The following is a 57,671-nucleotide window of genomic DNA, read 5'->3' as shown; positions in this document are numbered from 1 at the left end:
CTTTAACATAGCCAGGTTAAGATTCAGCTCATTATGCCGGTTGTAGTTATATAAGAAACCCGGTTTTAAATGGCCCGATGGTTTATTAAGATCGTAACTATAATACGCTTCCGCATAGCCCGAGAATGTAAGTTTCCTGTTCTTATTGATGTTTGTACTGTCTTGTGCAAACATAGTGATAGCTGCAGCCAGCAGGCTGGCCAATATGAGAATAACTTTAATTTTCATGTATAATTTAATATAGGCGTTACCGATAATCACCGGCAATCCAGTAATGGATTACCGGTGCTGAGTTTTCATAGGATCTTTCATGGTATGGGAAGGCTGATTTCACTTCATCTCGTCCAATGCGATGTTCAACTTCAATACGTTTATGGTTGGCACCCCAAATAAGCCCAGCAGCGGGCCTTTCGTGTTTTTGGCCACAAGATCTTTCAGTTTTTCAGGAGCAATACCCCTGAGTTTAGCGATGCGGGGCACCTGCACCAGGGCGGCGGCCGGGGAAAGGTCAGGGTCCAAACCGCTTGCTGATGCAGTTACCAGCTCTACCGGGATATCAGTTCTTTTAATTTCAGGGTTATGCACCATGAAGGTATCTATGCGTTCCTGCACACTTTTCAGGTAATCCGGGTTGCCAGCCGCCTTGTTTGAGCCTCCCGATCCCGCAGCGTTATAGTTTACCGTAGAAGGGCGCGGCTGGAAATATTTATCATCAGAAAACTGTTGAGCAATATTTTCATATCCTACCACTTTTCCGTTATGCACCACTTTCACTCCATCTCCCTTACCGGGAGCCATTTTGGCCACTGCAGATAAAAAGAGGGGATATAAGCCGCCCAGCAATACGATCAGTATTATTGTCAGCTTGATGGATGGCCAGAGATACTTTTTCATTTTATTCAATAGTTTAAATCAGTTAAAAGAATAGCGCTATAAACATGTCTATCAGTTTGATGCCGATAAAAGGAGCGATGATCCCGCCTACTCCGTAGATAAGGAGATTGCGGCGCAATAAAGCGCTGGCGCCGATAGGTTTGTAGGCCACGCCTTTTAAGGCCAGCGGTATCAACAGCGGAATGATAATAGCATTAAAGATCACGGCACTGAGGATAGCTGTTTCAGGGCTATGCAGCTTCATAATGTTGATAGCCTGCAAAGCCGGGATGGAAGCCACGAAAAGGGCAGGAACGATCGCAAAATACTTGGCCACGTCGTTGGCGATAGAGAAAGTGGTTAATGTACCGCGGGTCATGAGCAACTGTTTTCCTATTTCCACGATCTCGATCAGCTTTGTAGGGTCATTGTCCAGGTCTACCATGTTGCCTGCTTCTTTTGCCGCCTGGGTACCGCTGTTCATCGCTACTCCCACATCGGCCTGGGCGAGGGCAGGGGCATCGTTGGTTCCGTCTCCCATCATGGCTACCAGGCGCCCTTCGCCCTGTTCTTTACGGATATACTTCATTTTATCTTCCGGCTTCGCTTCCGCGATGAAGTCGTCTACCCCTGCCTTGGTAGCAATATATTTTGCTGTTAAAGGGTTATCGCCTGTTACCATCACAGTTTTTACGCCCATTTTACGCAGGCGGTCGAAACGCTCGCTGATGCCGGGTTTGATGATATCCTGCAACTCAATCACTCCCTGTACTTTACTGTTCAGGGCCACTACCAGCGGGGTACCTCCATCTTTGGAAATAGCTTCCACTCTCGTGCGTACTTCTTCAGGGAAACTGTGACCTTCTCTTTCTGTCAATTTTTTAATTGCATCATAGGCGCCTTTGCGGATACGTCTTCCGTCGGGCATATCTACGCCACTGCTACGGGTTTCGGCGGTAAATTTCACCATGGTAGCCTGGGCTATCGACAGTTTGTTCACTACTTCTTTACCCGCCAGCTCCACGATGGATTTGCCTTCCGGTGTTTCATCGGCCAGCGAGCTTAATGCGCAAAGACTGATAAACTCTTCCTGGTTCACGCCTTTGGCTGTATAGAAATTAGTGGCTTTACGGTTTCCGATGGTAATGGTACCGGTTTTATCCAGCAGCAACACGTCAATGTCTCCTGCTGTTTCTACTGCCTTTCCTGATTTAGTGATCACGTTGGCCCTTAAAGCCCTGTCCATCCCCGCTATACCGATCGCAGATAATAATCCGCCTATCGTGGTTGGGATCAGGCATACAAACAATGAGATAAAGGCGGCAATAGTTATAGGTGTGTTAGCATAATCTGCAAACGGTTTTAAGGTAACGCATACGATGATAAACACGATGGTGAAGCTGGCCAACAGGATTGTCAATGCTATTTCGTTGGGCGTTTTCTGCCTGCTGGCGCCTTCTACCAGGGCAATCATTTTATCAAGGAAGGATTCGCCGGGTTCTGTGCTCACTCTTACTTTAATGTGATCAGACAATACTTTTGTTCCGCCCACCACGCTGGACTTATCGCCGCCGGCTTCCCTGATCACTGGCGCACTTTCGCCGGTAATGGCCGATTCGTCTATACTTGCCAACCCTTCTATGATCTCGCCATCGGCGGGAATAATATCTCCCGGCTCGCATACGAATATGTCGCCTTTTCTTAAAGAAGAAGATGAAACTACTTTTATTTCATCCGTAAATATTTCTCCGACCAGGGATACTTTTTTGGCAGGAGTATCTTCTCTCGTCTTCCTCAAACTCTCTGCCTGGGCTTTACCTCTTGCTTCTGCAATAGCTTCTGCGAAGTTGGCAAACAATACGGTGATAAGCAGCATCAGGAAGATCGCCACGTTCCAGCTTAAAGAACCCTGGTCTGTGTGCCCTGTAAACCAAACATACAAGGTCACGATCAACATCACCACTGTACCAATTTCCACGGTAAACATCACCGGGTTCTTGATCATCAGTTTAGGATTCAGTTTCACAAAAGACTCCCTGAGGCTTTCCATCACCAGGTCTTTAGGAAACAATTTATTACTATGCTTCATGTTAATTAAGTCTATTAGAATTTACAGGGAAAAATATTCGGCTATCGGCCCCAATACCAGTGCAGGGAAGTAAGACAAGGCAGTAAGAATGATAATCACTGCAAACGTCATTGCCCCGAAAGTGAGCGAATCTGTTCTTAATGTACCGGCAGATTCGGGCACATATTTTTTAGACGCCATAATACCTGCAATAGCCACCGGGCCGATGATAGGCAAGTAACGTCCAAGGATCAGTACAAAGCCGGTGCTTACGTTCCAGAATACGTTTCCGTCGCCCAGGCCTTCGAAACCGGAGCCGTTATTGGCGTTGGAAGATGTATACTCGTACAACATTTCCGAAAACCCGTGATAGCCGGGATTATTCAGCCATGCGCCTGGCTTCACCGCCCAGTTTATATCCGGGTAATGCACCAGGATCCACGACGACAGCGCAGTACCAGCCAGTATCAGGAAAGGAGATAAAAGCGTTATCAAAGCGGCGATCTTCACTTCCCTGGCTTCCAGCTTGTGCCCCATGAATTCAGGGGTACGGCCTACCATCAGCCCCGAGATGAACACCGCGATAATGATATAGATATAATAGTTCAGGATACCTACGCCGCATCCGCCATACAGGCAGTTCAACATCATACCCAGCATCTGCATTAAACCTGTCATAGGCATGGTACTGTCGTGCCATCCGCAAACCGAACCTGTGGAAATAATAGTAGTCACTGTACTCCAATAGCCGGTTGCCGCTGCGCCAAACCTTACTTCCTTGCCTTCCATAGCGCCGGCGGCCTGGTCTATTCCCAGTTTGGCAATAGCTGGATTGCCGGCCATTTCCTGCTGCATGGAAGGGATCAGCAGGATGATCATCCCCAGGGTCATTATTGCGAAAATGATATTGGCAAATTTCCTTCGCTGGATGAAGAGCCCCAGGGCAAATACCATTGCGATCGGGATCACTACCTGCGCAACCATTTCGGTCATCCAGGTAATGTAGTTGGGATTCTCCAGCGGGTGCGCCGAGTTGGCGCCAAACCATCCGCCCCCGTTAGTTCCCAGGTGTTTAATGGCTACAAACCCGGCAACCGGCCCCCTGGATACATTAACTGTATCGCCCTGCATAGTCACTACCGTGTCCTTGCCTTCAAAACTGGCGGGCATCCCGTTGAAAATAAAGATCAGCGCTATTACAATGCTTATTGGCAAAAGGATGCGGGTGATCGTTTTCAGGAATATATCCCAGAAGTTCCCTAACTGCGTAGTTGTTTTTTCCTTTAACGCTTTAAATACCACTACCAGTGCTGCTATACCTGTTGCGGCGCTTACAAACTGCAGGAAAGCCAGTACAAACAACTGCGTGAAATAAGTCACGCCTGTTTCTCCTGAATAGTGCTGCAGGTTGCAATTTACAAGGAAGCTGATGGCCGTATTGAATGCCAGGTCGGCAGATTGGCCGGGATTGCCATCGGGATTCAACGGCAGTTTGTCCTGGAACATCAACACGAAGAAGGCGTATATAAACCAAACCAGGTTAATGGTCAGTAATGCTTTCATGTGTTGCTTCCAGTTCATCTCTTCTTTCGGGTTGATCCCCGAAATTTTAAAGAAGAGCTTTTCGAGGGGCGACATGAAATCAAGCCAGGTTTTATCGCCTTTGAATACTTTTACAATGTACCTGGATAGTGGCCAGGCCAGTAACAGCGTAATGCCATAGGTAGCAATAACGCCTGCAATTGCTGTGTTCATGTATATCTTGGATTAAAATAATTGCTATCAGAATTTTTCAGGTTTCAGCAAAACGTATAACATGTAGCCGAAAACAAGGATGGATAACACAAATAGTGCAGTCATTTTTCTTATTGTTAAATGTTTTCGAAATAGTCGACAGACTTGAAAAAGAGGACAAAACACGCCAAACCGGCTAAAACCATTAATACGGTCATCATCGCGCTTAGAATTAAATAGTTTGTAATTGTTGAATCCTGACGTTCCTCAATGCCAGCGGGAGCAATGCCTGGTGCTTTTTAAGAAGCAGGGGAGAGAGCGCATAAACGAATACGCCTTCGATGGCGTTACGGAGTGTACTGCTGCCGTTCTTATAGAGGACGCCTGCCATGGTAAAACAACGTTTTACCTCGCCAAGGCTGCCGGAGCGGATCATTCGGCCTGTGTAATCGGCAAACGCGTTAATTACTTTGCTTACGGCTACTTTGCCTGCCGGCTGCCCGTTGGCCGGGAAAGAAATACCCGGTAACTGTGAGCGTATCAACATGGCAATTTTTGAATCTGGTAACATTTTGATCTGTTTATTTGATGCCAGGAGATATGCTATCTAAATGCCAGATCCTTCAAGCAGATATTTAAGTCGTTTATATTCAGTTCATTATATTGAATAATAAGAAAAATGAAAGAAGATAAAGGAAATGAAACCATGCAGAAATGGTAGGGTCTATGCAAAAAGTGAAAGGGTTCTTAACAAACAAAAAGGCTACCTCTACTAAGTAAAGGTAGCCTCGCGTATAATAAAATATCGATTAGCTGAACAGGTACAGCACGTCTTCTTTCGTCAGTTTCTTCACAAATCCACTGTCATCAGCTATGATCTCTTTCACCAGCGATTTTTTACGTTCCTGGAGTTGCAGGATCTTTTCCTCCACGGTGTCTTTACAGATCATCCGGTAAGCGAAGATATTTTTCGTTTGCCCGATACGGTGAGTACGGTCAATGGCTTGTTGTTCCACTGCCGGGTTCCACCACGGATCTACGATATATACATAATCGGCCGCTGTCAGGTTCAGACCCACGCCTCCCGCTTTCAGGGAGATAAGGAATACCCTGCACTCATCGTTATTCTGGAAGTTCTGAATAGCCTTTTCCCTGTCCATGGTCGAGGTGCTGCCATCAAAGTACTCGTACGGTATCTTCATTGTCTGCATCCTTTCCCTGATCAGGCCTAACATACCCAGGAACTGGGAGAAGATCAGCACCTTATGGTTGCCGATGTTCTCTGAAATTTCGCGGGTCAGTTCGTGCAACTTCACAGAGTGGTTAGGATACTGCTCCGTGTCATTCAGGATAGCCGGGGAATCACAGATCTGTCGCAGCTTCATCAGGCCTTGCAGGATGGTCAGCTGCGAGCGTTCAATACCCTGGTCTTCTATCACACCCAGGATCTTGGAACGGTAAGTATTTCGGTAAGCATCGTAAATATGCCTTTGTTCCGGGTCCATTTCGCAGAAGATAACCGTTTCAATCTTATCCGGTAAGTCTTTTGCCACCTGTTCCTTGGTACGGCGCAGGATGAACGGATAGATCAGTTTACGGAGGTGTTCTTTTCTGTCTTCGTCCTGGAATTTATCGATAGGCGTAGCAAATTCATTCCTGAAAAAGTCTACGCTTCCCAACATTCCCGGGTTCAGGAAATTCATCTGCGCATATATATCGAAGGTGTTGTTCTGCATTGGCGTACCGCTCAAAGCCAGCCTGTTCTTGGTTTGCAGGAGCTGTGCCGCCTTGGTCACCTTGGATTGCGGGTTTTTGATAGCCTGCGATTCATCCAGTATCACGTAATCAAACTCCAGTTTCATCAATAGCTGTATATCGCTTCTTAATGTTCCGTACGTGGTGATGATCACGTCAAATTTGGACAGTTCTTCCGCGGTTTTCAGTCGTGCCGGCCCGTGATGAATATGATGGGAGATATCAGGCGTGAATTTCCTGATCTCATTTTCCCAGTTATAGATCAGCGTGGTAGGACATACAACCAGGGAAAGGGTTTTATTCAGGCTTTTGTTCTTGTAGTATTGCAGGAATGTCAGCGCCTGGATGGTTTTACCAAGACCCATGTCGTCGGCCAGGATACCTCCCCACTTGATGTCATCCAGGTAGTTCAGCCACTGGAAGCCGCTTTCCTGGTATGGACGCAGGTTGGCGTGCAGGTTATGCGGCAGCGAAATATTGCGTATTTCGTCGAACTGGAGCAGCTTCCTGCGTTTTTGTTCCAGTTCTATTACCACGGCTTCGTCGTCGATAAACTCATAGAGTTCATCAATTACGCTGAAATTGTATTTGCTGAGCTTAAGTCCTTTGTCTTTCTCTTCTCCCACTTTAAACAGGAGAGAGTATTTACGCAACCATTCTTCCGGCAAAAGCCCCAGTGAACCGTCTGCCAGCTGAACATAGTTTTGTTTATTGGCTAAAGCCTGCTTAATATCTTTTATGCTTACCTTCTGATCCCCGTACAATACCTCGATCTGTGCATCAAACCAGTCGATGCCTGAGCTGATCTGCAGGTTGGTTACAGGTTTATGAGAACTGAACTTGAAGTTGCGCAGGGAGTCGAAACCGAATACCCGTACGTTCATCTCTTTCAGCGCGTCAAAGAAGAGGAAGAACCAGTTGTTCTTCAACGCTTCCTTAGCGCGCAGGTAGAAATAGTTATGGTTCTCGCTGGTCAGGAAGTTGGTATGCAGGGTACGCAGTTTATTTACAAACTCATCTTCCGCTTCCTTATTACGATGGATGATCAGCACTTTGTTCCCTTCCTGGATGGTGATCTTTGTTTCATCATTCCATTCCACTTCCTGGTGACGGTAGGCAAAACCCGGCTGGATGATGAAGGTTTCTCCCAGCTCTTTCAGGAATACCCTTGGTTCGGGCATCAGGTCGTCTACCTCTGCCAGCAGTTCTTTATCAAATTGAATATCGTATTGTTTACTGAGCGGCAGCAGGTAATCTTTCAGGTATACCGGCCATTCGGCGTTTGCGATGCGCAGTTCGCCGTTTTGCCTGAATAGTTCCGCATGGAGCGCATCCTGCGGGTTCTCGAACAGGTACAATACGTTTTTATACAGGAAGAGCAGTGAACTTTCCCAGGCATTATCAGCAATGCTGATCATTTCGCCTTCGATATTCACGTAGCAGCGAATGGTTACGTGCGTATCTCCCGTTTCTGTTTTGATGATCAGTTTTAACCTGTCGGCCCCTATCTGCAGGTGTTCCAGGTTTTTTGTCTTGAACGCCTGGCGGTTAGGGAGAACAAATACCAGTTTGTGTTCTGCAAGCTGAGGGAACAGTTTAGCCAGTTTAGGATGCAGGTATTCCAGCATCAGTTCTTTGGTTTCTGTTGGCAGTTCTTCCTCGTTCTCGTGGGTGATGTTTTCCCAGATCCCTGCGAAGGGAGAGTTTTTAGAGAGGAATTTGCTTACCTCGGGCCCCTGCAGTTTACGGATAGGAGCTATCAGTTCCCTGTCTTTTTCCTTGAACTGGTAAAAATCAACATACTTCGTGAGATCCAGTTTGCTGGCCAGGGAAACGAAGGCTGTTTGTTCTTCGTTGACTTCGCCGCTTACCAGGTCTATTTTGAAATGCGGGTATAATTGTTCGTTGGCGTTGAAAACAACAGCCAGCCGTTGAGAGATCGTAATGGTTTCTTCCGGCTGCGGAGGGGCTGGGCTGGCGGCCTGGCGGCCGATCGCAGAGCCATCCACCCGTTTGATAGATGGATCGAGCACCCTCAGGAAGGGTTTTCCATCTGTATAACTGAACGCGAATTTGCCATCCAGGTCATCAGACAGGGAATAGCCGTATAATGATAAAAGTTTGTTTTTCTCTTTATCCCAGTTCCTTAAGGTATCGAAATAATAAGGACCGAATTTTTGCAGTAATTGCAGGAAGAGTGTTGTCTTATGCACGCAGAGCGCATATTCTGACTCGTCGCAGGTACAGTGGGTATCAAAAAAACGCTCTTCGTTGCGCTGGATGATAAGCGGGTATTCGTGCCCGTCTAATTTGAGCACCGCTTCTACTTTTTCATCCTTTGCTGAGTTGATTACTACAGGGCTTTTTTTAGCCAGTTCTTCTGCTTTCTCAAAACTGGCAGCAGAAGTAAGCAGTTTGATTGTTTTGAGGTCAATAGATTTCATTTTGATCAGTGTATGATGCTGATCAAAATGCGATTCGAAACTTTCGAAATGGTTCTTATCCAGCATTTCCTGGAGCTGAAAAAGGGCAGCAGCTTCATGGCGACAAATATCCCCCAGGTTGTAAGGGCATTGGCACCTAATAGACATACCGGTTGGATCTCCATATTTTGCGATGGAAACACGATAATAATTGGCATGCGTGTCGCTCTTTACGCGGAAGGTCGCGGTTTTTAAGACTGGATCGGCTTCAATTAATTCAACCCCTCCTGTCGAAAAGATACGCTTCCCCCTGCGGATCACTTCATCAGTGCCGTTGTTGTAAACATATTTTAGCAAATGGGGTAGCGACATACTATTCGTTGTTGCCTGCTTTTTTATTTACCAGCCAAGGGTTAATAAGTATCGAAAAATTTTTTGCAGCTGATAAAAAGGCAATCCACAAAAGTAAGCAGAAAATTTCTAATTCGGCGCAGCTGAAACGTGCTATTAGTGTTATTAAATCGCTTAACTGGTGGTTTGTAAAAAGGAGATAGAAAGAAGATTGGGTTATTAACAAATAATGCAATTATAACAGAATATAAATCAATTTTTTATATATGAAAAGGGAGATTTTTCAGAAAAAGTTAAAAATCTCCCTTACAATTTTATTCTGCTATCAGCTCCCCGTTCTTAAACAGCGGTAACACGTTTGCGCCATCAGGAGTGAGGCAATATTGAATATCTTTTTCAAGCCCGAAGTTCGCCAGTCTTTTATAGTGAGTGGCCTGCTTCATGAAAGTATAGATATCATCTTTTGCTGCATTGTATAATGTTTCGGCAGCAATGGCAGAATCGCAGTTGATATCAAAATGCGCTTTAATACGATTCACCACTGCACCTGCAAAGAGGGTATCTTCCAGGTTTACCCTGTCTTTCCAGGCTGCGCAGCCCAGGATGACGTTTTGTCCCTGCGCCACGAGGTAGTCGCAAACCGCGCTGATATTAGGGAAAGAACCGGTAATGATCTGGATGGCATCTTTAGCCATATGCAACAGCTTCGTACCATTGGTAGTGGTCAGCACCAGCGTTTGATTCTCTATAAATTCACGTGGGTATTCGAAAGGGGAGTTGCCATGTACCAGTCCTTCCGCTATCCGGCCATCCCTTTCACCGGCGGTGATACCGCCAATTGCACGGCCGATATTCACGCATTCTTCCACGCTGGCAACCGGGATAACTCTTGCTGCGCCATTGTACAGGGCAGTGCAAATAGTTGACGTAGCCCTTAGCACATCAATAATAACTACAATACTGTTCTTTACATCGTACAGATGCAATAAAGCCGGGGATAAACATACTTCCAGGCTAGGTTTGTGATTTTCTGACATTCAATTGTTTTTAAATTAATCAAGGATCACTCTCCACTTGTCACTCTCTGCATAATCCTTGATCGTACTATTCCTTTGCTGCAGGAGCTTTGTCATATAGTTATGAAGAAAAAGTTTTTCAAACACTCTTCCGAACCAACCATATGGGGTGCCAAAATCCATGATATCTATCATTACTGTACCGTTATCTATTTCTTTGAAATAGTGGTCATGTTTCATATAAGTGAAATCGCCCTGCGTCATCTCATCTGTAAAGAACTCGTTCTGTTGCATGGCTGTGATCTGGGTGGTCAGTTCCCTTATTTTGCCAAGGTGTTTTGCCCGCCACGTCACAGATTCGTTATATGATATCAGCCCGTTTGTGCGGCCTTTAATAGCTTCTTCCTGCCGGTGTTCCATACTGCGTTTATGCAGTGTGATACTCCGGCTCAGGTCAAACACCCGCTGTAAAGGCGCATGAATAACGGTAGTTAAATGAATAGTAGGCATAGATATGGTGGTATAAATTTCAAGCGTTTCGCACCCGGAAGTACGAAACGCGGCCAACGAAATTAATAACTTTACCCCGCTATTCCTAGCTCAGGAAAGGTACTTTTACCACTTTTGCTTTTAAAGCCTTATCGCGAACGGCTATATAGATCTCTGTTTCGGGTGTTGCAAAGGCTGTCTGAACATAGCCCAGGCCTATTGCTTTTTGTAAAGATGGAGACTGCGTACCGGAAGTTACTTTACCGATAACATTACCTGCTGCATCCTTTATTTCGTAATCATGACGCGGGATTCCCTTGTCGATCATTTCAAATCCAACCAGTTTGCGGGTTACTCCATTGGCTTTCTGCTGTGCAAACAGCTCGCTTGATGTAAATGGTTTGGTAAATTTGGTGATCCATCCCAAACCTGCTTCCATAGGGGAAGTAGTATCGTCGATGTCGTTGCCGTATAAGCAGAAGCCCATTTCCAGGCGCAGGGTATCGCGAGCGCCCAGGCCAATAGGTTTCAGTCCTTTCGGAGCGCCGATCTCGAAAATTGCATCCCAGATCTTCGATGCATCGCCGTCTTTGTCTTCAAAATAGATCTCCACGCCTCCTGCCCCGGTGTAGCCGGTAGCGCTGATCAGCACATTGGATACCCCTGCAAAAGCGCCTTTCGCAAAGGTGTAGTATTTCATATTTATCAGGTCTACATCCGTTAATGGTTGCAGGATGCTGGCGGCATTAGGTCCCTGGATCGCCAACAAACAGGTTTTATCTGAAATGTTGTGCATTTCAACCCCCTTGTCGTTAAATGAGCTGATCCAGTTCCAGTCTTTTTCGATATTGCTGGCGTTAACAACCAACATGTATACTTTATTTTCTTCAATACAGTATACCAGCAGATCGTCTACTATCCCGCCTTCTTTGTTAGGTAAACAGCTGTACTGGGCTTTACCGGCAGTGAGCTTGGATGCGTCGTTGCTGGTAACGCGTTGGATCAGGTCCAATGCATTTTCACCCTTTAAAATAAACTCGCCCATGTGACTTACATCAAAAACGCCGGCATTTGTACGAACCGCATGGTGTTCGTCGTTAATACCAGTGTAGGAAATAGGCATGTTGTAACCAGCAAATGGGGCCATCTTCGCTCCCAATGCAATGTGCTTCTCAGTAAAAGGCGTGTTCTTCATACTACGTTTTTAAAACGGGGCAAAAATAGGGATTTGGCAACTATTAACGTCCAGGAAGGTGCGCTGAATGACAGTGCTAAGACGATTCATGATATTTACATTATAAATAGTTCAAATACAATGAACTAGAAAAAAAGATTTGGCAGGATTTTAATAGATGGATAGGGGTAATTCGTACTTTTGCTTTAACACCCAATATTATTGCTGTGAAAAAGATAACCTGGCTGTTACCACTGGTTGTGATAACCATATCTGTTAATGCACAGAAAAAAGAGGACAGAAAAACCATTGGCAACCTACAATCGCACATCACTTTTTTAAGTAGCAACAAGCTCGAAAGCCGGAGTACCGGCGCCCCGGGAGAGCAACTGGCCGCAAACTACCTCGCGGAACAGATGAAAAACTCCGGACTTACCCCAATGGGTAACGACGGTTACCTCCAGGCCTTTACAGTAAAAGAAAGCCGCGAACCTTCCGCCAACTGTTCGGTGACAATCGACCAGCAAACGCTGAAGACCGGCCGCGATTTCCTGCCCCTGCCTTTCAGCGCCCAGAAAACCGCCAAAGGCGAAGTGATCACAGGAGTGAATGAACCCGATAACATCTGGTTCATAAACATGGAAGATATAGATTCCTCCAGCCAGCTAACAACCCTCCAGCAATGCTTCCGCCTGGCAAAAGAAGCTGAAAAGGCCGGTGCAACCGGCGTTATCTTCTATAACGGCAAGGTAGATGCACCCGAAGTACAGAAATGGTTGCAGGAAGCGACACCAGCTCTTTCCATCCCTGCCGTATGGGTAAATGACGCAACCAGCAAACTTTTAAGCGCCGATGACGCCAACGGCTTCCAGGTCAATATCCGCGTAGCCTTCGACAATATCAAGCGTAACGGCACTAACGTGATCGGTTATATCAATAATAAAGCAGACCGTACTATTATCCTGGGAGCGCATTACGACTTCCCAGGTTGGGACAGCAGCGTACAATCCAGCAACAACGCCAGCGGCACCGCCGCTTTGCTCGAACTGGCAAGGCTTTTACGCAATTCTTCCCTCCATAATAATAACTACCTGGTAGTAGCCTTTTCAGGTAAAGAGCAAAACCTGGCAGGCTCCAATTACTTTGCCGCTCACCCAACCATTGACCTGTCAACGGTTAACTATATGATCAACCTGGATGGCATCGGCCAGTTATCGCCCGATCAGCCACTACAGGTGAACGGAAGCAGCTCGTCTGACGACTGGACCGGCATCCTGCAACAGGTAAGCCCCGAAGGGTTTCGCCTGAACGTCAGCAACACTGCCGGCGTATCTGATCATGCCGCCTTCTTCAAAAAACATATTCCCGTTCTTTCTTTCTCTACCAACTCACTGGTTCCGGAAAACAACAAGATCAACTACGACGGTACCCTTGGCGTGATCAAACTCGTATACAGGATCATAGACAAAACGAACAGCAAGGATAAACTTGCTTTTACCAGCGCACAATAGGTTCCATCGTCCCTAATGATTATTTTCGCATAAATTTATCCCTGCTTAATGGACGAAAAACTGGCGCTTATATACCGGTACTTCCATCTCCTGGAGAATTTCTCAGTAGATGCTGCTGAATATGCCACTATTTTTCATCCCAACATTATCCAGACAGCTTATCCTAATTTGTTGTCTGAAGAAGTCAAACAGCGGAACTTCGATGTTATGCTGGAAAGTATGGCTATTAATAAGGTCATCCTGAAATCTCAGCACTTTAGCGTGGTTAAAGTGGTGGAAACGGGCAATACCCTGGTTGTAGAAGCAACATGGACAGGCGAGATAGGAGTAGACGCCGGCAAATTCCGGCGGGGTCAGGTTATGAAAGCTTTTATCTGCAGCGTTATAGAATTCAGAGATGGCAAAATTTACAGACAGCGGAATTATGACTGCTACGAAAATTAAATGCTATGAGAATTATGAAAAAAATATGTTCTTTCCTGTTAGTTGCAACAGCCTTATTTGCCTGTAACAATACAGCCCGTGAACAAACCAAAGACAGGTCTGCATACGATGTGGTGACGGAGAAATGCTATGTGTACAGGGAATTTAAGCCCGCTTCCGACCCGCTGACGGATTCGGTGCTTCAATTGAGAAAGAACCTGACAGAATACTTGTCCCAGAAAGGATTCCAGGCGCATATTGCAGGGAAAGACAGCCTGCTTTTCCGCCGGGCCAACGGGCAGGAGGTGATGATCGAGCTGCCGCATCCCCAGGATATCTGGGAACAAAGCACTATTATAGTGTTTGATCCGCAGAAAAATCCTTTGTTTGTAAATTTACACAAAGGCACTGCCCAATTAGATCAATACCTTCAAGCAAAATAACCTGTAAGAGATTGTGTTTATTAAACAAAATATCCAATTAACTGTAGACGCCGTCGTATTTGGCTATAAGCCCAAAGAAGGCATCGAAGTGTTGCTGATCAAACGCACTATCCCTCCATTCCTGCATAGCTGGGCTTTACCAGGCGGGTTTGTATTAGACGACGAATCACTGGAAGAAGCAGTTACCCGGGAGCTGGAAACAGAATCCGGCGTGCGTATCAACTATCTCGAACAACTATACACTTTCGGGGATGCAGGCAGAGACCCGCGGGGCCGCATCGTATCCGTAGCTTATTTCGGGCTTGTTAACCCGACCAATTTCAAACTCGCCGCCAGCACCGACGCCGAAGACGCCGACTGGTTCAACATCAAAGAACTGCCGGAACTGGCTTTCGATCACCAGAATATCATCAACGTAGCTATACAACGGCTTCGCAACAAGATCCGTTACGAACCTATCGGCTTCGAACTCCTCGATAAGAAATTCCCGATCGCCGACCTGGAAAAACTATACGAAACGTTGCTGGACAGGCCGATCGACCGGCGGAATTTCCAGAAGAAAATCAATCACTTAGGTATTCTAATCTCACATAACGAAAAACAAAAGCAAATCTCCCAGGGCCGTCCTGCTAAACTTTTTTCCTTCGATGAAGAGCGCTATTTCAAGCTGAAAAACGAAGGAATGGTGTTCGAGATCTGATTTTTTATCTATTTGTGTAAATTTTACATAAAATATTTTGTGGTTTAGAAATACCCTCATATATTTGTGTAACAATTACACAAAATAGATTGTTATGCACAACATAAAGTCAATAGGCGTAATAATAGCCAGGTTCCAGACACCTTCCTTACATGAAGGTCACCTTGCCTTGATCCGGGAAGTTCAGCAACATCATAATAAGACTGTAATTGTGCTGGGAGTAGCTCCCGTTAAAGGAAGCAGGAAAAATCCACTCGATTATTGTACCCGCGAACGAATGATCAAACAGCAGTTCCCCGAAATCATTGTACTTCCGCTGAGCGATCAGAAAAGCGATATCGTATGGTCTGCCGGGTTAGACGACCTGCTGCAAACCACCTTCCCTAACGAAAACTTCCTGCTGTATGGCAGCCGGGATAGTTTCATAGGAAGTTATTCCGGCAGGTTTCCTACTACTTCTTTGCCACCGGTACAGGACTATAACGCCACCGCCCTGCGGGAAGCTATTTCAGACAAAGTATTGGATACGGAAGCTTTCAGGGCCGGCATCATCTACAGTACCTACAGCCTTTATCCAACCGCTTTCCCAACCGTAGACATTGCGGTTTTCAGGAATAATAACAAAGAACTGCTGTTGGGCAGGAAACCGAAAGAATCTGCCTGGCGTCTGCCCGGCGGGTTTGCCGACACCACAGATGAAGATTTTGAAGCAGCAGCCGCCAGGGAGTTAAAAGAAGAATGTGGAGATGTCACCATCGGCCCGTTAAAATACGTAGCTTCCCTGAGGGTAGATGACTGGAGATACCGTAGCGAGGTTAATAAAATTATCACTACGCTTTTCAGCACCGAACTGCTGGCAGGCGCCCCTGTAGCAAGCGACGACCTCGCCGCCTTACGCTGGGTAGCGGTAAAAGACCTTCCTCAACTGATAGAACAAAACGAAATAATAGATACTCATATTCCATTGATGAAAAAACTGATGGAAAAAATAGCTTACTAAGATTAAAACCTCACACCATGACAAAGGAGAATCTCATATTACTTGCCGACGCATATAAATACTCTCACCATAAATTATACATTCCCGGCACCCAGTACATCTATTCTTATTTAGAAAGCCGGGGCGGCAAATTCGACGAAACTGTTTTCTATGGCCTGCAATACTTCCTGAAAGAATACCTGGAAGGCGCTGTTTTCACCAAAGAAAAACTGGATGAAGCAGAACAGACCCTGAATGAAGTTTTTGGCAGAACGGATGTTTTTGACAGGAGCAAATTCGAATACATTATTGACCACTACGGCGGCAAACTGCCCGTGAGGATCAAGGCTGTTCCCGAAGGCACTGTTGTTCCGGTGAAAAATGTGCTGATGACCATCGAAAACACCGACCCTGAATGCTACTGGTTAACCAACTTCCTGGAAACGCTGCTGATGCAGGTTTGGTACCCATGCACCGTAGCTACCGTATCCAGGGAGATCAAAAAAATAGTCTATAAATATTATACTGAAACTGCGAGCGAAAGCGCATTCGCAGGCATCGACTTTGTGTTGAACGACTTTGGATTCAGAGGCGCCAGCTCAGTAGAAAGCGCAGGCATCGGTGGCAGCGCCCACCTGGTCAATTTTTCCGGCAGCGACACCATAGCCGGCTCTGTTTTCGCCAAAAAATTCTACAACGCAGCTACGGCTCCCGGCCTTTCAATTCCGGCAACGGAACACTCCATTTGTACCCTACTTGGCGAAGCAGGTGAATTGACCATCTTTAAACATGTTTTAGACACATTCCCAACCGGAACGATCGCTTGTGTTTCCGACTCCTATAACATCTTCCGCGCTTGTGAAGAATATTGGGGTACTGAACTGAAAGAACAGATCCTTAACAGGAAAGGAACACTGGTGATCCGTCCCGATAGCGGGGATCCTGTTCAGACCCTGACCAGGGTATTAGACATTCTCACGAACAAATTCGGTTATACCGTTAATGAGAAAGGATACAAGGTATTGCCTCCTCAGGTGAGGGTGATACAAGGCGACGGTATCAGCTATTCTTCTATCCCCGGCATTTATGAAGGTTTGAAAAAAGCCGGGTTCAGCGCCGAAAACCTGGTACTGGGTATGGGCGGCGCGTTGTTGCAGCGAGTGAACCGCGACACACAGGAATTTGCACTGAAATGCTCTTATGCTGTTGTAAATGGTAAAGGTATAGATGTACAGAAGATGCCTGTAGAATTAGATGCAAACGGCAACCTGCGCACATCTTTCAAAAAATCCAAAGCCGGCAAACTGAAACTGGTCAATGTAGCGGACAAATTCCAAACTGTTGGAGTTGGCGAAGAACCAGGCGCCAGCGACCTGTTGCAAACAGTGTTTGAAAACGGGCAAACCGTTGCCACCTATAGTTTTGATGAGGTAAGAAGAAATGCACGGATTTAACTCGTTACCGGCTTTGTGAGTCTAACACTGCCGGCTACACTAAATGAAAGAAAAAAGCAGTATGTAACCGGTTTAAATACTGCTTTCCTTTTGTGTGAAACCTATTTTTCCAATGCCGCTACATCTATCTCTCCATCCAATAACCTTGGTACCAGCAGCATCCTGGCTTTCTTGTCGATCGCTATATCAGCAGGCGAGTGCTTTACTTCCTTGCGGGTATACGACTTCTTGCCGATATGATAGGTAACCAGGTTGCCGGGTTTTGAACCATCAATTCCCTGCCAGTCAGACAACATAATACGCTGGTCATCCACTTGCACAATACCGTCAAAAAGCCCCACAGGAGATCCTTCTACGGGAGCAAAAGCAGCTGCATGGTCGCTTAACTTCTTTGAATACAATTTGCCCTGTGCGTTAAACTGCTCTCCCATTGAACAGACATAGAGAATACCCGACTTCTTATCGAATAAAACTCCATTGGCACCTGTAACCGTACCAATACTTTTATACTGGCCGGAGGAGAGGTTTACCTGCAATACATCGCCGGTAAATGAGTCGGTTACAAATAGCAGGGAATCATTAACGGCATACACATCGTTCAGCAGTTGGGCTTTCCCTTCGAGGTTAAGATCGAAGATCTTCTTTTTTGTAGCAATATCAAATCCTTTAAGATGATCTATATCAGCTACATACAGCTGGTTGTTGACAATGTCGATTCCTTTGGGAGCGTTCAGCACTTCATCAAAATAGCGTTGGCTTTTTACATTTCCTGCCTTGTCTACAAAGGCAATCGCACCATCGCCATCTTTGTCAACTGCGGCCAGTTTCTGGCCAATTGAAGAAACAAAATACCCGTCCTTGTAGGCTATAATACTTTCGGGCGAGGGCACTCCTGTAATTACTTTCTGGCTGTAGGATAGGAAAGGAGAGGAGAACAACAATACTAAGGGGAATAATTTTTTCATATAAAATTTTTGTAACGCTATAAAAGTACAAAAATAGTTTTCCGAAAAAAGAGCAAAAAAAACCGGAGTAAGATTACTCCGGCTATTACCTAAACCTACAACTGTTACACTGTTAGTAACATATCTTTAATTCTGATGAATTTCACTTAAAGCAGTTTCCTCGTAAGGGGCCACCATCCGCTGGCGGATATAACGTTTAGTGGATACACGCCCCATACCGAATTTAGCCATGATCTTATCCACGATCATATAAATCACCGGTACAACTATCAGCGTTAAGAACATAGAGCTGATCAAACCGCCGATGATCACCCAGGCCAAACCGTTTTTGGTAGAAGCCACACCACCGGTTGCCAACGCAATCGGCAGCATACCGATCACCATCGCAATAGTGGTCATGAGAATAGGACGCAAACGTGCGTTGTTCGCATGGATCAGCGCTTCGTAAGTACTTTGTCCCTGTTCTTTCATCTGGTTGGTAAAGTCTACCAGGATGATCGCATTTTTCGCCACCAACCCGATCAGCATGATCATACCGAGAATGGTAAAGATGTTCAGCGTATTGTTGGTCAATGCCAGCGCCAGCAAGGCCCCGATGATCGCCAACGGAATAGAGAACAGTACCACGAACGGGTAAATATAGTTATCGTACAGCGCCACCATGATCAGGTATACCATTACAATTGAGATCAGCAATGCAGCGCCCAATGTACCAAATGAATCTCCCTGGTTTTCAGCGTCTCCGCCAAACAGGTAGCTGATACCTACAGGCTTGTCCATCTTCTCCAGCTTCGCTGCAAACTCCTGGGTTACTGTACCACTAGGGCGTCCCATTACCTGCGCCTGAACAGAAACAGAAGTATTTTTATCCCTTCTTTCCAGCTGGCTTGGGCCTGAGCCTTCAGTGATGGTAGCAAACTGCGATAACTTGATCAACTGCCCTTTATCGTTCAGGAACTGGATATTGGCAACATTATCCAGGTTCTTGCGGTTGAAATCATCGAACCGGATATTGATATCGTATTCATAATCTCCCTGCCGGAATTTGACCTTAGAATCGTCGGCTGTTCCGCTGAAGGCTGTTTGCATGGTACCTCCCACGGCATCCAGTGTTAAACCAAGAGCCGCCATTTTATCACGGTCTACCTGCACGTTGATCTCAGGATTACCGTCTTCCACTGTCAGCTTGATCTCTGTTGCCCCGTCAACGGTTCTTAAAGTATCCATTGCCCGTTTTGCAAACTTCATCACACTGTCGAGTTCCGATCCCATTACTACCAGTTCCACAGGCGCTCTTTCTGCTGTACCCAGGATACTCACGTCGGTAGTTTTCACTTTCACGCCAGGCAAAATGCCTTTCAGTTCTTTCTTGATCTTTGCTGCATAAATATCAGATGCATCTTTCCTATGCTCAGGATCAACCAACATTACGGTGATTTCTGATTTATAGGCAGTAGATTGCGATGTACCGAAGCCATCTTCACTGGTCTGCCCTACAGTGGTGATCAAACGTGTGATCTCCGGTTTTTTATTCAGGTATTTTTCAGCAGTCCTGGTAGCCTGGTTGGTTTGTTCTACAGATGCATCCTTAGGCATTTCCAGCAATACGATAAACTGACCGCGGTCTCCTTTCGGGATAAACTCACCTCCTATATATCCTTTACCGAGCAACATGAACGATGCTAACAATAAACCTATCGCAATCACTACGGTCGCCAGTTTATGACTCAAAGCCCATTTCAGCAAACCCGTCATCCAAACGGTGAATTTCTGCAACTGCCGCTCGAACCATAAAATAAATTTCTCAAAGATATTCTTGCCCGTGATATGCTCCAACTTACCGAAGCGGGAAGATAACAGCGGCACGATCATGAACGACGATAGCAAACTGAGCATAGTAGAGATCATTACCACCACGCAGAATTCACGGAGGATTTTTGATACCAGCTCGTTGGTCAGGGAAATCGGCAGGAACACCACCACAATTACCAGGGTAATGGAAGTAACGGTAAACCCGATCTCTTTCACTCCTTCATAAGCAGCCCTAACCCTGTTCTTACCCATCTCCATGTGCCTGTATATGTTCTCCAGTACCACGATGGCGTCGTCCACCAGGATACCTACTACCAGCGAAAGGCCCAGGAGCGACATCAGGTTCAGCGAGAAGCCCATCAGCTTCATACCAATGAAGGTAGCTATCAGGGAAGCGGGGATAGAGATCATAACGAAGATGGCGCTACGAATACTGTGCAGGAACAACAGCATCACTACAGCCACCAGGATCACCGCCAGGATCAGGTCATGGATCACAGAGTCGGCAGATTCCAGGGTAAAGTCGGACGAGTCGTTAGCCACCAGTATTTTCAGGCCATTGGGCGCATAGTCCTTTTCGATCTGGGCAATCGTTTTCTTCATTTCTTCACTCACAGTTACCGCGTTGGCATCCGTTTGTTTCTGCACCTGCAACGCAATCGCGTTTACGCCGTCTACACGGGCAATACGCTCAGCGTCTTTCTGCGCATCCTGTACGTCCGCTACATCAGACAACCTTACCTGTGTGCCGTTCTCTGTTGTTTTAAGCACCAGGTTGCGCAACTGGTCTACATTTTTATATTTACCCGCCAGGCGAACAAGGATCTGCTCATTCGCTGATTTTACCTTACCGGTAGGAAAGTCGAGGTTCGCATTGGTGATCAACTGGCGTACCTGTAAGATAGACAGGTTGAACGCCTGCAATCTTTTAGGATCAACATTCACCTGGATCTCGCGTTCCTGGCCGCCGATCAGCGATACCTGTGCAACGCCCGGCAAGCGGGATAATAATGGCTGCAGTTTTTTATCTACCAGGTCATAGAACTTCTTATCGTCCATGTTTGCAGTGGCAGACAGGGTCATGATAGGCAGGTCGTCCAGCGAAAATTTATTCAATGAAGGCGGTTTCGCATCGCCTGGCAGATCGGCCAGGATAGCGTTCACCTTGCGTTGAGCGTCTTGCAGCGCGATGTCCACATTTGCATCGTTATTCAGCTCAACAGTAATAATAGAAAGGCTTTCGGAAGATTTGGAAATGATCTTTTTAATCTTTTCCATAGATGCAACCGCATCTTCAATCTTCTTGGTCACGGTGCTTTCCACCTCGTTGGGGGAAGCGCCCGGGTAAACAGTAGAGATTGTCACTATCGGAGAGCTGAACTTTGGCAAAAGTTCATAGTTCAGCGCCTTGTAGCTCATCACCCCTAATAAGGTGAGGATAGTGAAAACAACCACTACTATGGTAGGTCGTTTTATCGATACTTCTGTAATCTTCATGTTTCAAAAAGTTTGATCCTCACATTACTTGGCAGCTCCGCGCTGAACAGTTACTGTTGCTCCGTCTGTCAGGTTGATCTGACCGCTGGTGATAACAGTTTCTCCTTCTTTTAAACCCTGGCGTACTTCCACTTTATCGCCAATGATCCTTCCGGCAACTACTTTTCTCTTCTTGGCAACATTGCCTTCCATAACATATACTTCGTTGCTGTTTACGCCGCCAACAAAAGCGGTACGTGCAATGAAGATCGCTTTCTCGGCAGTTGGATCAGAGAAGTGCGCAGTACCGTACATACCGGCTTTCAGTTCTTTATCGCCTAAGTTGGTCACTTCCATTTCAACGGGGTAGTTAAGCGAGTTATCGCCTTTTGCAGCAATGAAAGTGATCACGCCTTCGTATTTGGTTTCAGGGAACACGTTTGAAGTCACTTCTACCTTCTGTCCTTTCTTCAGGCTAACAACCTGTGCTTCCGGTACGGAAACCGCCAGTTTCAGGCGGGATACATCTACAATGTCGAACATTTTATTACCTACAGACAAGTAGGCGCCCAGTTCTACATATTTTTTATTGATGATGCCGGAGATAGGGGCTTTAACATAAGTATCGCTAACCCTGCGATTGGCTGCTTCATAGCGGGTTTTGGCTATTTCGTACTGCAGTTTGGCGTCATCTACCTGTTTGCGGGTTACGCCGCCTGTCTGGAAAGCCGCCTCATATCTTTCTGCATCCACTTTAAGTTGATTCAGGTTCGCTTTGGCAGACTCCAGGTCGGTGTTCAGGATCTGCCCGTCGATATAGGCGAGAGGTTGCCCTTGTTTTACAACGCTGCCTTCGTCTACCAACAGCTTGGTGATCCTTCCGGAAGTTTCGGCCAGGTAGCTTAATTCGCGAACCGGTTCAAAATTACCGTTTGCCTGGAAGGCGTTGGAGAAATCGCTGCTGCTAACAGTTTGTACCAATACAGGTACATCCCCGATATTGCTTTGTTTTACAAATTCAATTTTTGCTTCGTTGGCTTTTTTATTGGCATTGAGCTTCCACATGATCAGCGCTAAAGCGCCAACAGTAACAAGACCCCAGATTAATATCTTTTTCATCAGCAAAATAGTTTGTGTGTTCTATTTGTTTTCGTTTGTAGATTTAGTTTAGAAGATCCCTCAGGTTGCCCTTGCTCTTTATGATATCCAGTTCTGCCAGCCTGTATTGCAACAGGGCCGCGTTATAGGCGTTCTGGGCATCGGCCAGGGAAGTTTCTGCATTGAGCAGGTCTGTTAAACTGGCAAGACCCAGGCGGTAGTTATTCTGTGTAGAATAGTACACTTCATTGGCAAGCTCCATGTTTTCTTTCTGCGAATGAATAGCGGTGATATTCGTGCGTATGGTAAGCTTGGCGTTCTCGTACTGGGTATTGAGGGCCAGTTTGGTGTCTTCCATTGTATGTTTCAGCTGGCGTAAGGTTACATCGGCCTGGCTTACTTTAGAGCGGCGGCCAAAACCATCGAAGATGGGGATCTTCAGGGAGAGGCCTATCGCAGAAGTGCCATACCAGAGGGTGCTGTTCACCGGATCTTTTGCAAACATCCACTGGTTGCTCATACCGCTGTAAGAGTAACGGCCAAACAGGGAGAGGGAAGGGTAGTTCTCCGCCTGGTAAGCCTTCTTCTGGAAAAGTTGCAGTTCTTCCTGCTTGCGAAGCAATTTCAACTCTGTTCTTTCTTCCATATTAGCATCATCGTACTGCAGAACAGCAGCAGCGGAAGATTCAATGTCTTTCAGAGAAGACGGAGGAATGACGAACGCTGATTGTAATGGCATGCCCATTATTTTTTTCAGGTTGTTGACCTGCATGGTATATTGGTTCAGCGTTTGTACACGTTGGGTTTGATAATTGGTGAGATTTACCTTGATGCGATCGAGGTCTATTTTTTTCGCGAGCCCGTTATCGTACTGCGATTTGGTGACAGTCACGAGATCTGTCAGTTTCAATATATTGCTATCCAGGCTTTTCAGGTTTTCCTGGGTGATAAGCAGTTGATAATAAAGTTGAGTTACGTTGTAGATCACATCTTCGGTCGATTGCTGAGTAGCCAGTTTATAGTATTCTTCGCCGGCCTTTGCAGCTTTCAGTCCTGTGAATACAGACTGGTTATAGATCTGCTGGTTGAGTTCAGCGCCGATGCTGGCGCCGTATTTCACACCAAAACCGATCACGATGTTTTCACCGGGTTTGCCTATTGCGTCGCCGGGTAAGATGGATTTAGCGAGTTGCAGGTTGTCGGTATAGTTACCGTTACCATTTACCTGTGGGAGGGCCTGGGAGCGAACTTCCTGTGTTTTGAACTTACCCATTTCCTCGTCCAGTTTCGTTTTTGCCAGTTGCTGGTTGTTTTGCAGCGCAAACTTCAATGCCTCTTTCAAAGTCAGTGGCGCTTGAGCATAGCCATTATACACCCCTATCCCCAGCAAGAGGATAAGCGTTAACTTTAATCGCTTCATAATTTTGATTAGTTAGCGTAGTCGATTACAATACGTCGTTTTTAGTTTGCAGGAACTGGTTAACCAGGTCTTGTCCTTTGGTTGTAGCAATTCCAAGTAAGTAGTGAGTTGTAACCTGATCCATTACTGTTTGCATTTCATACTGATCTGCAGGGTATTGTTCCGGATCAAAAGCCGCTTCCAGCTGCAGCTGGCGCATGCGGGCTACAATGTTGATGTGGAGGTTCTGACGATATAGGCCTTCCGCCATACCTCTTCTTAAATTTTCTTTTATGCTGTACAGTACACCTTCTGATCTAAACTTTTCTACATTGCTCCAGATATCAGGATGATATTTCTGGAGGTCGTGCAACATCACGGGGTTCAGTGTTTTAGCCATGTTGGTGATATATTTTGTGCTACCCAATAATTCTTCAATGGCGTTGGCCGCTTCCTGGCTGTTTGTTTTCAGATAGTCGCCATGGTTAGTTAACAGTTGCTGCAGGCCTTCATCTACCAATGCCTGTTTATCCTGGAAATGTTCATATACTGTTTTCTTGGAGATACCGCAATCGCGGGCAATGTCGAACATTGTTACCGCTTTAACGCCGTATATCCTGAACATTTTAAGCGCTGTATCTAATATCCGTTCTCTCGCCACCATATAATCTTCTGTTATGCCTTAATACCGTTGATAAATACCTCCAGCAACTGTTTTTGTTTTTCCATCACCAGTTCAAACATCTCATCATCCAGATCCATATCTTCTCTTATGTGATCAGGTACAGAGAAACGAAGTCCTGCACATGCCTGTACTAACAACTCCGCTATCTGTTCCGGATTTTTTACATTAAATTCTCCTGATGCTATTCCTGCCTTTATGATCTTGACATGCAACGCAATTTCCCGTTCCATGCCTTTTTTCTTTTCCTGCAACATTAAATCGCTGGCATCTTTTAATAACATAAAGATTTCCAGTCGACAGAATTTGCTTATGAATTGTTTCCGGATGTCTACTATTCTGATTAATGCTTCGGTAGCAGAGTTAACATTGTCGGCCTCTTTTTCCATTTCCTGAAAATAGGCTTCCGCTATTTTCTCCAACACTGCCATGTGCATTGCCTTCTTATCAGGGAAATAGTAATACAGCGACGCTTTGGAGCATCGCAGGTCGTCTGCGATCTCGTTCATCGTTGTTTTAGAAGCGCCATAGTGAGTAAAACGCCTCAGAGCGGCTTCGAGGATTTTATCCCTCATCTCATCTTTTGACTCTGTATGCATTAACTTTTTGACTTTTTAAGTTACGAAGTCAAAATTACTACCTTTTTCGGGATTAGTAACAACCCTTGACCTTTTAACATGTATTTAACTTTTCGATTACAAAAGTCAAAAAGTCAGAAGTTTCACGCAAAGAGGCCAAGGAGCAAAGAAGCATAAGGATTTTTTTAAGGGACATAAGTTTATTAAGAGAGGTAAGGAGATTTTAAGAATTTTAAGAGAAGATTTTATAATTGATTAATAATTATATATAATTATTGCTATCTTGAATTAAATAATCTAAAAAGCAAGGAAGCCATACGACGGTGATCGTATGGCTTCCTTGCCGATTTATGTATATGTACTAAAAAAATTGCTTCTTAAGCTCCTCCTTATGTTCCTTAAAATCCTTTTTTAATACTTACCTCCCTTAAAAAAACTTATGTCCCTTAAAAAAAATCCTTATGCTTCTTTGCTCCTTGGCCTCTTTGCGCGAAACCTTCGCGTGAACCTAAACGAGTTGAGAGAGTGCCTGCCGGAGTTGGGCGAATACGGCGGGGATCTCCTCTTTTACGCAGGTGCCTACGCTGAGGCGGTACCATGGCGAGTTTTTAGCGGCGCCGAAGGCGTTGAACGGTACCAGCGCCAGTTTGGCTTCATTTAATATATAAGAAGTGACGGCTGCCTGGTCGGCCAGTACGGTGCCGTCGGCGGTCTTTTTGCCTGCGAGGTCTAATTTTACCGTGAGGTAGATGGCTGCCTGTGGAGCGATGGCGTCTACTTTATGACCTTCCTTTTTCAGCGCTTCAAAGCCTTCATAGAATTTTACCAGCCGTTCTTCTACTTCGGCTTTGAAATGTTTCAGGTAAGCGTCTACGTTTTCTTTTTGGACGAGGTAGCGGGCGGCAGCTTTTTGTTCTGCCATTGGGCTCCATGCGCCAACGTGGGAGAGGATCGCTTTCATTTTTGCGATAACGGGAGCCGGACCTAAAGCCCAGCCCACTCTTACGCCGGTAGCGGCGAAAGCCTTGCTCATGCCATCGATGAAGAGCGTGTAGTCTCTCATTTCCGGGCGGAGGGTTACCGGGTTGTAATGTTCGGTATTGCCGAAGGTGAGCACCCAATACATCTGGTCGAACAATACGTACAGCGGCTTTTCGTCTGCACCCCTGCTTTTGTTCTCTGCCAGCACCAGGTCGCAGATCTCTTCCAGCTGTTGCTTGCTGAAAGCAGTACCGGTTGGGTTTTGCGGCGAGCAGAGAGCCAGGAGGGAGGCGCCTTTCAGGAGCGGTTTCAATTCCGCTGCGGTAGGCATGAAGTTATTTTCCGGGGTAGTTTCCAACACTACGTGTTCGGCTTCCAGGAAATGAGTGTAGTGGTTATTATTCCAGGAAGGAGTAGCATAAACTACTTTTTCTCCCCTGTCGACAATTGTTCTGAAAGTAGCGTAGATGATAGGTCTGCCGCCACAGGAGATGACGATCTCTTTGGCCGGGTCATAAGTGAGGCCTTCTCTTTCGGCAATGAATTTACCTACAGCCTGGCGGAGTTCCAGGATCCCGTCGGCTGGCGGGTAATTGGTAAGATGTTCCTTATACGCGTTGATGATCTCCTGCTCAAATGCTTCAGGGATTGGAAACACCTTTGGATCAAAGTCTCCGATGGTGAAATTATAGATCTTTTCACCTTTTGCCTGTTTCTCTTTAATGTCGGCAGCCAGTTTGATGATTTCTGAGCCAATCAGTGTTTCGGCTAAATGAGACAGTTTCATAACCTGCGTATTTATTGTTTTGGTAAATCTTATCGCGCGGCAAAATTAACCTATTTGAACATAGCTTTAAAGAAAGCAATTCTTCTTTTCAATTTAATTAACAAAAACCTTTAATGTTTGAACAGTGTCTAAAGAACATTGTTTTTCATTAACTTACCGATAATTGTTATTTAAAAAAATACATATATGAAACCCGGGTCTGCGGTTGTGAAAAACGTTGTTAATAACGTGTATAAGATGTGATGAAATAAAGGGTTGAACAAATCTTACTATCTTTGTTTTACAGTACATTTGACCTTTATGCTAGGTAACGTGTGAATACAGCGAAAATACAAGGTTACCCGACGGGCAAAAATGATAAGCAAATTAATATAGACCATGAAATTTATTGTTTCTTCCTCTACTTTATTAAAACAATTACAACAGATCAGCGGGGTTATCAATTCGAATACAGTATTGCCGATACTGGAGGATTTTCTTTTCCTGATTGACAAAAACGAACTGACCGTAGTTGCCACAGACCTGGAAACTGTGATGCGGGTGAAGCTGGAGGTGGAAGCGAAGGAAAGTGGAAGAATTTGTATTCCTGCGAAGATCCTGATCGATTCCCTGAAAAATCTGCCGGATCAGCCACTCACTTTCCACATTGATCTGAACTCCTACGCAGTAGAAATCACGTCAGACAATGGTAAGTATAAAGTAATGGGAGAGAACCCCGAAAACTTTCCTAAAGAACCAGCTGCAGACGACACTACTTCTTTTACAATGACAGCTACCGGATTGGTTACTGCCATTAATAAAACGCTGTTTGCCGTGAGCAACGATGATCTTCGTCCGGCAATGACAGGCGTATTCTTCGAGCTGTCGCCGGATAGCCTGACCTTTGTTGCCACAGACGCGCACAGGCTTGTAAAGTATGTAAGAACAGACGTTAAATGCCCGAAAGCCGATAGCTTTATCGTGCCTAAAAAGCCGTTAAACCTATTGAAATCAGCATTGCCTGACAATGATTCTGAAATCAAAGTCTCTTATAGCCAGAACCACTTCTTCGTGCAACATGAAGGCGCACAAATGATCTGTCGCCTCATCGATGCCCGCTTCCCTGACTATAAGGTAGTGATCCCTAAAGACAACCCTTACCGCCTTTCTGTAGTAAAGAACGACTTCCAGAACGCCTTAAAACGCGTAAGCGTTTTTGCTAACAAAAGCACTAACCAGGTTGCCCTTAACATCACCGGCAGCGAATTGCAGCTTTCTGCACAGGATGTCGACTTCTCCTTCGAAGGTAACGAACGCATGGGCTGCCAGTATACCGGCAACGACATGCAGATAGCTTTCAACGCCAAATTCCTGATAGAAATGCTCAACGTATCAGAAGGCGATGAAATCTCTATCGACCTGGCTACTGCTACCAAAGCAGGCATCCTCAGACCTTCCGAAAAAGAAGAAAATGAAGATCTGCTGATGCTGGTAATGCCTTTAATGCTGAATAACTAATACCAGTCAATATAACTCGAAACGGGCTGTCTCTTCATCATGAGACAGTCCGTTTTATTTTTATCGTGTTTTCCTTCCATGCTTGCGAACCCTGCTTTATTTTAAATAGTAATACATAATACCATACCTCCCAATACCTTGCTGGTAGCACAAAAGAACAATTTTATTTATTCTGTAATTAGTTGTAATTTTTGAAGACGGAAAATAGTTGGTTGATAACTTTTCCCACCCCGTATCCTCGTTAGATTTTGTTTTTGCCCGGTTAGAAGAACCAATATTAGCTAGTAATAAAAAAAGACACACTGGAAAGATCTCTAATGTTATATGGTCAATTTTTTTGAACATATTCCTTCTTCCTGGCGTACCGTTATATTGATAAGTGGCTTAGTGCTGTTATGGATCCTCGAAGGTATCGCTCCCCGTTTCCACTTTAAAGGGAACAAATACCGTCATGCCGGTACTAACCTTTTCTTTACTCTTACAACCGTAATAATCAATACCAGCCTGGCATTCCTCATCGTTAAAATATCGCGGTTCACTACCGCCCAGCAATTTGGCCTGCTTTACCTGGTGAAACTACCCTTATGGCTGCACGCAGTGCTGGCTGTACTAATGCTCGATTTCATGGGAGCCTGGCTCATTCACTGGGTACAGCATAAGAACGCCTGGCTGTGGCAATTTCATAAAATACATCATATAGATACAGAGATCGATGCTACCACAGCATTAAGGCACCACCCCGTAGAAAGTATCTGGCGTGTTGGCGCGCTGTTTATAACCATCCTGGTAATGGGAATACCATTCTGGATGATTATGCTATACCAGAGCACTTCCGCCTTCTTTTCCCAGTTCAATCACGCCAACATACGCCTGCCTCAATGGCTGGATAATTCCCTAAGCTGGGTCATCGTATCGCCGGATATGCACAAGGTACATCACAGCGATTACCAGCCGGAAACAGACACGAACTATGCAAACATCTTTTCGATATGGGACAGGATATTCGGGACCTTTAAAAAAGTGGATGTAACAAAACTGCGATACGGGCTGGAAGAATACCAGGGACCCGAATACGAAAAGGTATCAGAATTGCTTAAAGTACCATGGGAACGCTCAATAACAAAATAAATCATTCTTCACCCGTTTATTAAAAACTCAAAATGCTATGCAACATTCAACAACATTAACAAAAACGGCTTGCTTCCTCGCCCTTTTTATCGGCATACTGGCGGCCGCTTTTGCCTTCGTTACCAAAACGCCTTCCTATGCAGTTGCAGCCGGCGCCGTTGCCGCTGTGATCGGGTTGATATCCTTGTTCTTAGGCAGGAAAAATATAGATGATATGCAGTTGGCTGCCGCTGGAATATTTATGGCTGTTGTAGCATGCCTGGTCGGACTCTGGCAGATCTATAACTGATAATTACTGCTTAATGTAATGTTCGGTATAGCCATCAGCCGCTTTTATAGGGAATAATACCAATGAAGTATCTGATAATGCTTTGATGATAGTAGTATCAATGATAGTAGTCGTGTCCCTCACGCCTTCCGAATGATTCCACAAAAGCAGGGTGTCGTTTATCAGCTGCCATTTTTCATATACCAGGGTATACATATTAATAGACTTCGCTGTCCCGTTCTTTCTTAACTGAAAACCCTGCACTTCCTTGTCAAGACCCTCTACAGGTCTTATCCATTTTCCTATGAGCTTTGCTGCATCAATATACAGCGTATCTGCAACAGCAGTTGTGCTGTCGGGAATGCCGGCATTACTGCTGTCTGCGATCCCAATCAGGCTGCTGTCGGAATACGTTTCCTTAGGCGCTTCCCGCTTGCCGGATTGCCCGCAGGCCGATAACAGTAATAGTCCCAAAATTAAGTGAAGCCTCATACCCTTAAAATTACAATTTACTTTTCTTCCACTCCAATCAAATTTATTTCTCCCTGCAATTCATTTTTTTTCTCTACTTTCGTCTCCACTTTAGGGGTGTTTATCCTGAACCAGGATAAACTGAGATGATACCCTCAGTACCTGAAGCAGTTCGGACTGCCGTAGGGAAAAGTAACACTGAACCTCTCTCATCTTCACATCCTTAAAGTTTATTGTTCACTTTTAATTCCAATCACTATGGAAGTGTTTGTAAACAATGAACTTTATGCGGTGCAGCAGGGAACAACTATCGCTGCACTCTTACAGTTTATTCAAATCTCCTCTCACAAAGGCATCGCGGTTGCTGTCAACAACCAGGTTGTGCCCAAAAATTCCTGGTCCGATCAACTGGTCTCCGACGCCGATAATATCACTATTATCCGCGCCACTCAAGGAGGTTGATCCCCGCATCCATATAGCGTATAACCGTTTCCGTTAGTTAACGGACCGGCATCTTATTGTCTAAAAATTAAAACATCTTATGACCACTTCAACAACGGCCATCAGCCGGTCACCCCTGCCTGCGTCAAAAAAAATATACGTCAGGGGCACTTTACATCCTATCAACGTAGCCATGCGGGAAATAACGCTAACGGGCACACGAAACAGCAAAACACCCGACAAACCGGTTGTAGTATACGATACCAGCGGCCCCTTCACCGACCCCGGCATCGCCATTGATCCCGCCATCGGCATTCCTAAAATAAGGGAAACCTGGATACTCGACAGAAATGATGTTGCCCGTGCAGAAAACGGCGCACTCCGCGCCAAACCCGGTCAACACCTCACTCAACTCAGCTACGCCAAAAGAGGGATCATCACCCCGGAAATGGAATACATCGCCATCCGTGAAAACCAGCTTGCCACCGGCTCCGACAAACTGATCACTCCCGAGATCGTTCGCCAGGAAGTAGCCGCCGGCAGGGCCATCATCCCTTCCAACATCAATCATCCCGAAAGTGAACCCATGATCATCGGTCGCCGGTTCCTGGTAAAAATAAACGCCAACATCGGCAACTCCGCCGTTACCTCCAGCATAGAAGAAGAAGTCGAAAAAGCCGTATGGGCCTGCAGATGGGGCGCCGACACCCTTATGGATCTCAGTACCGGCAAAAACATTCACGCGACCCGTGAATGGATCATCCGCAATTCTCCCGTTCCCGTAGGCACAGTACCCATCTACCAGGCGCTGGAAAAAGTGAACGGAAAAGCGGAAGACCTGACCTGGGAAATATTCCGTGATACCCTGATAGAACAGGCCGAACAGGGCGTTGATTACTTCACCATTCATGCAGGCGTATTGCTCCGCTACATACCGCTTACCGCCAAACGCGTTACCGGTATCGTTTCCCGCGGCGGCTCCATCATGGCCAAATGGTGCCTGGCCCATCACCGCGAAAACTTCCTCTACACGCATTTCGAAGAGATCTGCGAGATCATGAAAACCTACGATGTTTCTTTCTCGCTCGGCGACGGCCTGCGGCCCGGCAGCATTGCCGATGCCAACGACGCCGCCCAGTTTGCGGAACTGGAAACATTGGGAGAACTTACCAAGATCGCCTGGAAACATGATGTACAGGTAATGATCGAAGGACCCGGACATGTGCCTATGCACCTGATCCAGGAAAATATGGACAAGCAGCTGAAGCATTGCCACGAAGCGCCGTTCTATACCCTCGGCCCTTTAACCACCGATATTGCGCCGGGGTACGATCATATCACATCCGCTATCGGGGCCGCAATGATAGGCTGGATGGGCACTGCCATGCTTTGCTACGTTACGCCTAAAGAACACCTGGGACTTCCTAATAAAGAAGATGTAAGACAAGGGGTGATCGCCTACAAAATAGCCGCACATGCCGCCGACCTGGCAAAAGGCCATCCTGTGGCACAGCTGCGGGATGATGCATTAAGCAAGGCCAGGTTCGAATTCCGATGGGAAGACCAGTTCAATCTCTCTCTTGATCCGGAAACGGCCCGGTCCTACCACGACGAAACACTTCCTGCTGAAGGTGCCAAGATCGCTCACTTCTGCTCGATGTGCGGACCGTATTTCTGCTCTATGAAGATCACCCAGGAAGTGCGCGACTATGCGGAAGCGCAAGGGCTCAACGAAGCTACCGCCCTCGAAAAAGGAATGAATGAAATGGCTGCCGCCTTCGTTCAGCAAGGCGGGGAAATATACTCCTGATGCTGTGGATCATCACCGCTCCGCAGGCCGTGGAACACGAAGCCGCTATCATACCGGCGCTGCTGCAGGCCGGCGCCGACAGGCTGCTGATCAGGAAACCCGGGTGGACGGCCGAAAACTATGAACAGTTGCTTCAGCAACTACCAAGCAACGCCTACCCGAATATCCTGGTCCGCGATCATCATACCCTGGCGCTGAAATATGGCCTGGCCGGTGTGCACTGGAGTAAGTATCCGGTTTTTGTTCCGGGGCTGGAACATAGCAGGGGAGTGCACGACCCATCGGAAATTGAACAACAGGATACCCGGTTCACCACCCTGCTTTTAAGCCCGGTGTTCGACAGCATTTCCAAACCGGGGTATAAAGGCATGCATAATAAGAGTGCTGGAAAATTCAATCGCCCCGTGTTGGCGCTGGGAGGTATTGATGACACAAATATCTCCCGGCTGCGGGAATGGGGTTTTACCGGGGCAGCCTTACTGGGAGCAATATGGAAAGAACCGGCAAACGCAATTAACAGGTTTAAAAACATTCTGGAGGCATGGAAACAGAGCGCCCAAAAGTTATGAGCATAGCAGGGCTGGACCCCAGCGGGGGAGCCGGGCTGCTGGCCGATATCAAAACGTTTGAACAACACAAGGTGATTGGTTACGGTTGTTGTACGGCCATTACTGTACAAACAGCAAGCAGCTTCCTGTCTGTTTCCTGGCTGAGGACCGGCGAGATACTGGCGCAGGCAAAACCATTGCTGGCAACAGGAGATATCGGGTATTGCAAGATCGGCATAATGCCCGGAGTGGAAGCCACCCTGGAACTGGTACAGGAACTGACCAGGTTGCAGCCCGGCATCCGCCTGATCCTGGACCCTGTTGTTAAATCATCCACCGGCTTCGATTTTCACGGGCAATCACCCTTTGCGGCCTGGAAAAAATTACTCAGGTCTGTTTACCTGGTAACGCCTAATTATGAGGAAGCAAAGCTGATGGCGGGTTGTGAAGATGGCGAATTGGCTGCTCTGCAACTCTCCGCACATTGCAATGTATTGCTCAAAGGAGGCCACAGAACGCGCCTTTCAGGCCACGATACTTTATATGCACAGGGCCTGGAGTACACAATTTCTCCGGGAGTTGCTGCCGTAACCGCCAAACATGGCTCCGGTTGTATCCTTTCCGCGGCTATCACCGCATGCCTGGCAAACGGCCAGCAGCTGACAGATGCATGCAGTAACGGGAAAAGATATACGGAGAAAGTATTGGCAAGTCATTCATCTCTTTTAGGATACCATCATTTATGATCAGTCAGTTACAATATATTTCACAAAGCCCGCACCTGGAAAACATTGCGGCAGCCTGTGACGCAGGCTGCAACTGGATACAGTTGCGGGTAAAGAACAAACCCCTGCCGGAAGTCGCATCCCTGGCCGAAGAAGCCAGGCGCATTTGCGAAGGCTATAACGCTACGCTCATCATCAACGATCATCCGCAGATCGCGGCGCAGGTAAATGCGCATGGCGTACATGTAGGGCAGGAAGATATGAGCGTAGCGGCGGCCAGGCAAATAGCCGGGAACGGCCGGTTGGTCGGGGGCACCGCCAATACATTTGATCAGATCCGGGTACATGCAGAAAACCTGGCTACCTATGTAGGAGTAGGTCCTTTCAGGTTTACGGCCACTAAAGAGCGGCTTAGTCCCATCCTCGGCCTGGAGGGATATAAGCAGATACTTGCTGCCATGAAGGAAGCACGGATCAACCTCCCGCTGATCGCCATCGGCGGCCTAACGCTGGAAGATATCCCGGACCTGGTAGCCGCAGGCGTGCATGGGATCGCCGTTAGCGGGTTGATCACCAACGCCGCCGATCGCGCCGCTACCGTCAAAAAAATTTATCAACTTTTAAATGCCTGATAATTCATGGAATCATTAACGATTGCTGATAAAGTCTTTTCCTCCCGCTTGTTCACAGGAACGGGAAAGTTTGCGTCCAACAACCTTATGTCGAGCGCCTTGCTGGTTTCCGGCACCGAGCTGGTAACAGTAGCATTGAAAAGGGTTGATTTAAATAATCCCGGCGATGATATGCTCGCGCATCTCCGGCATCCGAGGATCAGTTTACTGCCCAATACTTCCGGCGCCAGAACAGCCAAAGAGGCCGTATATGCGGCACAGTTAGGAAGGGAAGCGCTGGATACCAACTGGGTTAAACTGGAAATACATCCCGATCCCCGCTACCTGATGCCGGACCCTATTGAAACGTTGCTGGCGGCGGAAGAACTGGTGAAGCAAGGATTTGTGGTATTGCCATATGTGCATGCCGACCCTGTGCTCTGCAAACGCTTGGAAGACGTTGGAGTGGCGGCTGTAATGCCGCTTGGCTCGCCCATTGGCAGCAACAGGGGATTGAAAACAGCGGAATTCCTGGAGATCATTATCAGCCAGAGTAGGGTACCTGTGGTAGTAGATGCGGGAATAGGCAGTCCTTCTGATGCAGCCAAGGCAATGGAAATGGGCGCCGATGCAGTTTTGGTGAATACTGCTATTGCTGCTTCCGGCAAACCCGTTCAGATGGCGGCAGCCTTTAAAGCGGGGGTAGAAGCGGGGCGGATGGCGTATGAGGCAGGCCTTTCAGGCAGTTCTCTCCAGGCTTCTGCATCCAGCCCTATGATCGCATTTTTAAACGAATCAGAAACCAGGCAAAATGTTTAGAGAAGTATTTGAACAGTACGACTGGAACGAAGTTAAATCGCAGATCTATGCGGCTACCCGCGAGGATGTGCAGGCGGCGCTGAATGCCGCTACGCTTTCCCTGAAAGACTTTGCCGCGCTGATCTCGCCGGCTGCCGCGCCTTTCCTGGAGCAGATGATACATAAAAGTATGCTGCTGACAAGGCAACGCTTTGGGAATAATATGCAGATGTATATTCCTATGTACTTATCTAACGAGTGCAAGAATATTTGTACTTATTGCGGGTTTAGCCTGCAAAACAAAGTTCCCCGCAAAACGCTTACCGGTGCGGAGATCCTACAGGAAGCAGAAGCCGTAAAGGCGCTGGGGTTCGAGCATTTGTTGCTGGTGACAGGGGAAGATGGACACATGGTAGGTATGCCTTATTTCCGGCAAGCCATCTCGTTGCTCCGGCCTCATTTTGCACAACTTTCGATGGAGGTGCAGCCAATGGAAGAAGAGGAATACAGGGAACTTTCGGGATTAGGCATTCATACAGTGCTGGTTTACCAGGAAACCTACCACCAGGCCGACTACCAGCTGCATCACCCCAAGGGCAGGAAGTCTAATTTCCATTACCGCCTGGCTACCCCTGACCGCCTGGGGAAGGCGGGAATGCACAAGATCGGGTTAGGGGTTTTAATTGGACTGGAAGACTGGCGTACCGACAGCTTCTTCACAGCCCTGCATTTGACCTACCTGGAGAAACAATACTGGAAAACCCGCTACAGTATTTCATTTCCAAGGCTCCGGCCTTTCTCCGGCGGCCTGCATCCAAAAGTAGAGATGAGCGACAGGGAACTGGTGCAACTTATCTGCGCCTACCGCCTTTTCAACCCGGATGTTGAATTAAGTATCTCTACCCGTGAGGAAGCCAGGTTCCGGGATTTATTATGCCAGGTAGGTATAACCAGCATGAGCGCAGGTTCCCGTACTAATCCCGGAGGTTATACTATTAATCGCGAGTCGCTGGAGCAATTTGAAATATCCGATGAAAGGAGCGTAGCAGAAGTAGTGGCCTCGCTTTGCAGCCAGGGATTAAACCCTGTGTGGAAAGACTGGAGCCATATATGGTAAATAAAAAAGGTGACTGGTTAGGTCACCTGATCATTTGTTGTTTTTCATGGGGAGGTTAAAATATTACAAGGGGTACCTCTTTAGATCTGGGTAAAGGTAATACAGTACTGTGATTTTTAAAACACAGATTTAGCACTGAATAAAATGAACAGGATAAAAAGTCGTTGAATAAAAGCAGCGATTTAACCCCCGTTTTCTTTTAAAAAGAATTTAAAAAGGTAATTGAAGGACATAAAAAAAGGGCTGCTTTAAACGATGAAAAAGCAGCCCTGTACCGAAAATCCCGTAGTTGCCATATTACTTATTAAGATAAGTATGATTGGAATATCATGAATTCAAAAATAGCATGGGTAAACTGAACATCCTTATCTGTACCGAATATGAATAAAAAGAACAGACAAAAGGGCGCTGCACAATAGCAGGCTTAATGATGAACTACATCCCTGTAGCTTTTTATGGTATCGTGCGACTCTTTAAGTTTATCTTGTTGCTGAGAAAGTATTTCCCGTAAGCGGTAAGGCATTATCACCGGAAGATGTAAGGCGCTGGAGTACGCGAATTGTACAGTATCTTCTCCGTATTCACAAAAAGAAAAGACAGTATGCCTGTCATTACCTACATATTGCGACCGGATAGCAGTCCAGGCCCTGTATACGCGCCCTTCCTCTCCTTCAATCTCATCCTGGTGCGCTAACATTAATTCATGCAATTCTGCTATGATCCTTTTACTGTCTTCCATCATCTGTTGAAATAACGCTTTTTCATCTTCGCTCTCTATTGCTGCCTGGGCTTTCTCATAACTGGCTATACGGGCTTCATGGATTTTTACGAGATCATTTAAGATGGTTCCGAGTTTTTCGTCCTGCATTGTGGTTAATTTTTAGAAAAGGTGGTACAAATTTGTATCCAGACACCTAAAAGCTTTTCATACAGGCGTTTATAAAGTATTAATATATAACTCTGTGACCCATTTTTGCTCGGATGGGGGAGATGCTTCCACAACAGAACCCCGCCCAATTGCACGTTTTCATTGTAAATAAACCTATTAACCAGTTGGCACAGAATTTTGATAACGGAGAATGAACCAAATCCTTTAAATATGAACAGTCTGCTTTATTTGATAGCCGTCATTTTGATCATCGGTTGGATACTGGGATTTTTCGTTTATTCAGCCGGCTCTCTGATTCACGCGTTATTGGTTCTGGCCATTATAGCCATACTTGTTAATATTATTAGAGGCAGATCAGTATAAAAGATCCTATCTTTTTTCAGGCCATCACGATTACCCTCACCGGTAGTAGTGATGGCTTTTTTATTTACATCCCTTCAAAGCCACTGGGCGCGCCTTTGAGCATGGCGGAAGTTTTGCCGATAGCAAAACTTTTCATTAAAGCCTGATCACACTAACAGATCACCAGCAGGCCGGTACTTTTTGTATCGGCCTTTACATTAGTTTAACCCGGATTAGCTAACTTGCCGGCATGAGAAACTATTGCTTCGGATGTATCGATCTGCGTAACACCATTATTGTGTTGCTGCTGACGTTTATTTTCAACAGCTGCAAAACTACCCGGCAGCCGGGAAACAACTCCATTGGCACATTAAAACTGGTAGGTCAGTATACCATTCCTTACAACATCTCATTTAACAATACAACGGTTGGCGGGCTTTCGGGCATCGATTACAATCCTGCAACCGGCGAATACTATATGATCTGCGACGACAGGTCGGCTATCAATCCCGCCAGGTTCTACACCGCCAAACTCTGGTTCAACAATACTTCTTTTGATAGCGTTAGCATTACAAACGTTACTACGCTGCGGATGCCGAACGGATCGGCCTATCCCGATTCCAAAACTAATCCCGCACTGACGCCAGATCCGGAAGCCATGCGGTATAACCCCGTAAAAAAATGCCTGGTATGGTCGAGCGAAGGAGAAAGGATCGTAACGCCCCAGGATACCGTGATCACCAATCCCGGCATTTATGAAATAAGCCTTGCAGGCGAGTATATAGATTCATTTGCCCTGCCCAACCAGTTCCTCATGCAGGCCACCGAGAACGGGCCAAGAAGAAATGGAGTGTTTGAAGGACTGGGATTCTCCGGCAATTATAAACATATGTTTGTGAGCCTGGAAGAACCCAGGTATGAAGATGGTCCCCGTGCCGAAGTAACGGACGGTCCTGCGTTTACCCGGATCATTAAATACAACGCACAAACCAGGCAACCAATTGCGCAATATGCGTACAAACTGGAACCAGTCGCAACACCGGCTACTCCTGCAAATGCCTTTAAGGTGAACGGCATTTCAGATATCCTTCCTTTGTCTGATCACCAGTTATTAACCATAGAACGCTCTTTTTCTACCGGGACCCGGGAATGCACCATCAAAGTATTTCTTGCAGACCTGGAGAACGCCACTGACATCAGCAATGTAAACTCCCTCAGCCAGGATACTCATTTCAAACCGGCAACTAAAAAACTGCTCTATAACTTCACTGCATTAAACAGGTATATCGACAATATAGAAGGCGTAACCTTTGGTCCTGTTCTGCCAAACGGCCATAAGAGCCTTGTTTTCGTAGCCGATAATAACTTCTCCGACAAAGAAGAATCACAGTTCTTCGTGTTTGAACTGGTACCATGAAAACAATAAAGTATTCATGTTGTTATGTACAGAAAACACGTATATGAAAAACTTATTGCTGTTACTGATCTCTATAATATTTTTTGCCTGCCATAACAGCGCCAAAACAGGAGGGAAAGACAACGCCACTACAGCCGCCGGCGCCGAAGTAGTAACTACCACCACTTATTCAGGCACGTTGCCTTGCGCCGATTGTGAGGGAATAGCCACAGAACTGACGTTGTCCATCAACTCCGAAAATAAAGAGAACCATTTCAGGATGAAAGAAACCTACCAGGGCAAAAACCTGTCGTTCCCCAGTGAAGGAAATTTTGCAGTGCTCCAGGGAACGCCTTCCGATCCGGCTGCCACAGTAATCCAACTCAACCCGGATAAAGACAGGAACCTGCAACGCTTTTTCCAGAAGGTTTCAGAAAATGAGCTGCGGCAACTCGACAATGAAATGAGAGCAATAGACAGCAAGAATAATTACTCGCTGAAAAAAGTCCAGTAAAGCGCTGCATATAAAAATATAGTCACCCTCTTCGGATTCCGGTCTGGAGAGGGTGATCATTTTATTGTTAGTTTTATCAAAAAAGTTCACTTAAATTTAGCCAAGACCTGGTTTTTATCAATCGAGCTATGAATCGAATCCTGAGCTGCCTTGCCATACTTTTGTTTGTTCCTTTCGCTGTAAAAGCCAAATCACCGGCCGACAGCCTGCTGAAAGAACTCAACAAAGCAATGGAGCAGTCCACGTTATATGACTCCTTCAAAATAAAGAGTATTGACAGCCTGCGGAACAGGCTTCAAATGACGTCTCATGACCCTGTGTCATTATATCAATCCTATTTGCAGTTATATAATGCCTATAAAGTTTTCAATTTTGATTCCGCCTTCGTGTATGCCCGTCATCTCGAAGAGCTGTCGGAGCACCTGCATGACCCCAACCGGATCGTGGAAGCCAAAGTGAAAATGGGGTATATATTATTGTCGAGCGGCATGTTCACCGAAACAGCTGCTTTTGTCAATACCATCAATGCAAATGGAATTCCCGACAGCATTAAAATTGAATATTACCTGATGAAAAGCCGGTTGTATTTCGACCTGGCCGATTATAACCAGGATAAATACTATACACCGGATTATATCCGAACAGCAAGCACGTATATCGATTCTGCGCTGGCGCTCATGCAGCCCAACTCTTTTGAGTACCGGTACAATAAAGGACTGCAGCAGTTCAAGCTGGGTAACGTGGCGGGAGCCCTCGCGGTTTACCCGAACCTGAACCAGCCCGGGCTCACAGAGAGGCAGATTGCTGTTTCGGCCTGTACCCTGGGCGCCATTTACGTGGCCACCGGGCAAATGGATACGGCGATCGCCCTGATGATGCGCTCGGCTATTGCCGATATCAGGACCTCCACCAAGGAAACAATGGCCAGTTATAGTCTCGCTACTTTACTATTTGAGAAAGGAGATATTAAAAATGCTTCTCATTGCATTGAAAGGGCCATCGGAGAAGCGGTATTTTATGGGGCAAGACAAAGGAAGGTGATGGTAAGCAGTATTTTACCCATCATTGAGCACGAAAGGATCACAACGGCAGAAGAACGAACCCGCTCGCTGGTCATTTATGCAGCTATTGCCACATTATTGGTAATTGCGCTGGTAGTTCTGGCAATTACAGTATTCAGGCAGGTGCAAAAACTAAAAACCGCCCAGCGTATCATTACAGAAGCCCACCTCAAACAGCAAGAGATCAATAACCAGTTGCTGGAGGCAAATAAGATCAAAGAAGAGTATGTGGGATACTGCTTTAATATCAACGCTACCTATATAGCCAAACTGGAAAAACTGAAACATACCCTGGAACAAAAACTGGCCGACAGTAAATCTACCTCCGAGGTCAGGTATATCATCAATAATATTAACATCCGCCAGGAAAGAGAAGAGCTTTTCATGCATTTCGACAGGGTATTCCTGAAAATTTTCCCTCATTTTGTTTCCGCATTCAACGAATTGTTTGATAAAGAAAACCAAGTAGTACTGAAAGAAAATGAATTACTAAACACGGACCTTAGAATTTTTGCCCTGATCCGGATAGGGGTGAACGACAACGAAAAAATTGCCAGCATTCTCGAGTATTCTGTTAACACCATTTATGCATATAAGACCAAGATCAAGAAACGCTCTTTAGTGCCCAGCGACGAATTTGAGCAGCGGATTATGGAGATTAAAGCCCTTTAAATGCTCTTAAAATTCTCTCAAAATATTTATATTAAAAATATTTATATACAATCATATTTAATTGATTATCAATACATCCAATTTCACTAACTTGAAAATTTGGACAATATTTTCTATATTTTGCTTGTAAAAGTTGTTGACCTGATGATTCATAATTTACTTTGGTCATCATTAGATTTGATAAAAACCAGGAATCTAAAAACCGTTTAAAAAATCACTAATTAACAGCAGCGACCCATAGTCGTTCCACGATGAAAACTTAAAAGAAAAATTTAATTGCATCCACGTTGCCTACTTGCAGTAAAACACTGCGACTGGCTTCTTATTGCCCGATCAGAAATTCACTGAACCATCAACTAAACGCTTTAAGAACAGCATTTCATTGCTCTAAAAAATCCACTTATGTTTAAGACACGATCCATCAAATCTCTTTTTCTGTGCACCATACTGTTGACCTTACAGCATATGGTGTTTGCACAGAACAGGACAGTTACCGGAAAGGTAACAGACAACTCCGGCGTCGCCATCCCCGGTGCCACTGTCCAGGTAAAAGGTACCTCTTCCGGTACCACTGCAGATGCGAACGGCGCTTTTAAGCTAACCGTACCTGCAAACAGTAACACCTTAATCGTTTCCTTTATTGGCTTTACCTCCCAGGAAGTGAGTATTGCTAATAAATCCAGCGTCAACGTCCAGCTTGTCCAGGCCAATACTACCCTTACCGACGTGGTAGTGGTTGGTTATGGTACCACCAGGAAGAAAGACCTCACAGGCTCCATCGCCCAGGTAAAAGCCGGAGACTTCAATAAAGGTATCACTACCGCTCCCGATCAGCTGATCCAGGGTAAAGTATCCGGGTTGATGATCCTGAATAACAACGGCGCTCCCGGTGCTTCCGCCACTGTAAGGATCAGGGGCGTTTCTTCTGTTCGTGCCGGTAACCAGCCCCTGTATGTGGTAGATGGAATTCCGCTCGACGGACGTGTTGCCCGCCCTGCCCTTAGCTTAACAGGCCTGGGTCAGACCCCCGACGCTAACCCCCTGAACTTTATTAACTCCAACGATATTGCCACCATGGAAGTATTGAAAGATGCTTCCGCCACCGCCATCTATGGCTCCCGTGGCTCTAACGGCGTTATCATCATCAATACCAAAAAGGCTAATGCCGGCACTATGCAATTGGATGTCAACTATTCTATTGGCCAGAGCAGCATCATGAAAAAACTGGATGTACTGAATGCCGAAGAATACCGTGCAGCCCTGAAACAATACAATCAAACCGGCGACGGCGGCTCCAGCTCCGATGGTCTGGGTTCCATTCTCCGTAAAGGCATCACCCAAAACGTTGGAGTAGCTATGAGCGGCGGTTCCGAAACCGGCAGGTACCGCGCCTCTTTTGGTCTCCTGAACCAGGAAGGTATTGTCAAGAAATCCGGCCTGAAAAAATACACTGCTACTTTAAGCGGCCAGAATAAATTCCTGGACAGCAAACAACTGGGAATCGACTATAATATCATGGCGGCACAAACGGCAGAACAACTGGCGCCCATCTCCAACAACGCAGGTTTTACCGGCAGCCTTATAGGCCAGGCCCTGCAATGGAACCCAACCCTGCCATTGTATAATGCCGATGGCTCTTTCAACATCCTGGAAACTTCCCAACCGGTGAACCCGGCCCTCATGTCTGCCGGGTACGACGATAAAGCAACCATCAGCTATATCCTCGGAAGCATTTCTCCTTACTTTAAATTCGACGATCACTGGGAACTGAGAACGATGTACAGCGTGAACCACCAGGTAGGACAACGCCGTGCGCAAATCGCAAAGAACATCAATATCGACCAGGTTAAAGGCAATGGCATCGCAGCCTATAATACTGCCGAACTGAATACCCAGTTGTTCAACAGTACTTTAACTTATAACAATCAATTCAGCAATAACTGGAACCTTACAGCAATGTTGGGTTACGAAGCACAAAAATTTGAGTACTCAGGTATCGGCCTTGGCGCCAAAGGTTTCCCAACCGATGCCCTGCCATATACCGATATGCTGCAGGCGCCTACTCAAACAAATACATTCATGAACTCTTTCCGCAACCCGACTTCTGAACTGCAATCATTCTTCGGTAGAGCAACTGTCAACGCGCAAGACAAATATATCCTCACCGTTACCATGAGGGCCGACGGATCCAGCAAATTTGGAGCTAACAACCGTTATGGATACTTCCCTTCATTTGCCGCTAAATGGAATGTGATCAACGAATCGTTCCTGAAAGGCAGCACCGCTGTCAGCAACCTCGCGCTGAGAGCCGGTTATGGTATCACCGGTAACCAGGAGTTCCCTGCCGGCGCTTCACAGGCCCAGTATGTAATGGTACAGGGTGGCGCAGTACTCTCTAACGTTGCCAACCCTGATCTGAAATGGGAAACATCCAAACAACTGAACGTAGGTATCGACTTCGGGTTCGCTAAAGAACGCATCAGCGGTACCATTGACTACTTCCTGAAAAATACCACCAACCTGTTGTTCAGCTTTCCTACCATGCAGCCGGCTCCCGCTTCCAACTACTGGATCAACCTCCCGGGAAAAGTGATGAATACGGGTGTTGAATTGGCATTAAAAGGCGATATCATCAGGGCCAAAGACTGGAACTGGACGCTCGGAGTGAACGCCACCTACCTGAAAAACAAATTCGAAGGCTATTATGGCCCAACTGTCAGAACAGGATCGATCGACGGACAGGGAGTGTCTGACGCTTCCTCCCAGCGCCTGGAGAACGGTTACCCGCTCAACACTTTCTACCTGCAGAAATTTGAAGGATTCGACGATAAAGGCAACAGCATTTACGCCGAAAACGGTAAGAAATACTATATGACCAATCCTAACCCTAAAGTATTGTTAGGTATAAACACGGAAGTAAGTTATAAAAGATGGAAACTGAATGCCAGCTCCCATGGCGCATTTGGCTTCCAGATCTATAACAACACCGCCAACACCGTTTTACCTATCAATAACCTCGGTTCAAGGAACGTAGCGAAATCAGTGATCGGAAATGGAGAATCCAGGACCAACTCTCCGGCCGTTTCATCCCGCTTCCTCGAAAATGGTAACTTCCTGAAACTGGACAACATCACTCTTTCTTACCAGTTCAAAAACTTCGGAAATGTGCTGAAAAATCCTGTTATATACGTTACAGGTCAGAACCTTTTCGTGATCACGAAGTATACTGGCTTCGATCCTGAAGTGAATACAGATAAGAACCTGAATGGCGTTTCTTCTTTCGGTATCGAATATATCCCTTATCCAACCGCCAGGAACGTGATGTTTGGCCTGTCATTCTCTTTATAATTTCTTGCTAAAAACTGATTATTATGATTCGAAATATTCTCAAATCCACGTTGGTAATCGCAGGCTGCATGGCATATTCTGCCTGCAGTCTGAAAGAAAATCTGGGTAGTGCATTAACACAGCCGCAAGCCGACTCGTTACTGACTGCCGATCAACTCCTGAAAAGCGCTTACGACAACATGCAGTACGCCTACCAGGACTTCTCACAAACCTTTGGTCTTTCCGAAATGACAACAGACGCCTGTCTTGGCCCTACAAGAGGCGGCGACTGGGACGATGGAGGCGTTTGGCGCGAGCTGCATGAACACAGATGGACCCCTGATAACAACCGTGTTCAGACAGCCTATTCTTCTTTGCTTCTCGACCAGTTCAGCGCTACTAACGTACTTCGTTTCAAACCCTCTGCACGAATCGATGCAGAAGCCCGTTTCCTCCGGGCATGGTCTATCTTCGGAAGCCTCGATCTCTTTGGCCAGGTAGCATTCCGTAATGCAGGCGAAGACCTGTTAAAGGCGCCAAAAGTTTTGCAGCCACAGGAAGCGATCGATTATATCATCAGCGAGCTTACCGCAATTCTGCCTAATCTCCCTACCCGCGCAGAAGCAAAAGGAGCTTATGTAGCTAACCAGGATGCAGCCAGGTTCCTGTTGATGAAAGTTTACCTGAACAAAGGCGCATTCCTGAATCGCGCTACCCCGACTTTCGATGCCGCCGATATGCAGAAAGTAGTTACGCTGGCCGACCAGATCACCGCTACCGGCAGCTATTCTTTGGCAAATAACTATTTCGACAACTTCGCCAAAGACAACGACGTATTGTCGACGGAAAACATTTTCACCCAGCAAAACGGCCCGGGGCTCAGCACTGCACGTAACGGCAACAACGTTTACTGCCGCTGGACCTGCACCCTGCACTACAGGCAAACGCCAAGCGGATGGAATGGCTTCACCACTCTTTCCGATTTCTACGACAAGTTTGAAGATTCCGATACAAGGAAAGGCGGTACCTATCCGGGCGTTACAGATGTAAGCGGCTTAAGGGTCGGATTCCTGGTAGGACAACAATACAACGAGAAAGGAGAAAAGATCCTGGACAGGAACGGTCGCCCGCTGGTTTTCACACGTGATATAGAAATTCGCGTAAGCGGCGATGCCGTTGAAGCTGCCGGCATCAGGGTTGTTAAATATCCGCCAGATATGAAATCAAGCGGTAATGAAGCCAGCAACGACTTTGTATTCTTCCGGTATGCCGATGTATTGCTGATGAAAGCGGAAGCGTTGCTGAGAACCAACTCAGCTCCGCAGGCGCTCGCGATTGTCAACACGCTCAGGGTTAAACGCGGGGCAACTCCTTTGGTTACCCTTACTTTAAATAACCTGATAGATGAAAGAGGCCGTGAGCTTTACTGGGAAGGATGGAGAAGACAAGACCTTATCCGTTTCGGCAAATACCTCGAACCTTGGCAGCTGAAACAACCGGATGATCCAAAATACTTGTTATTCCCAATTCCAACCAGCGACCTGGCTGTGAATCCAAACCTGAAACAGAACCCGGGTTATTAACGCTTACCTGCAGGCAGGCCAATGCCTGCCTGTTATAAAATCCCCTGCTCCATGCTCATTAAAACGATAATGTGGCAGGGGTATTTTATACCAAAAATCTTCATTTTTTATGTTTAAAAAGTATAAGAGCCTTTGTCTGAAAGGCTTGCTGGTATTATTTTGCCTGAAATCGGGGGCCCAATCGCCCGTTCGTACCATCGGCAACGTGAAGAAAGTGGATATCGCAGGCCAGCAGATCAAAATAACCGCAGAAAATGCCTATGCGGAAATAACCGTCTACAGTCCAACTATTACGCGTGTACGAATAGATAAACAACCTCTTGGACCTGATTTTTCTTACGCTGTTATCGCCAATCCTCTTCCTACAAAGATTAAAACCAATCAATCGGCCCAATCACTTGTAGTAGCTACAGATTCATTGCAGGTAGAGATCACTAAAACTCCTTTTTCCATTCGTTTCCTGACAATCGATGGCCAGGTGATCAATGAAGATGAGAGAGGATTAACCACCTCCTGGGTAGGAGACGCAGTAACCAGCTATAAAACCATGCAGGAAGGGGAACGCTTCATCGGGCTGGGAGAGAAGGTAGGCAACCTCGACAGGCGAAATGAAGGGTATACCAACTGGAATTCCGATAAATTCGGTTATGCCACGAATGTCGACCCCCTCTATGCCACCATCCCGTTTTACATAGGTATTCATCACCAGCTGAATTACGGGATATTTTTCGATAATACCTGGCAAAGCGACTTCAATTTCGGAGCAAGCAACAACAGGTTCTCTTCCTTTGGCGCGAGGAATGGAGAAATGAATTACTACTTCATCTACCATCAAACCCTTGCAGGCATTATTTCTTCCTATACTTCCCTCACCGGCAGAATGCCTTTACCTCCCAAATGGAGCCTGGGCTACCAGCAGAACCGGTACAGCTATTACCCGGATGTAGAAGTAATGCGTGTTGCGCAAACATTAAGAGAGAAAAAGATACCATCAGACGGTATCACACTCGACATCCACTATATGGATTCCTACAAGTTGTTCACCTGGAATAAAGAACGTTTCCCAAACCCAAAACAGTTGAGCAGCAAACTGGCTGATATGGGCTATAAACTTACGGTGATCGTGGACCCCGGAATTAAAGTGGAGGATGGGTATGCCGCCTACGAAAGCGGCAAGCAGTCTGATATCTTCATTAAATACCCCGATGGCAAATACTATACAGGACAGGTTTGGCCAGGCTGGTGCCACTTTCCGGACTTCACCGGTACGAAAGGCCGCCAGTGGTGGAAAACCCAGATCAAGGGATATACCGATGCAGGAGTTAATGGCATATGGAATGACATGAACGAGATCGCGACCTGGGGACAGAAAATGCCTGACAATGTGCTGTTCAACATGGAAGGACACCCCGCAAGTCATTTGCAGGCGCATAATATTTATGGGTTGCAGATGACGAGGGCCAGCTACGAAGGAGCCAGGGAAAATATGAATAAAAGGCCCTTCCTTTTAACACGTGCAGCCTATGCAGGATCTCAACGTTATACTGCTATCTGGACGGGCGATAACAGGGCGGAAGATGATCATATGCTGCTCGGGGTCAGGTTGCTGAATAGTCTTGGCGTTAGCGGCATGCCTTTCGCCGGCATGGATATAGGCGGCTTTACAGGCAACCCAACCGTTGGTCTTTATACCCGCTGGATGCAGGTTGGCGCATTCATTCCGTATTACAGGAATCATACCCAGGTAAATACCAAATCGGCCGAGCCATGGGCGTTTGGAGAAGAAGCATTGGAAATCACAAGAAATTACATCAACCTGCGCTATCGTTTACTTCCGTACCTCTACAGCAATATGGCAGCGGCAAGTCGTACAGGCGTTCCCGTGATGCGTACGCTGGCTATCGACAATACCTTTGATCCGTCGGTTTACGACACGAGGTTCCAGAACCAGTTTGAGTTCGGAAATGCCTTTATGATAGCGCCTTTCGAAAGTACTAAAGAATTCGGGCAGGTATATTTTCCTGCGGGCAAATGGTATAGCCTGTACACAGATAAGGTCTTCAATGGAAAGCAGGAACAGATCCTTTCTTTGAGTTTCAAAACCTTGCCTGTTTTTGTAAAAGGAAGCAGTATCATACCTATGCAGTCATTAACCCAATCGACCGTTGAAAAGCCCGCAGACACGCTGTACCTGCACGTTTACAGGGGTGATCAGCCAAACACGTTTGTGTATTATGAAGATGATGGCGAAAGCTTCGACTATGAGAAAGGCGGTTATTACCAGCGTAGTATAACTTATGATCCGGCTAAAAAACAATTACAGCTCGATAAAGTAACCGGTAGCTACAGTTCTAACTTCCGGTATGTTAGTTTGTTGCTGCATGGGTTTGAAGATATGGATAAGATCAGCGTAAATGGTAAGGGAATTCAGTTGCAAAAACAATCTTATTCTTTCCTGTCGCCAATTTCACGCTTTGATCCACAGGGCGCTTATTTTGAACCAGATCGATGTGCAATTCAACAAGCCACTTTTGAGAATGGTAACCAACTCATTAACGTGGATTTGTAATTAAAATAGAACGGCTCCCCTGGATTTTCCAGGGGGTCTTTCATTTTAGCAGGGCATTTATCCGCAACTTGCTTCTATAGCAGGCAGGTTGCTTTTTTCCAGTTGTTTGTTTCCCCAATCTTTCAGGTATTGTATAAAGGGGATCAGTTCCATTCCTACTTCGGTTAAAGTATATTCGACCTTCGGAGGAACCTCGTAGTAAACTTTTCTTAGTATCAACCCGTCCTCTTCCAGCTCTCTCAGTGTTTGCGTAAGCATTTTAGGGGTGATGTCTTTAATGGATCTTCTCAGTTCCCCGTATCTCATTACCTCGTGATTATAGAGGTACCAGATCAATCGTCCTTTATATTTACCGCCTATTCTTTTGAAAGCATAGTCGACAGCACAAACCGGTTCTATTGCATTTTTTTCTTTCATAAAAAGAAATATTGAATTGATTTTCAACAATAGTATACTTTTAGTATGTAGCCTACTTAAAAGTACCTACTTGTCATAAAGATAGTACTCTCATAGCTTTGAAAAAAATTACGGCAATCATGCAAAGAAGACAAGTATTCAGGAATTTAATGGCTATTGGAATAGGGGCTGCGATACCATTCAGGCGGTTGTTTGCCCAGTTGACCGGTAACAGGTCATTTCACCGGTTTAATGTAGGAGAGTTGGAGCTTACAGTGGTAACAGACGGGTATTTACATATGCAGCCAATACAACCAACATTTGCGCCTGGTGCGCCTGCAAAGGAAGTAAATGCATTGCTGAAGCAACAGCACAGGTCTACAGACGCAATTGATCTGGGTTTGAATATTCTGGTAGTGAAAACAGGGAAAGAAATTATTTTGCTGGATACCGGGACAGGTTTCAGCTTCGGCCCTAACTCCGGTTGGTTGCCTGAAAGCTTAAACGATGCTGGTATTCTGCCCGCTGCAATCACACAGATTATCATTACACACGCGCATCCTGATCATATCGGAGGCGTCTATACGAAAGAAGGAGCGGCGATCTTCCCTAATGCAACTGTTCACCTGTCGAAGAAGGAGCATGCTTTCTGGATGGCTCCAACACAGGACTTCTCCAGGTCGAAGTTTGCGAATAAAGAATTACTGGCAACGTTCACCAAGGCAACGCAACAAACCATTACAAAGTTGGGTGGAAAGCTGCAATTATTTGATGATGGCGCTGCGCTATTTGATTGCATCCGCCTGGAACTGGCTCCGGGCCATACTCCCGGGCATTCGCTCGTGCATATTTTCTCAAATGGAGAATCTATCACTCACATCGCTGATCTAATGCATTCGGACGTATTGCTTTTCCCGCATCCGGAATGGGGTTTTGACGGAGATACGGATTTTGATCTTGCAACCGCTACCCGCAGGAAAGTATTGGATAAGTTAGCGGATGAACAGCAGGCGGTTTTCGCGTATCATCTTCCCTGGCCGGGTATTGGGTATGTGAATAAAAAGGCTGCAGGTTTTGAGTGGGTGCAACAGGCATTTGCAATTCCTGATTAAAAAATTCTGAAATAAAAAATACCTAGAAATGGCTATTTGCCCCGCCCGCTATCTATAATAGATTTGCGCTCAATACATCTTTTGTTGTTGTTGGGCGCTCCCCAGAAATCATGTGAATATCGGTTCCTATATCGTACACTGAAGATCGACTGCAAGGTTATATTTCGTAACAGCGACCCAGTACCACATCCATTTAAAACCTACGAAAATGAAGATTCTCGTTGCAGGACTCGCATTGACATCATGCGCCATCCTATTATTCTCCTGTAGTAAAAGATGGTAGTCCCGGCCCCAAGGGCGACACAGGGGCGCAGGGCATACAAGGACCGGTGGGACCTGCCGGTAAAAACGGAACTACCATGTATGCCGGTGATGGAGCGCCGACTGCCAATATCGGGCAGGTTGGCGATTTTTATCTTGATAAGATATCCGGAATGCTTTATGGGCCGAAGACCAGCAGTGGGTGGACAGCGTTGTTTTCGATGAAAGGGCCGAAAGGGGATCCTGGTGCGCAGGGACCGAAAGGTAATACGGGAGCACAGGGACCGAAGGGAGATCCCGGTGCGCAGGGACCGAAAGGTAATACGGGAGCGCAGGGACCGAAGGGAGACCCAGGTGCACAGGGACCTAAGGGAGATCCTGGTACGCAAGGACCGAAAGGTGATCCTGGTACGCAGGGACCAAAGGGTGATCCCGGTACGCAAGGGCCAAAAGGTGATCCTGGTGCACAAGGACCGAAGGGTGATCCTGGTACGCAAGGACCAAAAGGTGATCCTGGAGCGCAGGGACCGAAAGGTGATCCCGGTGCGCAGGGACCGAAGGGTGATCCCGGTGCACAAGGACCGAAGGGCGATCCTGGTACACAAGGACCAAAAGGTGATCCTGGTGCACAAGGACCAAAAGGTGATCCCGGAGCTCCGGGAAGTCAGATCTTAAGTGGAGATGGCACACCTGATCCGGCCTTAGGTTCAACCGGCGACTATTATTTAGACAAGACCAATCACATTCTCTATGGTCCTAAAACCGATGAAGGGTGGGGATTTGGTTTGGAGCTGTCTTCCGCCTCCAATGCATCTGTAAAAGTATTTACCTATAGCAGCCCGAATTTTAATATTTACCAGGATAAAGGAATCACGGGTACGGCGAACTTGCAATATCCGATCCATTTCGATCTTCCTACGTCTGTTAACTGGCAGGAAGCGAACGACCATGGTGCAGTATTGGTATATTGGAGTTTCAGGGGCGACAGAGGTTATTTTCAATGGCAAACCTTTCCATATACTTACCAGGGTTCGATTTACGACAATGGGGCCTTTGTTGCATCGGATGTCTTGTTCCATGTCAACTACCTGTTGAACGACGATCCTGCCGCCAATAGCTGGTATCTTACTTTTTGGCCTACAATTACTGGCGCTATGATCAAGGAATTACCTGAACCGCATTCTCCCGGCTCACTTTATGACTGGTATCCTGTTCCTTTCGCTGCAATAAAAGTAGTAGTGATTTCAGGAGAATATATGGGAGAATTTGGCAATGCCCGGTTAGGTGCTTTTAGAAATTATGAAGAGGTGAAACGGCGGTTTCACCTTGAAGAGTAGACTTTTTTTGATTTGACATTCCCGATAGGCTGCGCCGGTTTTTACCGGCGCTATTTTTTTAGATTGGTTCGTAGATAAGTATTTCTACTTCTACCAGGCTTTCAAGTTTGTTTTCCAGTATTGGTTTAACAATGTTCCAATCCAATCCGCCGTTTCCACATCCCAGGGCAGGTAAGGCAATAGACTTAATTTTCAGATCTTTAATTACATTCCGCAGATCATCTAATCCCGCTACTACGTACTCCAGTTCAGACGGGCTTCTCCAATGTTTTTTAGTAGGGAAATTAATGATCCATTTTACAGGATCGGTTGTAGGATTTTGTACAACGAAATTTTTGCCGGTTTCCAGTTGTCCTGCCTCTGCAGCTTGTTTATAAAGATTATAATTTTGCGGAAATCTCTTTTTGAATTGGAGCGCTATTCCTTTGCCCATTACCCCTGCAGTGTTAACAGCATTGACAAGAGCTTCGGCAGGGGCAAGGAGCAGGTCTCCGGTAGTAAATTTGATCATCTGGATTAGGTTAACTTAAGACTGATATTAATTATCGAAATTATGAAAATTCTTTGGTGTTGGCGGTGTAAAGCGGAAGTACCTATGCTTGATGAAGCTGAGTACGAGAAAGCTTATTTGCTTTATGGTAAAGCGTTTAGATACAGGGAAAGGAAAACATACGAAGAACGTTTTAAAGAATTGCTGGATTATTACCGGGAAGTTACCGGGGTATCAGAAACCAACCCTAATGCTATTATGCACCATCGTATTGCACAATATGGCGAGCCTTGCGAAAAATGTGGAAAGCCGTATAGGACGCCGCGGGCGTCGTTTTGCGCGGCTTGTGGGAATAGGAAGGGCTGATATTTTTTGTGGCCAAAGGATTTATTGAAATGCCCGTGTCATCGGTGTTTGCAGGGGAGATTCATTAACCTTATTACTAACCTGGATTGGTTATGCCCTGGGAGTGTAAAGACATGTGATGTTCAAACGTAATAGATCTTTTCTTATTTCCAGCATACAAGACACAAGTTACGTTTTATTTGACTTTGCTGTTTATCGACCTTTATCGGTGCTTGGTTTTCTGTCTTTTAACAGTACTAGTTGATCGTTTTCTAACAGGAAAACGCTTTTTACGACCTGTTGCTCTATAATGAGCAATAGCATCTCGGATCATTTTCCTGTCTTCCTCTGTCAAAGGTTTGGGATCAACCACAAAATCAATCCCTTTCGGTTCTCTAATGTATCCCATGTGTTTATAGTTTAAACTATCTATTAATGAGTTTAGTCGCAGCTTCTGGAAGATAATCATTTTATGGTTACCAACATGAACAGCGCCCAACGTTTTTTCATAGTGGGCAACTAATTTCGTTTTTGACGTAAAAGCAACAAAACCATCGAAATACTACCTAAAATTACTAGTGAGAAAGATCTAAAGAGATTTGATACATTGCTCAATGTGCTTGATAAACACAATATTTCATTTTGTCAATTCATTGAGAGGTTACTTGCTCTTGATGATTCCAGCTATGCAGTTGCAAAACAAAAATTTCCTGACCCATACCAACAAGCGGAGTTTACAGCTATTCACGATGAAGCGATTGAAATAGCAGAAGCTGAATATTTAAAGTCTTTAAAAGTAAGTAGTCGTTTAGCAACTTTCGCAATCGTTGCTTATAGCTTCGATAAAAAAATTAAAGAATTTTGTGGAAAATAAGTGCTCAATTCCTTCCGATTGGGTTAAAAAATTCCATCTATAAACGTCAAAACATGTATCAAACAGAAAAGGCTTTCCGCGCCATTTTGCCGAAAGCCTTTTCTATCTTGTGGTCCCACCAGGGCATGATCCTGGGTTTAAAACCTAATACAGTAAAGACTTTCAGGCAATACCTTTTAATTTTCCACCTATTTTTACACCCAAACCCTACTTTTTCAGCCAAAGGCACTAACTTTTAGTTAGTACTATACTTTTCCAAGAAATCAGTTAATTCCTGATATACCACTTGGGTCTTTCGTATAATAGCCTCCTTTTCTGCTTTACTTAAAGCTGGTATAATTCTCCCTTTGTTATTGGGATCAGCTTTATCCCTACCTCTCATTTTCCTGTAAAAGGTGGGAGTACTCCAATTACATTCCTCTGATACCAACTCCCTGAATGTAACAGGAAGTTTGGAAAAAGTGGTATGTATGTCAAGTAGCATGTTTATTTCTGCTTTATTACTTGTCATTTTTGCTAATTTTTAGTTTTTTATAAATTATTTATTTAATGAATATCCACTATATCCACCTCCTCAATAAGGTCAAGTAATACCTGTTCTTTGGTGAAATAGTTATCCAGTAGGGAGGAAACACCCCACCAGCTACAGCCAAAGGCTCTAAATACGACTTCTCCCATTGTAATTAATTCCGCACTTAACCAATGTGGAACCAACAGCCATTGGTATATAGTTCTTTTCCTCCCTTTCATTTCTTTCACCTTTTTCAGATCAGCAGTAAGCTGCTCCATGTCTTTAGCCAGTTGCTTATGATCCAGAATTGTATCCTGTTCCCTTGAAATCTTCAGCTTGTCAATGTCTTTTAGAAGTTCTTCTTTCTTAACCCATAACATATCCTCTGTGGCCCAAAAGGCACCACTAGACAAAATTCCTGTATATTCAAGATGGTTGTGGATATAACAGGATTGGTCATGTGCTTTTTTATCCAACAGGATAGCAATTAAATGTGTTTGGTCTATCAGGATGGACTTGCTTAAAAATTCCTGATATTTCTGAATTGTTTTTGTCTCCATGTTTAGATTATCAGATTTATTGAAATAAAAAAGGCTACCAATAGGCAGCCCATTAATTTGAACTAAATAAAAAAAGCCACCTGAACTAGTCAGATGGCTGTTATAGAAGTTTTAAACTTATGTTACTTAGGCAATTTTATCCCTCTTAAAGCCTCATTAACTTTGGCTTGTTTTTCAGGCGCAATTTTCTTTAAATCAATTCCAGAACTTTTGCTGTCAATAATTAAATTGACTTCCTGTTGGAATAGACTGCTTTTATATTTTATGATTCTCTTTGCCATAGCAGTAAATTTATAATTTTCTCTTGATTAAAAGACCTGTGGTTGATATGTTTTTTTGAAAAGGAATAATTCCAGTATCAGTTTGACAATAGATATTAAATTTGGTGGATAATTCGTCAAAATTCAATCCTATAGCCATTCTATACAATCTTGTCCTTTCCTTTGTACTGCCAGTAAAGAAAACATACCTATTTGGATGCTTATTTAAATAGATTTCAACAGCATATGCTACTGTAGCTAATACCTTATTTCTATCTCCATTATCACTAACAGAATAATCATCTATTTCATCACTCTTATTTATGTCCCCAAAGACGAGGTTATAAATATCTGGATATTCTGTAGGAATAAAAGCAATTCTTTTAGGTATTAAACCCTTGGGGCCAATGCTGAATAATTCAAATATGGCATACATATCCCTTATGTACAGGTCTTTGTAGACCTCATATTTCATGATGCTTGATTATTGGATTAAATAAAGAAGGCCAGCCTGAATAGGCCAGCCATATATTTTTGGAACTAAAAAAGGCCAGATATAGAAATATCTAGACCTGTAAATACTAACCCATATGCTTACAAAAACTAATTTAAAAACCAGCTATGGTGCTGGTTATCCAATGCAAATTTTATCTGTTCAGTGAATTGATAAGCATTTAATGACCTATCCAGAAATGTATCGATGTAGGAACTTTTATTAGCACCAGTAAACAGATTGTATAACCTCCATAAGTTAATGCTGCCATCGTCTGATCTACAGAAAGATTCATCCTTGTAATAATCCCTACATATAGCACTAATCTGTGTGTCACCAAATAAGAGAGGATAAATATCTGCTTTAACTTTTGCTGGCAAATAATTATACAGTTTACATCTGCCAATAAGCTGCACAAACTGGTTTTCAGTTAAATGGTAATTAGCAAGTGATTTCAGTTGTGCAATTTGTCTGCCTGAATCATGCTGTTGAAGTAGACAGTATATAGCATTTTGTAATTCCTGCATATTCCTGACTTTCAAATCAGCTTTAAATCCATCTGTAGATACACACAAGTTTGTACAAACCTTATTCTGGAAGCCAATGAATACTTTAAAGTGTTCATCAGCACCCTTTTTGTTGTAAAGATTATCCAGAGAGTAAGCTTTAACCCCTCCAATGGTGAGGTTTAACCTGTTACCTGCTATAACAGCAGAAATTGTAGGTACTTCGATAATAAAAGCCATCCTTTCATAATATAGGGTCTTTTCATGCTCTAGGAGTTCTTTTGCTGCCTTATCTTTTGCCTCTGGTATTCTACCCTTGATTGGGTGAGATAATCTGATATTGGGGCTTAAAATAGTTTCTCCTTTGAATAAATCAGTGATTATATCAGTTGTGGCATTAATAAAGTCGCAATGAGAAATTAAAGGTTCATTATCCTTCGCAAAACAAGGAATCGTGTGGTCTTTCCTAATTTCCTGAAATGTAAATTCATCTGTATTGGCCTGTAGAAAAGGTTTTGCAGTAGATACATCTTCAAAATCAAGATAAGTTCTGTTGGGGTGAATTGCTAAAAGTTCAGTATGTGACATTGTGAATATTTTAAACTTTTGCTAAAAAAAGAAAGGCAAACCCTTTACAGGTCTACCTTTCATTTGTTTGAGTGATGTGATTAATGGAAATTGATGAGATTATTGCTCATATTCATACCTGTGGTGAATGGTGATTACTTCACCAGTTGCAGGAATAGTGTAATCCCATGCAGCACATTCTTTCTTTACAATAGAGCCAGGTATTTCCCTGCCAACTATAAGTTTGGCTGTAGTTTCATCAATTCTAGTAGGGATTTTGCACTTTTTCACATCTGCGTAGAATTTCCCAGTTTTTTCTGAAATGAGGATTTCAATTTCTCCTATCAATTCAAGACAGACATAGGTTTTACCATCAGTAGACTGATTTAAAAAATAATTTTTTACTGTTACCATTGGGTATAGATTTAATGAGTTAAGAATTTTGATTAGAGCAAAGCAGGGGGATAACCCTGATCGTATTATTAAGGGAGGGTGAAGGGAGAGGGGTGCTAGTTATGGTTATGCCTTTATGCTATATATTTTAATAGCATCTAAAATTTTGGGGAAGGAGAATTTAATTTAATAATGGTAGTGTGGGGAAGGTAGATAAAACTAAATACCTGATATTGAAAAATACATATAATTGATATCCAGATATTTATGAGTGTGTCGGCTTCCCGAAATTAAGACTGTGTAATTTTACAAAATTCTCTTCAAATTAACCTAAACCTAAATACCCTAACACGCCTGTTTATCGCTTTCAAAATTGGATAGAGCAGCATATTCTGTTGGTGGCATATTTCCAAGACTGTCATGTGGCCTGTGATTGTTATAATCATCCATCCATTGCCAGGTAACTTCCCTCACTTCGTCCAATGTGTCAAACAGGTAGCAGTCCAACACATTATCACGGTAAGTACCGTTCAATCTTTCCACGAAACCGTTCTGCGTGGGCTTTCCGGGCTGGATATATAAAAATTCGATGCCGTTGACCATGCTCCATTCCGTTAAAAGCTGGGAT

54 protein-coding genes, 1 pseudogene and 1 riboswitch (1 of these 56 running past the window's edge) are annotated in these 57,671 nt (G+C 45.3%); of the genes and pseudogenes, 27 read left to right on the top strand and 28 right to left on the bottom strand.

The window, feature by feature from the left end:
* The 10 genes from BLV62_RS24410 to gcvT form a co-directional block, all read right to left on the bottom strand.
* A protein-coding gene (locus BLV62_RS24410; RefSeq protein WP_089765188.1) for a porin crosses the window boundary here: on the bottom strand, positions 1-228 show its start. Its footprint begins 858 nt before the window's first position; 228 of the gene's 1,086 nt are visible here — the first part of the coding sequence; its start codon is at positions 226-228; its stop codon lies beyond the left edge, outside the window.
* Between the two features lie 102 nt (positions 229-330).
* On the bottom strand, positions 331-894 hold the full coding sequence (gene kdpC, locus BLV62_RS24405) for a potassium-transporting ATPase subunit KdpC (RefSeq protein ID WP_089765170.1): 564 nt from the start codon (positions 892-894) through the stop codon (positions 331-333).
* Positions 895-916: 22 nt separating this feature from the next.
* Entirely contained in the window at positions 917-2,962 is a 2,046-nt protein-coding gene (gene kdpB, locus BLV62_RS24400) for a potassium-transporting ATPase subunit KdpB (RefSeq protein ID WP_089765168.1), read from the bottom strand.
* 21 nt (positions 2,963-2,983) lie between these two features.
* Entirely contained in the window at positions 2,984-4,696 is a 1,713-nt protein-coding gene (gene kdpA / locus BLV62_RS24395) for a potassium-transporting ATPase subunit KdpA (RefSeq protein ID WP_089765166.1), read from the bottom strand.
* Positions 4,697-4,723: 27 nt separating this feature from the next.
* Positions 4,724-4,801: a potassium-transporting ATPase subunit F gene (locus BLV62_RS28190; RefSeq protein ID WP_139170387.1), complete on the bottom strand. Its 78-nt coding sequence runs from the start codon at positions 4,799-4,801 to the stop codon at positions 4,724-4,726.
* Positions 4,802-4,907: 106 nt separating this feature from the next.
* The gene (locus tag BLV62_RS24385) at positions 4,908-5,246 is read right to left on the bottom strand and encodes a DUF7674 family protein (protein WP_139170385.1); all 339 of its coding nucleotides are present in this window, start codon (positions 5,244-5,246) and stop codon (positions 4,908-4,910) included.
* A 238-nt stretch (positions 5,247-5,484) separates the two neighbouring features.
* On the bottom strand, positions 5,485-9,225 hold the full coding sequence (locus BLV62_RS24380) for a DEAD/DEAH box helicase (protein WP_089765160.1): 3,741 nt from the start codon (positions 9,223-9,225) through the stop codon (positions 5,485-5,487).
* Positions 9,226-9,518: 293 nt separating this feature from the next.
* Positions 9,519-10,241 carry a 2-phosphosulfolactate phosphatase gene (locus BLV62_RS24375; protein WP_089765158.1) on the bottom strand — a complete coding sequence of 241 codons (723 nt, stop codon included), beginning with the start codon at positions 10,239-10,241 and terminating at the stop codon, positions 9,519-9,521.
* A 15-nt stretch (positions 10,242-10,256) separates the two neighbouring features.
* A complete protein-coding gene (locus BLV62_RS24370; RefSeq protein WP_089765155.1) occupies positions 10,257-10,730 on the bottom strand; it encodes an SRPBCC family protein in 474 nt (157 codons plus the stop codon).
* Between the two features lie 85 nt (positions 10,731-10,815).
* Positions 10,816-11,904 carry a glycine cleavage system aminomethyltransferase GcvT gene (gcvT, locus tag BLV62_RS24365; RefSeq protein ID WP_089765153.1) on the bottom strand — a complete coding sequence of 363 codons (1,089 nt, stop codon included), beginning with the start codon at positions 11,902-11,904 and terminating at the stop codon, positions 10,816-10,818.
* 206 nt (positions 11,905-12,110) lie between these two features.
* On the opposite strand from gcvT, the gene BLV62_RS24360 reads away from it, so the two are divergent.
* The 6 genes from BLV62_RS24360 (at position 12,111) to BLV62_RS24335 (ending at position 17,393) form a co-directional block, all read left to right on the top strand.
* Positions 12,111-13,394, top strand: coding sequence for a M28 family metallopeptidase (locus BLV62_RS24360; protein WP_089765152.1), 1,284 nt, complete (start codon positions 12,111-12,113; stop codon positions 13,392-13,394).
* A gap of 48 nt (positions 13,395-13,442) precedes the next feature.
* Entirely contained in the window at positions 13,443-13,838 is a 396-nt protein-coding gene (locus BLV62_RS24355; protein ID WP_089765150.1) for a nuclear transport factor 2 family protein, read from the top strand.
* A 14-nt stretch (positions 13,839-13,852) separates the two neighbouring features.
* Positions 13,853-14,260, top strand: a complete 408-nt coding sequence (locus tag BLV62_RS24350; RefSeq protein ID WP_089765148.1) for a hypothetical protein — start codon at positions 13,853-13,855, stop codon at positions 14,258-14,260.
* A gap of 13 nt (positions 14,261-14,273) precedes the next feature.
* Entirely contained in the window at positions 14,274-14,960 is a 687-nt protein-coding gene (locus BLV62_RS24345) for an NUDIX hydrolase (protein WP_089765147.1), read from the top strand.
* Between the two features lie 94 nt (positions 14,961-15,054).
* Positions 15,055-15,960, top strand: coding sequence for an NUDIX domain-containing protein (locus BLV62_RS24340; RefSeq protein WP_089765145.1), 906 nt, complete (start codon positions 15,055-15,057; stop codon positions 15,958-15,960).
* A 17-nt stretch (positions 15,961-15,977) separates the two neighbouring features.
* Positions 15,978-17,393 carry a nicotinate phosphoribosyltransferase gene (locus BLV62_RS24335; RefSeq protein WP_089765143.1) on the top strand — a complete coding sequence of 472 codons (1,416 nt, stop codon included), beginning with the start codon at positions 15,978-15,980 and terminating at the stop codon, positions 17,391-17,393.
* 101 nt (positions 17,394-17,494) lie between these two features.
* Here BLV62_RS24335 and BLV62_RS24330 read toward each other — a convergent pair whose 3' ends face one another.
* The 7 genes from BLV62_RS24330 to BLV62_RS24300 form a co-directional block, all read right to left on the bottom strand.
* Entirely contained in the window at positions 17,495-18,358 is an 864-nt protein-coding gene (locus BLV62_RS24330; RefSeq protein ID WP_089765141.1) for a YncE family protein, read from the bottom strand.
* Between the two features lie 126 nt (positions 18,359-18,484).
* The gene (locus BLV62_RS24325) at positions 18,485-21,667 is read right to left on the bottom strand and encodes an efflux RND transporter permease subunit (RefSeq protein WP_089765139.1); all 3,183 of its coding nucleotides are present in this window, start codon (positions 21,665-21,667) and stop codon (positions 18,485-18,487) included.
* A 24-nt stretch (positions 21,668-21,691) separates the two neighbouring features.
* Positions 21,692-22,765: an efflux RND transporter periplasmic adaptor subunit gene (locus BLV62_RS24320; RefSeq protein ID WP_089765137.1), complete on the bottom strand. Its 1,074-nt coding sequence runs from the start codon at positions 22,763-22,765 to the stop codon at positions 21,692-21,694.
* Between the two features lie 43 nt (positions 22,766-22,808).
* Complete coding sequence (locus BLV62_RS24315; protein WP_089765135.1) at positions 22,809-24,164, bottom strand: TolC family protein; 1,356 nt, start codon at positions 24,162-24,164, stop codon at positions 22,809-22,811.
* A gap of 25 nt (positions 24,165-24,189) precedes the next feature.
* Positions 24,190-24,807, bottom strand: coding sequence for a TetR/AcrR family transcriptional regulator (locus tag BLV62_RS24310; protein ID WP_089765133.1), 618 nt, complete (start codon positions 24,805-24,807; stop codon positions 24,190-24,192).
* An 11-nt stretch (positions 24,808-24,818) separates the two neighbouring features.
* Entirely contained in the window at positions 24,819-25,424 is a 606-nt protein-coding gene (locus tag BLV62_RS24305) for a TetR/AcrR family transcriptional regulator (protein WP_089765132.1), read from the bottom strand.
* 487 nt (positions 25,425-25,911) lie between these two features.
* On the bottom strand, positions 25,912-27,171 hold the full coding sequence (locus tag BLV62_RS24300) for a pyridoxal phosphate-dependent aminotransferase (RefSeq protein ID WP_089765130.1): 1,260 nt from the start codon (positions 27,169-27,171) through the stop codon (positions 25,912-25,914).
* Between the two features lie 378 nt (positions 27,172-27,549).
* On the opposite strand from BLV62_RS24300, the gene dnaN reads away from it, so the two are divergent.
* From dnaN to BLV62_RS24285, 3 genes are all read left to right on the top strand, one after another.
* Entirely contained in the window at positions 27,550-28,668 is a 1,119-nt protein-coding gene (gene dnaN / locus BLV62_RS24295) for a DNA polymerase III subunit beta (RefSeq protein WP_089765129.1), read from the top strand.
* A 324-nt stretch (positions 28,669-28,992) separates the two neighbouring features.
* A complete protein-coding gene (locus BLV62_RS24290) occupies positions 28,993-29,796 on the top strand; it encodes a sterol desaturase family protein (RefSeq protein ID WP_089765126.1) in 804 nt (267 codons plus the stop codon).
* A 37-nt stretch (positions 29,797-29,833) separates the two neighbouring features.
* Positions 29,834-30,085, top strand: a complete 252-nt coding sequence (locus tag BLV62_RS24285; protein ID WP_089765124.1) for a hypothetical protein — start codon at positions 29,834-29,836, stop codon at positions 30,083-30,085.
* A 3-nt stretch (positions 30,086-30,088) separates the two neighbouring features.
* On the opposite strand, the gene BLV62_RS24280 is transcribed toward BLV62_RS24285, so the two are convergent.
* On the bottom strand, positions 30,089-30,556 hold the full coding sequence (locus BLV62_RS24280) for a lipocalin-like domain-containing protein (protein ID WP_089765122.1): 468 nt from the start codon (positions 30,554-30,556) through the stop codon (positions 30,089-30,091).
* Between the two features lie 82 nt (positions 30,557-30,638).
* Positions 30,639-30,741, top strand: a riboswitch (TPP riboswitch).
* A 52-nt stretch (positions 30,742-30,793) separates the two neighbouring features.
* Between BLV62_RS24280 and thiS the strand changes: the two genes are divergently transcribed.
* The 7 genes from thiS to thiH all read left to right on the top strand — a co-directional run bounded on the left by thiS (position 30,794) and on the right by thiH (position 36,585).
* Positions 30,794-30,997, top strand: coding sequence for a sulfur carrier protein ThiS (gene thiS / locus BLV62_RS24275; protein WP_089765120.1), 204 nt, complete (start codon positions 30,794-30,796; stop codon positions 30,995-30,997).
* 79 nt (positions 30,998-31,076) lie between these two features.
* The gene (gene thiC / locus BLV62_RS24270) at positions 31,077-32,786 is read left to right on the top strand and encodes a phosphomethylpyrimidine synthase ThiC (protein WP_089765119.1); all 1,710 of its coding nucleotides are present in this window, start codon (positions 31,077-31,079) and stop codon (positions 32,784-32,786) included.
* Positions 32,786-33,355 carry a thiamine phosphate synthase gene (locus tag BLV62_RS24265; RefSeq protein ID WP_089765117.1) on the top strand — a complete coding sequence of 190 codons (570 nt, stop codon included), beginning with the start codon at positions 32,786-32,788 and terminating at the stop codon, positions 33,353-33,355. Before thiC ends, BLV62_RS24265 begins: the two co-directional genes overlap by 1 nt.
* The gene (locus tag BLV62_RS24260) at positions 33,328-34,080 is read left to right on the top strand and encodes a hydroxymethylpyrimidine/phosphomethylpyrimidine kinase (RefSeq protein ID WP_089765115.1); all 753 of its coding nucleotides are present in this window, start codon (positions 33,328-33,330) and stop codon (positions 34,078-34,080) included. Before BLV62_RS24265 ends, BLV62_RS24260 begins: the two co-directional genes overlap by 28 nt.
* Positions 34,077-34,691, top strand: coding sequence for a thiamine phosphate synthase (locus BLV62_RS24255; protein WP_089765113.1), 615 nt, complete (start codon positions 34,077-34,079; stop codon positions 34,689-34,691). The genes BLV62_RS24260 and BLV62_RS24255 overlap by 4 nt, the downstream gene beginning before the upstream one ends.
* A gap of 6 nt (positions 34,692-34,697) precedes the next feature.
* The gene (locus tag BLV62_RS24250) at positions 34,698-35,489 is read left to right on the top strand and encodes a thiazole synthase (protein WP_089765112.1); all 792 of its coding nucleotides are present in this window, start codon (positions 34,698-34,700) and stop codon (positions 35,487-35,489) included.
* Entirely contained in the window at positions 35,482-36,585 is a 1,104-nt protein-coding gene (gene thiH / locus BLV62_RS24245; protein ID WP_089765111.1) for a 2-iminoacetate synthase ThiH, read from the top strand. Before BLV62_RS24250 ends, thiH begins: the two co-directional genes overlap by 8 nt.
* A gap of 424 nt (positions 36,586-37,009) precedes the next feature.
* On the opposite strand, the gene BLV62_RS24240 is transcribed toward thiH, so the two are convergent.
* Positions 37,010-37,453 carry a PA2169 family four-helix-bundle protein gene (locus BLV62_RS24240; RefSeq protein ID WP_089765109.1) on the bottom strand — a complete coding sequence of 148 codons (444 nt, stop codon included), beginning with the start codon at positions 37,451-37,453 and terminating at the stop codon, positions 37,010-37,012.
* Between the two features lie 231 nt (positions 37,454-37,684).
* On the opposite strand from BLV62_RS24240, the gene BLV62_RS28185 reads away from it, so the two are divergent.
* The 7 genes from BLV62_RS28185 to BLV62_RS24210 all read left to right on the top strand — a co-directional run bounded on the left by BLV62_RS28185 (position 37,685) and on the right by BLV62_RS24210 (position 48,938).
* Complete coding sequence (locus BLV62_RS28185) at positions 37,685-37,837, top strand: lmo0937 family membrane protein (RefSeq protein WP_139170384.1); 153 nt, start codon at positions 37,685-37,687, stop codon at positions 37,835-37,837.
* Between the two features lie 229 nt (positions 37,838-38,066).
* Positions 38,067-39,233, top strand: coding sequence for an esterase-like activity of phytase family protein (locus BLV62_RS24235; protein ID WP_089765107.1), 1,167 nt, complete (start codon positions 38,067-38,069; stop codon positions 39,231-39,233).
* Positions 39,234-39,276: 43 nt separating this feature from the next.
* Positions 39,277-39,726, top strand: coding sequence for a copper resistance protein NlpE (locus tag BLV62_RS24230; RefSeq protein WP_168927975.1), 450 nt, complete (start codon positions 39,277-39,279; stop codon positions 39,724-39,726).
* 128 nt (positions 39,727-39,854) lie between these two features.
* Positions 39,855-41,459, top strand: a complete 1,605-nt coding sequence (locus BLV62_RS24225) for a DUF6377 domain-containing protein (protein WP_089765103.1) — start codon at positions 39,855-39,857, stop codon at positions 41,457-41,459.
* A 402-nt stretch (positions 41,460-41,861) separates the two neighbouring features.
* Positions 41,862-44,807, top strand: coding sequence for a SusC/RagA family TonB-linked outer membrane protein (locus BLV62_RS24220; RefSeq protein WP_089765102.1), 2,946 nt, complete (start codon positions 41,862-41,864; stop codon positions 44,805-44,807).
* 23 nt (positions 44,808-44,830) lie between these two features.
* Positions 44,831-46,369, top strand: a complete 1,539-nt coding sequence (locus BLV62_RS24215; protein WP_089765100.1) for a RagB/SusD family nutrient uptake outer membrane protein — start codon at positions 44,831-44,833, stop codon at positions 46,367-46,369.
* A 109-nt stretch (positions 46,370-46,478) separates the two neighbouring features.
* On the top strand, positions 46,479-48,938 hold the full coding sequence (locus BLV62_RS24210; protein ID WP_089765099.1) for a glycoside hydrolase family 31 protein: 2,460 nt from the start codon (positions 46,479-46,481) through the stop codon (positions 48,936-48,938).
* 57 nt (positions 48,939-48,995) lie between these two features.
* Here the strand turns inward: BLV62_RS24210 and BLV62_RS24205 are convergent, their stop codons facing one another.
* Entirely contained in the window at positions 48,996-49,355 is a 360-nt protein-coding gene (locus tag BLV62_RS24205) for a winged helix-turn-helix transcriptional regulator (RefSeq protein WP_089765097.1), read from the bottom strand.
* Positions 49,356-49,474: 119 nt separating this feature from the next.
* Between BLV62_RS24205 and BLV62_RS24200 the strand changes: the two genes are divergently transcribed.
* Together BLV62_RS24200 and BLV62_RS24195 are read left to right on the top strand one after the other, a co-directional pair.
* Positions 49,475-50,446 (top strand): MBL fold metallo-hydrolase, encoded by a 972-nt coding sequence (locus BLV62_RS24200; RefSeq protein WP_089765096.1) that lies wholly within the window; start codon positions 49,475-49,477, stop codon positions 50,444-50,446.
* 329 nt (positions 50,447-50,775) lie between these two features.
* Complete coding sequence (locus tag BLV62_RS24195) at positions 50,776-52,044, top strand: collagen-like domain-containing protein (RefSeq protein ID WP_211117942.1); 1,269 nt, start codon at positions 50,776-50,778, stop codon at positions 52,042-52,044.
* A gap of 58 nt (positions 52,045-52,102) precedes the next feature.
* Here BLV62_RS24195 and BLV62_RS24190 read toward each other — a convergent pair whose 3' ends face one another.
* Positions 52,103-52,555 (bottom strand): macro domain-containing protein, encoded by a 453-nt coding sequence (locus BLV62_RS24190; RefSeq protein ID WP_089765092.1) that lies wholly within the window; start codon positions 52,553-52,555, stop codon positions 52,103-52,105.
* An 84-nt stretch (positions 52,556-52,639) separates the two neighbouring features.
* Between BLV62_RS24190 and BLV62_RS28655 the strand changes: the two genes are divergently transcribed.
* Positions 52,640-52,900, top strand: a complete 261-nt coding sequence (locus tag BLV62_RS28655; RefSeq protein ID WP_211117940.1) for a hypothetical protein — start codon at positions 52,640-52,642, stop codon at positions 52,898-52,900.
* Between the two features lie 595 nt (positions 52,901-53,495).
* Complete coding sequence (locus BLV62_RS24175) at positions 53,496-53,753, top strand: hypothetical protein (protein WP_139170381.1); 258 nt, start codon at positions 53,496-53,498, stop codon at positions 53,751-53,753.
* A gap of 235 nt (positions 53,754-53,988) precedes the next feature.
* Here the strand turns inward: BLV62_RS24175 and BLV62_RS24165 are convergent, their stop codons facing one another.
* From BLV62_RS24165 to BLV62_RS24140, 7 genes and pseudogenes are all read right to left on the bottom strand, one after another.
* Positions 53,989-54,264 (bottom strand): hypothetical protein, encoded by a 276-nt coding sequence (locus BLV62_RS24165; RefSeq protein ID WP_089765082.1) that lies wholly within the window; start codon positions 54,262-54,264, stop codon positions 53,989-53,991.
* A 35-nt stretch (positions 54,265-54,299) separates the two neighbouring features.
* The gene (locus BLV62_RS24160) at positions 54,300-54,824 is read right to left on the bottom strand and encodes a hypothetical protein (protein WP_089765080.1); all 525 of its coding nucleotides are present in this window, start codon (positions 54,822-54,824) and stop codon (positions 54,300-54,302) included.
* 122 nt (positions 54,825-54,946) lie between these two features.
* Positions 54,947-55,105 carry a hypothetical protein gene (locus BLV62_RS28415; RefSeq protein ID WP_168927974.1) on the bottom strand — a complete coding sequence of 53 codons (159 nt, stop codon included), beginning with the start codon at positions 55,103-55,105 and terminating at the stop codon, positions 54,947-54,949.
* 10 nt (positions 55,106-55,115) lie between these two features.
* Complete coding sequence (locus BLV62_RS24155) at positions 55,116-55,559, bottom strand: DUF6934 family protein (RefSeq protein ID WP_089765078.1); 444 nt, start codon at positions 55,557-55,559, stop codon at positions 55,116-55,118.
* A 128-nt stretch (positions 55,560-55,687) separates the two neighbouring features.
* Complete coding sequence (locus BLV62_RS24150) at positions 55,688-56,671, bottom strand: DUF3871 family protein (protein WP_089765076.1); 984 nt, start codon at positions 56,669-56,671, stop codon at positions 55,688-55,690.
* 99 nt (positions 56,672-56,770) lie between these two features.
* On the bottom strand, positions 56,771-57,064 hold the full coding sequence (locus tag BLV62_RS24145) for a hypothetical protein (RefSeq protein ID WP_089765075.1): 294 nt from the start codon (positions 57,062-57,064) through the stop codon (positions 56,771-56,773).
* 357 nt (positions 57,065-57,421) lie between these two features.
* A pseudogene (locus BLV62_RS24140) lies at positions 57,422-57,671 on the bottom strand (integrase core domain-containing protein); the annotation flags it as partial.

The sequence above is a fragment of the Chitinophaga terrae (ex Kim and Jung 2007) genome (assembly GCF_900107795.1).
Classification (GTDB): Bacteria; Bacteroidota; Bacteroidia; order Chitinophagales; family Chitinophagaceae; genus Chitinophaga; species Chitinophaga terrae.
Note: the sequence above shows the minus strand (reverse complement) of the source record. Positions and strands in the feature narration are given on the sequence as shown.

Coding starts and splice junctions, on each gene's coding strand:
- BLV62_RS24160 (WP_089765080.1), bottom strand. CDS start 54,824: ATGGAGACAAAAACAATTCAGAAATATCAGGAATTTTTAAGCAAGTCC.
- BLV62_RS28415 (WP_168927974.1), bottom strand. CDS start 55,105: ATGGCAAAGAGAATCATAAAATATAAAAGCAGTCTATTCCAACAGGAA.
- BLV62_RS24145 (WP_089765075.1), bottom strand. CDS start 57,064: ATGGTAACAGTAAAAAATTATTTTTTAAATCAGTCTACTGATGGTAAA.
- BLV62_RS24380 (WP_089765160.1), bottom strand. CDS start 9,225: ATGTCGCTACCCCATTTGCTAAAATATGTTTACAACAACGGCACTGAT.
- BLV62_RS24330 (WP_089765141.1), bottom strand. CDS start 18,358: ATGAAAAAATTATTCCCCTTAGTATTGTTGTTCTCCTCTCCTTTCCTA.
- BLV62_RS24335 (WP_089765143.1), top strand. CDS start 15,978: ATGACAAAGGAGAATCTCATATTACTTGCCGACGCATATAAATACTCT.
- BLV62_RS24215 (WP_089765100.1), top strand. CDS start 44,831: ATGATTCGAAATATTCTCAAATCCACGTTGGTAATCGCAGGCTGCATG.
- thiH (WP_089765111.1), top strand. CDS start 35,482: ATGTTTAGAGAAGTATTTGAACAGTACGACTGGAACGAAGTTAAATCG.
- BLV62_RS24225 (WP_089765103.1), top strand. CDS start 39,855: ATGAATCGAATCCTGAGCTGCCTTGCCATACTTTTGTTTGTTCCTTTC.
- BLV62_RS24290 (WP_089765126.1), top strand. CDS start 28,993: ATGGTCAATTTTTTTGAACATATTCCTTCTTCCTGGCGTACCGTTATA.
- BLV62_RS24235 (WP_089765107.1), top strand. CDS start 38,067: ATGAGAAACTATTGCTTCGGATGTATCGATCTGCGTAACACCATTATT.
- BLV62_RS24375 (WP_089765158.1), bottom strand. CDS start 10,241: ATGTCAGAAAATCACAAACCTAGCCTGGAAGTATGTTTATCCCCGGCT.
- BLV62_RS24155 (WP_089765078.1), bottom strand. CDS start 55,559: ATGAAATATGAGGTCTACAAAGACCTGTACATAAGGGATATGTATGCC.
- BLV62_RS24350 (WP_089765148.1), top strand. CDS start 13,853: ATGAAAAAAATATGTTCTTTCCTGTTAGTTGCAACAGCCTTATTTGCC.
- gcvT (WP_089765153.1), bottom strand. CDS start 11,904: ATGAAGAACACGCCTTTTACTGAGAAGCACATTGCATTGGGAGCGAAG.
- BLV62_RS24250 (WP_089765112.1), top strand. CDS start 34,698: ATGGAATCATTAACGATTGCTGATAAAGTCTTTTCCTCCCGCTTGTTC.
- BLV62_RS24370 (WP_089765155.1), bottom strand. CDS start 10,730: ATGCCTACTATTCATTTAACTACCGTTATTCATGCGCCTTTACAGCGG.
- BLV62_RS24230 (WP_168927975.1), top strand. CDS start 39,277: ATGAAAAACTTATTGCTGTTACTGATCTCTATAATATTTTTTGCCTGC.
- BLV62_RS24205 (WP_089765097.1), bottom strand. CDS start 49,355: ATGAAAGAAAAAAATGCAATAGAACCGGTTTGTGCTGTCGACTATGCT.
- BLV62_RS24210 (WP_089765099.1), top strand. CDS start 46,479: ATGTTTAAAAAGTATAAGAGCCTTTGTCTGAAAGGCTTGCTGGTATTA.
- BLV62_RS28185 (WP_139170384.1), top strand. CDS start 37,685: ATGAACAGTCTGCTTTATTTGATAGCCGTCATTTTGATCATCGGTTGG.
- BLV62_RS24190 (WP_089765092.1), bottom strand. CDS start 52,555: ATGATCAAATTTACTACCGGAGACCTGCTCCTTGCCCCTGCCGAAGCT.
- dnaN (WP_089765129.1), top strand. CDS start 27,550: ATGAAATTTATTGTTTCTTCCTCTACTTTATTAAAACAATTACAACAG.
- BLV62_RS28190 (WP_139170387.1), bottom strand. CDS start 4,801: ATGACTGCACTATTTGTGTTATCCATCCTTGTTTTCGGCTACATGTTA.
- thiS (WP_089765120.1), top strand. CDS start 30,794: ATGGAAGTGTTTGTAAACAATGAACTTTATGCGGTGCAGCAGGGAACA.
- BLV62_RS24310 (WP_089765133.1), bottom strand. CDS start 24,807: ATGGTGGCGAGAGAACGGATATTAGATACAGCGCTTAAAATGTTCAGG.
- BLV62_RS24150 (WP_089765076.1), bottom strand. CDS start 56,671: ATGTCACATACTGAACTTTTAGCAATTCACCCCAACAGAACTTATCTT.
- BLV62_RS24385 (WP_139170385.1), bottom strand. CDS start 5,246: ATGTTACCAGATTCAAAAATTGCCATGTTGATACGCTCACAGTTACCG.
- BLV62_RS24285 (WP_089765124.1), top strand. CDS start 29,834: ATGCAACATTCAACAACATTAACAAAAACGGCTTGCTTCCTCGCCCTT.
- BLV62_RS24240 (WP_089765109.1), bottom strand. CDS start 37,453: ATGCAGGACGAAAAACTCGGAACCATCTTAAATGATCTCGTAAAAATC.
- kdpC (WP_089765170.1), bottom strand. CDS start 894: ATGAAAAAGTATCTCTGGCCATCCATCAAGCTGACAATAATACTGATC.
- BLV62_RS24315 (WP_089765135.1), bottom strand. CDS start 24,164: ATGAAGCGATTAAAGTTAACGCTTATCCTCTTGCTGGGGATAGGGGTG.
- BLV62_RS24305 (WP_089765132.1), bottom strand. CDS start 25,424: ATGCATACAGAGTCAAAAGATGAGATGAGGGATAAAATCCTCGAAGCC.
- BLV62_RS24255 (WP_089765113.1), top strand. CDS start 34,077: ATGATCAGTCAGTTACAATATATTTCACAAAGCCCGCACCTGGAAAAC.
- thiC (WP_089765119.1), top strand. CDS start 31,077: ATGACCACTTCAACAACGGCCATCAGCCGGTCACCCCTGCCTGCGTCA.
- BLV62_RS24200 (WP_089765096.1), top strand. CDS start 49,475: ATGCAAAGAAGACAAGTATTCAGGAATTTAATGGCTATTGGAATAGGG.
- BLV62_RS24340 (WP_089765145.1), top strand. CDS start 15,055: ATGCACAACATAAAGTCAATAGGCGTAATAATAGCCAGGTTCCAGACA.
- BLV62_RS24355 (WP_089765150.1), top strand. CDS start 13,443: ATGGACGAAAAACTGGCGCTTATATACCGGTACTTCCATCTCCTGGAG.
- BLV62_RS24325 (WP_089765139.1), bottom strand. CDS start 21,667: ATGAAGATTACAGAAGTATCGATAAAACGACCTACCATAGTAGTGGTT.
- BLV62_RS24300 (WP_089765130.1), bottom strand. CDS start 27,171: ATGAAACTGTCTCATTTAGCCGAAACACTGATTGGCTCAGAAATCATC.
- kdpA (WP_089765166.1), bottom strand. CDS start 4,696: ATGAACACAGCAATTGCAGGCGTTATTGCTACCTATGGCATTACGCTG.
- BLV62_RS24165 (WP_089765082.1), bottom strand. CDS start 54,264: ATGACAAGTAATAAAGCAGAAATAAACATGCTACTTGACATACATACC.
- BLV62_RS24320 (WP_089765137.1), bottom strand. CDS start 22,765: ATGAAAAAGATATTAATCTGGGGTCTTGTTACTGTTGGCGCTTTAGCG.
- BLV62_RS28655 (WP_211117940.1), top strand. CDS start 52,640: ATGCTTGATGAAGCTGAGTACGAGAAAGCTTATTTGCTTTATGGTAAA.
- BLV62_RS24220 (WP_089765102.1), top strand. CDS start 41,862: ATGTTTAAGACACGATCCATCAAATCTCTTTTTCTGTGCACCATACTG.
- BLV62_RS24280 (WP_089765122.1), bottom strand. CDS start 30,556: ATGAGGCTTCACTTAATTTTGGGACTATTACTGTTATCGGCCTGCGGG.
- kdpB (WP_089765168.1), bottom strand. CDS start 2,962: ATGAAGCATAGTAATAAATTGTTTCCTAAAGACCTGGTGATGGAAAGC.
- BLV62_RS24260 (WP_089765115.1), top strand. CDS start 33,328: ATGGAAACAGAGCGCCCAAAAGTTATGAGCATAGCAGGGCTGGACCCC.
- BLV62_RS24265 (WP_089765117.1), top strand. CDS start 32,786: ATGCTGTGGATCATCACCGCTCCGCAGGCCGTGGAACACGAAGCCGCT.